The following is a 56,188-nucleotide window of genomic DNA, read 5'->3' on the forward strand; positions in this document are numbered from 1 at the left end:
CGTCTCCGACAAACCGCTGCACGGCGAGCTGAAACTGCCCGGCATGGCCAGCGCCTTCTATCGGCGCCAGGTCAATCAGCATCTGGAAATCGGCATCCGGGCGCTGGAGCGGCTGCGCGACATGCCGCCGGAACGGCTGCATTCGCGCAAGCTGCGTACGTTCATGGAAACGGCGTTTCAATAAAACGGCCGCCGTAGCGGGGCCTCGGGGGCGGATCCGTCCCCGGTCCCCGGCCATTTTTCATGTCGGGGCCGATTGCGCTATTCTCGCGCGTTGCTCGGTAATCCCAGGGCGTTCGCAGCCCATTCTCGCGAGCGCCATCCAGACGTGAAGGAACGCATTTTGGCACCATCGGAACACGATGACCGTCGCTCAGGCGGCACGCGCAACGCGCAGGCGGACAGGCCGTCCGAATTGCGGCGCACGCTGTCGGCGCGCCACCTGACCATGATCGCAGTGGGCGGGTCCATCGGCACCGGACTCTTCGTGGCGTCGGGCGCGACCATCGCCAAGGCCGGCCCCGGCGGCGCGTTGCTGGGCTATGTGCTGATCGGCATCATGGTCTATTTCCTGATGACCAGCCTGGGCGAACTGGCGGCCGCCATGCCGGTGTCCGGCTCGTTCTCGACCTATGGCGCGCGCTACGTCGAAGACGGTTTCGGCTTCGCGCTCGGGTGGAACTATTGGTACAACTGGGCGGTCACGGTGGCGGTCGACCTGGTCGCGGCGCAGCTCGTCATGGCGTACTGGTTTCCCGATGTGCCCGGCTTCTATTGGAGCGCGTTGTTTCTGGCCATCACTTTCGGACTGAACGCCATGTCCGCCCGCGGATTTGGCGAGGCGGAATTCTGGTTTGCGCTGATCAAGGTGATTGCCGTGCTGGCCTTCGTCGTCATGGGCGTGATGATGCTGCTGGGCATCATCCGGGGCGGCGAGACGGGCGGGCTGGCCAACTGGACGGTGGGTGACGCGCCCTTCGCGGGCGGCTTCGCCGCGCTTATCGGCGTGGCGATGGTGGTGGGCTTTTCCTTCCAGGGCACCGAACTGATCGGCATTGCCGCCGGTGAATCCAAGGACCCGGCGCGCAATCTGCCGCGCGCGGTGCGCCAGGTGTTCTGGCGCATTCTGCTGTTCTACGTGGCAGCCATCCTGGTCATCGGCCTGCTGATTCCCTATACCGACCCGCACCTGCTGCGTAATGATGTCAAGGACATCAGCGTCAGCCCGTTTGCGCTGATCTTTGAACGGGCAGGCCTGTTGGCCGCTGCCTCGATCATGAACGCGGTGGTGCTGACCTCGGTGCTGTCCGCCGGCAACTCCGGCATGTACGCGGCCACGCGCATGCTCTACAGCCTGGCCCGGGAAGGCAAGGCGCCGCTGATCTTTGGCCGCATTTCGCGCGGCGGCGTGCCCCTGTGGGCGTTGCTGGCCACCACCGCAGTGGCAGCGCTGTGCTTCTCCACCTTCCTGTTCAGCCCCGAAGAGGTCTATATCTGGCTGCTCAACACGTCGGGGATGACGGGGTTCATTGCGTGGCTGGGCATCGCCATCAGCCACTACCGTTTCCGCCGGGGTTACGTGAAACAGGGCAACAGCCTGGCGGATCTGCCGTATGTGTCCCCGTTCTTTCCCTTCGGTCCGATCTTTGCGTTCGTGCTGTGCCTGATCATCACGCTGGGTCAGAACTACCAGGCGTTCCTGCAGGACAAGATCGACTGGGGCGGCGTGGTCGCCACCTACATCGGCATTCCGCTTTTTCTGCTGATCTGGGCCGGCTACCGCCTGACGCGCGGATCGCGCTTTGTCAGCTACCGCGACATGCGCTTTCCGGACGCCCGCGCACGCAGCGAATATCTGGATTCGGCGCTGCGCGGCGAGCCGGCGACGGGCGAGAGCCGGTAAGGGTTGACGGCCATGCGGGGGAAGCAGCCCCCGCGAGCCGCCACTCCCCTTACTCGATGTTCTGCGCCTGCTCGCGCATCTGCTCGATCAGCAGCTTCAGGTCCATGGCGGCGCGGGTGACTTCCATGCTGCCCGCCTTGGAGCCCAGCGTGTTGGCTTCGCGGTTCATTTCCTGGAACAGGAAATCCAGGCGCTTGCCCGCGCTGCCGGCGTTCTTCTTGCCGGCTGCGGCCTTGCCGCCGCCGTCGGACAGCAGGTGACGCAGTTCTTCCAGGTGCGAACGCAAACGCGACAATTCCTCGGCCACGTCGATGCGCAGGGCGAAGAGGTTGGCTTCCTGCGACAGGCGTTCGGACAGTTCCGCGCCGGAAATGTGGGTGAATCCGCCGGGGAAGGCGGATTCCACGCTTTCGCGCAGCTTGGCGGCCTGGCGTTCGCGGTGGTCGGCCAGCAGTTGCGGCAGATGCGCCTGCACGATGTCCACGACGCGCGCGACGCCATCGGCGCATTCGCGCATCATGCCGGCCAGGCGTTCGCCTTCGCGCTCGCGGCCTTCCTGAAGTTGGGTCAGGGCCTGCTGCGCGGCCTGCAGGCACGCGGCGCCCCAGATCTGCGGATCCAGGGCGTCATTGCCGCGCTGGCCGGGCCAGTTGAAGAGTTCCGCCAGACGCGGGGAGGCGATGTCCGGGATGATGCGCCGCGCGGCCTGCAGCTGTTCGGCCAGGCTGTCGAGCCAGGTGGGATCCAGCTTGGACAGGTCGGCACTGGCTGCACGGGTGAAGGACACGCGGATTTCGACCTTGCCGCGGGCCAGGTTGGCGGTCAGCAGTTCGCGTAGGGGCGTTTCCACGTGGCGCAGTTCGTCGGGCAGGCGGAAATACAGGTCGAGAAAGCGGCTGTTGACGCTGCGCAGTTCTATGGCGAGGGCGCCTTGTTCTAAGTCTGCGCGGGCGTTGCCGAAGGCGGTCATGCTGCGGATCATGGTGTGCGTGTCCTGGTGATTCTTGGAATAGGAGCCGGTTGCGCCGGGGCCCGCGGCGCCCAGGTCCTGGGCAGCGGGTCTGTGTTTTCAACCGGATACATCGCGGCAGGATACTCCAAGCGTGATTGTCCCGTGGCGCCTGCCCGTACAATGCCGCGAATCGAAGCCAAGTCTGGAGCCTGTTGTGACCACCATCCCCACGAATGCCCGGCCGTCGGGCCGCGCCGCCGACCAACTGCGTCCGTTCAGCCTGGAGCGCGGTTTCACGCGTTACGCCGAAGGCTCCGTGCTGGTGAAGGCGGGCGATACCCATGTGCTTTGCACGGCAAGCGTCCTGGACAAGGTACCGCCTTTTCTGAAGGGCAAGGGCGAAGGCTGGGTAACGGCTGAATACGGCATGTTGCCGCGGGCCACGCATACGCGCGGCGACCGCGAGGCCGCGCGCGGCAAGCAGAGCGGCCGCACGCAGGAGATCCAACGCCTGATCGGACGCAGCCTGCGGGCGGTGTTCGACATGAAGGCGCTGGGCGAACGCACGCTGCATCTCGATTGCGACGTGCTGCAGGCCGACGGCGGCACGCGCTGCGCCAGCATCACGGGCGCCTGGGTCGCGGCGGCCGACGCGGTCGGGCTGCTGATGAAGCGTGGCGATCTGGCCACCAATCCGATCCGCGACGCCGTGGCTGCGGTGTCGGTGGGTCTGGTCAACGGCCAGGCGGTGCTGGACCTGGACTACCCGGAAGATTCCGCGTGCGACGCCGACGTGAACGTCATCATGACGGGCAGCGGCGCCTTCGTGGAAGTGCAGGGCACGGGCGAAGGCGCGACGTTCACGCGGACTGAGCTGGACACGATGCTGGTGCTGGCGGAGAACGGTATCGCCAATCTGGTGAAGGCCCAGCGCGCAGCGCTGGCGTGAGCAGGCGGCGCGTGGCGCGGCATTGAACACGGTGTCTGACACCCTTGTGAGATGACCGGCAGCTGACGGATGTGCCTGTAGGGTGTCAGACACCTGCAGCGTGATCTGGTCGGTGCGTGGCGGGGCATTGAACACGGTGTCTGACACCCTTGTGAGATAACCGGCAGCTGACGGATGTGCCTGTAGGGTGTCAGACACCTGCAGCGTCACCTGCAGCACCTGCAGCGTAGCCACAACGCAAAAAAGCCGCATGTGCGGCTTTTTTTGCGTCTGAGTCGCCGGCTATCGCGAATTACTTCGGCAGCAGCGCCTCCACTTTGCCCACCTTCTCCAGCCCCCAGATCGTCGCGATCAAGCCGCGCAGTTCCTGTTCCGTCGCGGCATCGGCGTACCTGCCCAGGCTGAGCGTCTTGTCCTCGATCTCAGGGCGGCTGAGCGTATTGCCCGGGTCGCCCTTGGGTTCGTCGACGCGGCCATGCAGCACGCGGCCGTCGCGGGTGTACACCGTGACCTTGCCGATCCAGCGTTGCGGATAGGCGCCGTCAACTTCAGGATCGAGCGCCATTTCCACCTTGCCGCGGAAGGCGGCGACGCCCGGGTCGTCCAGGCCCGCGTCGAATTCCGCCAGGCCCGCGCGGCCCTGGCGCGCGATCAGTGCCAGCACCGTCCCCATCGAGAACTTGGACTGATGCACCGTCTGCGGATTGACGACCGGGCCGAGGACGTCGATGGCGCCCTGGTGGACGTGCGCGACGACGCGCTCGACGTCGGCCTCGGTCAGTTTGTTTTCCCGCAGCGCCTGCTGCAGCGCGTCGGCTGCGGGGTGCGTGTGGCGGCACGAGGCATGGAACTTGAACGACGTTTCGGCCAGCGCCCAGCGCTCGCCCAGGCGGTCGCACAGGCGGCTGGGATCGGCGTCGGTGGACATGCCGGCCGCCATGCCCTGCGGGCCTTCCAGGATGTGGCGCGCGCCGGTGAAGCCCTCGCGCGCCAGATAGGCCGCGGTGATGCCGTCGGCGGCTGCCTTGGCGGTGTGAAGCTGCTTGGAGTCGGCGGCGTCGCGCAGGAATTCCCACAGGCCCGCCGCTTGCGTGCCGGCCGAGCCCAGCGCGTGCAGCATCTGTTCAGGGGACAGGCCGAGCAGCCGGCCGGTGGTGACGGCGGCGGCCAGCGTGCCTGCCGTGCCGGTCGTATGGAAGATCTTGTAGTGCGAGCGCCCCAGGAACTCGCCGACGCGAATGCCGACCTCGTAGCCGGCGACGGCGGCGGTGAGCAGATCGCGGCCCGAGGAGCCCAGCGCCTGCGCCACGGCCAGGGCAGGGGGGAACACCACGGCGGCCGGGTGAAAGACCGAGCCGTTATGCACGTCGTCCTGTTCCACGACATGTGCGGCGGCCGCGTTCACCATGGCGGCGAAGAGCGGCGTGGTGCGGCGGCGGGTGATCAGGACTTCGCTGGGGCCGTCGGTTGGCCCCATCGCGGCGGCGTAGCGGTCGATGGCCTGGACCGCACGGGCCGACGCGCCGGCCAGGATGGAGGCCAGGCAATCGAGCAGCAGGTCTTCGGCGCGGCGCAGCACCGGGGCAGGAATGTCTTCGTAGCGCAGGTTGGCGGCAAAGGCCGCGAGTTCGGCGCTCAGGTGCGGGGTGTCTTTGTCTGCGGTCATGTCGGAAGATGGCGTGTCAGAAGGAGCGGGGCAGGCCCAGGATGTGTTCGGCAACGTACGACAGGATCAGGTTGGTGGAAATGGGCGCCACCTGATAAAGGCGCGTCTCGCGGAACTTGCGTTCGACGTCGTATTCGTTGGCAAAGCCGAAGCCGCCGTGGAACTGCAGGCAGGCGTTGGCGGCTTCCCACGAGGCGTCGGCCGCCAGCAGCTTGGCCATGTTGGCCTGGGCGCCGCAGGGCTCGTGGGCATCGAACAGCCGGCAGGCCTCGTAGCGCATCAGGCTGGCCGCCTCGACGTTGATGTGCGCGCGCGCAATGGGGAACTGCACGCCCTGGTTCTGGCCGATGGGGCGGCCGAACACCACGCGTTCCTTGGCGTAGGCGGTGACCTTGTCGACGAACCAGTAGCCGTCGCCGATGCATTCGGCGGCGATCAGTGTGCGCTCGGCGTTCAGGCCGTCCAGGATGTACTTGAAACCCTTGCCTTCTTCGCCGATCAGGTTTTCCTCGGGGATTTCCAGGTTGTCGAAGAAGAGCTCGTTGGTCTCGTGGTTGACCATGTTGGGTATCGGGCGGATCGACATGCCGTGCTTGACCGCGTGGTGCAGGTCGACCAGGAAGATCGACATGCCTTCGGACTTGCGCGTGACCTGATCGAGCGGCGTGGTGCGCGCCAGAAGAATCATCAGATCCGAGTGCTGCACGCGCGAGATCCAGACCTTCTGACCGTTGATGACATAGCGGTCGCCGCGCTTGACGGCGGTGGTCTTGATCTTGGTGGTGTCGGTGCCGGTGGTGGGTTCGGTGACGCCCATCGATTGCAGGCGCAGTTCGCCGGCGGCGATGCGGGGCAGGTATTCGCGCTTCTGGGCTTCGGAGCCGTGGCGCAGCAGCGTGCCCATGTTGTACATCTGGCCGTGGCAGGCGCCGGAGTTGCCGCCGCTGCGGTTGATCTCTTCCATGATGACCGAGGCTTCGGTCAGGCCAAGGCCCGAGCCGCCGTATTCCTGCGGGATCAGCGCGGCCAGCCAGCCGGCTTCGGTAAGGGCGCGGACGAAGTCTTCGGGGTAGCCGCGCTCTTCGTCGACCTTGCGGAAATATTCGGAGGGGAATTGCGCGCAGAGGTCGCGCACGGCTTCGCGGATGTCCTGGTAGGCGTGGGAGGCTTGGTGCATTTGGCTGACTGTTCTATGTGAAGGAATGGTTCGGTACAGGGTCGAATGTGCCGCAAGGGCGCGCACGTGCCAATTCACAAATCATTAATACGGGGTTCCTGAACGCAAAAGCGCGCTTTCATGACGGCAGTGCGTCATGTCCCCGCCGAGTTGTGTCAAGAAATTGCCAAACTGCATCTCCATAATCCATGGCACTGCCGCGCATTGCGGCCCAGGCTATACACGGATGGATATGCGGAAAAATCTGAGAGTCACGACGGCGCTATCGGCCATTCTTGCGTTGTTCGTCGTGCTGTTCGCCGTCGCTGCGGCGGCGGGCATCACGGTATTGCGCGACAACCGCGCGGATATCGAGGCCCTGGGCCGAGGCAGCATCGAACGGGCGAGCGACCTTGCCGACATGACCAGCCGGCTGTTCCAGGCGCGGGCGGCGCTGACGGACGCCAAGACGGCGATGGAAGGCGGTCTGGAAGAAGCGCGCAACACGTCGCTGGCGCAGGCCGATGCGCTGCTCAAGCAGGCGGCCGCCAGTCTGGCGCGCCTGCGCGCCAATCCCGACGACAGCGCCCAGGGCGCGCCGCTGTTCGGCCAGGTGTTGACGGCCTATGCCGCCTTTGCCGACCAGACGCTTGCGCCCATGAGCAAGGCGATCCAGGGCTGGAACGGCATCGAGGTCAACCGGCTGACGGACAAGGCGCTGCCCGCCAGCGGCGCGGGCTATGTCAAACAGGTGGAGGCCTATCAGGCCTACGCCCGCGAACACGGGCAGGAAGCGGTGGCCGGCGCAAGCCGCACCCTGGAACGCGTGATCGTGGTGGCGGCGGCCGTGCTGGGCTTCGTGCTGGTGCTGGCCATCCTGATCCGGCTGGGGTTTCGCCGCAGCATCGTGCGGCCGCTGAACGAGGCGGGGGCGCACTTTGACCGCATCGCGGACGGCGACCTGACCGGCGCGATCACGCAGCGCGGCGACAACGAGATCGGCGTGCTGTATTCGGCCATGCGCCGCATGCAGTCGGGGCTGTCGACCGCGGTCGCGTCGGTACGCCTGGGCGTCGAAGAGATCCATACGGGCGCCGGCGAAATCGCGGCAGGCGGCGCGGACATGTCGGACCGCGCGGCCCGGCAGGCGGGCTCGCTGCAGGAAGCCGCGGCCAACATGACGCAGCTGTCGCACACCGTGCAAATGACCGCCGGCAACGCGAACCTCGCCAGCCGTCAGGCGGTCAGCGCCACGCAGTTGGCGCAGCGCGGCGGCCAGGCCGTCGATGAAGTCGTTCACAGCATGCAGGGCATCGCCGACAGCGCGCGGCGCATCGGCGAGATCGTCGGCGTGGTGGACAGCATCGCGTTCCAGACCAACATCCTTGCGCTCAACGCGGCCGTGGAAGCGGCGCGCGCGGGCGAGCAGGGCAAGGGCTTTGCCGTGGTGGCGGGTGAAGTGCGGTCGCTCGCGCAGCGCAGCGCCCAGGCGGCGCGCGAGATCAAGGGCCTGATCGAAGACTCGGCCGCGCGCGTGGATGCCGGCGTGCGCCATGTGAACCTGGCGGGCGACACCATGCGCGACATGGTGGCTTCCGTGGACCGCGTGACACAGATCGTGAACGAGATTTCCAGCGCCGCCGCTGAACAGGCGGCCGGCATTGCGTCGGTGAACGATGCGGTGGCCGACATCGAGCGATCCACGCAGGAAACGGCCGCCATGGTCGAAGAGACAGCGGCTGCCGCGGCGGCGCTGGAAGCCCAGGCGCAGGGACTGCGCCGGGCCGTGGCCAAATTCCAGATCGCGCAGGGCGCGCAGACGGCGGCGCGCGAGGCCTCAGCCGGTGAGCTGCGGCAGGTCGGCGCCTGTGTAGCGCTCGGCCACGAGCGACAGGTTCCCGTGCTTGACCTTGTGCTTGACGTGGGCGGCCGCCGAGGCGATGTCCTCAGGGCGGATGCGCTCGCATAACGAGGGCGTGACGGTCAGGGCGCCCACGCCCAGCGTCACGAACGGAAAGAAGCGCGGCACGCCGTAACGGTCCTCGGCCTCGATGCCGCCGTTGCGGCGGCCCTGTTCGTCGTACAGCGCCATGGCGCCCTCGTTGAACTCGGCAATGATGCGCTCGATGCGGGCCATCCAGTCCGGGCTGCGCAGCAGCACCACGAAGTCGTCGCCGCCCACATGCCCCACGAAATCCCGCTGTGGATCGCAATGGCGCTTGATGACGTCGGCGGTCAGCATGATCATGTCGTCGCCGCGCCAGTAGCCGTACACGTCGTTGAAGGGCTTGAAGTTGTTCAGGTCGCCGTAGCAGATGGTGAAGTCGGCGGCGTCTTCGAGCAGCGTGGCGATGTGCCGGCTGATGGGGATGTTGCCGGGTAGGGACGTCAGCGGATTGGCGTAGCGCGCCGCCTCGATGCGCATCTCGGTGACCGAGCGCACCAGGGTTTCGCCCGTGGCCAGGCCGTCGTAACGGCCGTCGCGCGTGATGATGAGCCCGTCCATCAGGTAGCGCTGGTCTTCGGAAATCAGTACGTGGCTCAGCTGGTCGATCGACACGTTCACGTCCACCAGCACCGGCTCGGCGTTCATGAAGGTGGAACAGGCGTCGCGGCCGAAGAGCTCGCGCGTGTAGCGCTGCGCGTAGTGTTCGGAGAAGTCCCGCCGGTTGATGATGCCGACAGGCCGGTTGTCGGCGTCGACCACCGCCACGGCGTGCAGGTTCTTGTGCTCGATGAAGAGGCGATGCACGTCATCGTTGGTGTGCTTGGTCAGCAGGGCGGCCGGCGCCTCGACCCGCAGGCTGACGGCGGTGCCGCCGGCGGCGCGCTGAGATACCGGCGCCGACGTGCGCGAACGCAGCGACTCGCGCAGCGGCGGCGTCAGTTCGGTCAGCAGGGTTTCGTCGGGCATGCCCAGGAACCAGCCCTGCGCGTAGCGGATGTCCAGCTCGCGCACGACGGCCAGGTCCTCGGCGGTTTCGATGCCTTCGGCAATCACCGACGTGCCCAGGTGCTGCGCCACCTTCAGAATGGCGCGAACCATGTTCTGCTTGCGCTCGTCGTGGCCGATGCCGTCAAAGAAATACCGGTCGATCTTGACCAGCTCGGGCTGGGTTTCGGCCCAGAGCTGCAGGTTGGAATTGCCGACGCCGTAGTCGTCGAGCGCGATGCGCATGCCGGCTTCGCGCAGGCAGGCAAACGCGTTGTGCAGTTCGCCCATGCGGTCCGACAGCGGATCCTGCTCGGTCAGTTCGACGACGATGCTGGCCGGTTCCAGTGCGCAGTCCTTGAGCAGCCTGCCGGGCATGTCGTGACCCCAGAGGGTCCAGTAATGGAGCAGGGCGGAGCCGGACAGGTTCAGGAACAACTTGCCGGCGGCGTCGTTCTGTTCGAACCCGCGCGCGCCCGCGCGAAAACTGGCCAGTTCAAGCTGCGGGTGCAGCCCCTGGCGGCGCGCTTCGGCAAACAGGGCGTCGGGAAAGTGCAGGGGGGTGTCGGCGGGGCCGCGGATCAGGCTTTCGTGGCCGTAGATGCGGCTGTGTGACAGGTCGACGACCGGTTGGAAGCGGGGCCGCAACAATCGTTCGCGCAGGATGCCAGCCAGGCTGGCGTGCGCGGGCGCACCGCCCGGGGGATTGAGCGGAGCACGGGCCGCGGCGGGCCGTGGCAAAGCGTGAATGGAGTTCATCGCCGGGGCATTGAGATACGATCAGTGACAAGATCGGTCATATTGACAACAAAATATGTCTGCGTTGTTGCGCCATGTCGTGACGTGCAATCTTCAGTCGCTGTTACATCCGTGTCAACAACGAATTCTTACGTTCGTGGTACCCACGCCAATATCGTGGGATGCCCGCCCGCCGCCGGCCGCGCCCTATACAATCCGGCCTATGACTTCCCCCAAGATTCCCGACTCCCTGCGCCGCGTTGTCCTGGCGTCCAACAACGCCGGCAAGCTGCGCGAGTTCTCCGCCTTGTTCGCGCCACTGGGCATCGAACTGGTGCCGCAGGGCGACCTCGGCGTGCCGGAAGCCGAAGAGCCGCATGTCACGTTCGTGGAAAACGCGCTGGCCAAGGCGCGCCATGCCAGCCGCCTGACCGGATTGCCCGCGCTGGCGGACGACTCGGGCCTGTGCGTGGCCTCGCTGGACGGCGCACCCGGCGTGTACTCGGCGCGTTATGCCAAGATGCACGGCGGCGAAAAGTCCGATGCGGCCAACAACGCGTTGCTGGTGCGCAACCTGGCATCCGTCGCCGACCGCAGTGCCTGGTATGTCGCTGTGCTGGCGCTGGTGCGTTCCGAGAACGACCCCCGTCCGCTGATCGGCGAAGGCCTCTGGCACGGCGAGATCATCGACGTGCCGGAAGGCGCCAACGGCTTTGGCTACGATCCGCACTTCTACCTGCCCGACATGGCGCTGACCGCCGCGTCGCTGGATCCCGACGAAAAGAACCGGGTCAGCCATCGCGCCCGGGCGCTGCGCGAGCTGCTCAGCAAGCTGAGCCACGCTTGACCACGGCGCCGCCAAGGCGCCAGGAATTTTTTCGCATGTCCATCACCATTCCCATCCGCAACGATATGGGCGCGACCAAGTCGCGCCTCGTTGTTCCCGCGGGCGCCACGCTGACCAGCCTGCCGCCGCTGTCGGTCTACGTCCACGTGCCGTGGTGCGTGCGCAAGTGCCCGTATTGCGACTTCAACTCCCATGCCGCGCCGGGCGAGATTCCCGAACGCGCCTATCTGGATGCCTTGCGCAGCGATCTGGAACAGTCGCTGCCATCCATCTGGGGCAGGCAGGTGATTTCCGTCTTCATCGGCGGCGGAACGCCCAGCCTGCTGTCGGCCGCCGGCCTGGACGAGCTGCTGGCAATGCTGCGGGCGTACCTGAACTTGTGGCCGGACGCCGAGATCACGATGGAAGCCAATCCCGGCACGGCCGAGGCGGGCCGTTTCCGGGATTACGCGGCCAGCGGCGTCACGCGGTTTTCGCTGGGCATCCAGAGCTTTGACGATGCGCAGTTGAAGAAGCTGGGCCGCATCCATGATGCCGCCCAAGCGCGTGCGGCCATCGAGATGGCGCAACGGGCGGCGCCCCGGGTCAACCTGGACATGATGTTCGCCTTGCCCGGCCAGACGCTGCAGGCCTGTACGGCCGACCTGCGCGAGGCGATCTCGTTCGGCACCGAGCACCTGTCGCTGTATCACCTGACGATGGAGCCGAACACCGTCTTCGCCAAGTTTCCGCCCGAAGACCTGCCGGACGACGACACCAGCGCCGCCATGCAGGACGCGGTGGAAGCCGAACTGGCCGCGGCGGGACTGGCGCGCTACGAGGTGTCGGCCTACGCCAAGCCGGGCGCCCGCTGCCGCCACAACATGAATTACTGGGAGTTCGGCGACTACCTGGGCATCGGCCCGGGCGCGCACGGCAAGCTGTCGTTTCACGACCGCATCGTGCGCGAGTCGCGTCTGCGCGGTCCGGATTCCTGGATGCAGGCCGCCATGGCGCGCGACGGCAGCCATCTGGCCGAAAGCCGGCAGGTCGGTCCGGACGAACTGCCGTTCGAGTTCATGCTCAACGCGTTGCGCCTGAAAGAGGGCGTGGCCGCCACGACGTTCGACGAACGCACCGGTTTGTCGCTTGCCGTCATTGCGCACCAATTGGAGGCAGCCTCGAAACGGGGCCTGCTCGACGCCGATCCCACCCGCCTGCGCGCAACGCCGCTGGGCTGGCGCTTCCTCAACGACCTCCAGGAAATGTTCCTGTAAGGTGCAAGCACCAGGATGGGGCAGACATGCCCCACCTTTTGCACCATAGTGGTGCTACATTTCCCCAAGACTGACCTGCCTCCCCCCGGGAATACCGGGGCTAAACCTGGCACGCTTATTGCTTCCCTCTTTTATGCCAGTCGACGGGCAAAGCCCTCGACCCTTTTATCTAATGGAGATGACATGGCAAGCCCGAAAGACGTCCTGAAACAGATCGCCGATAACGAAGTGAAATTCGTGGATTTCCGCTTTACCGATACGGTTGGCCGTGAGCACCACGTTTCCGTGCCCACCACCGCTATCGATGAAGACAAGCTGGAAAGCGGGCAGGCTTTCGACGGTTCGTCGATCCCGGGCTGGAAGGGCATCGAAGCCTCCGACATGCTCCTCATCCCCGACTGCGCCACCGCCAACCTGGATCCGTTCCGCGAAGAGCCGACCCTGATCCTGTCGTGCGACGTGGTCGAACCGTCGGACCTGAAGGGCTATGACCGTGACCCGCGCTCGCTGGCCAAGCGCGCCGAAGCCTACCTGAAGTCCTCCGGCCTGGGCGACACCGCCTACTTCGGTCCGGAACCCGAATTCTTCGTGTTCGATGGCGTGACCTGGAACACCGACATGTCGGGCACGTTCGTCAAGATCAAGTCCGAAGAAGCGCCGTGGTCCACCGGCCTGGAATTCGAAGGCGGCAACACCGGCCACCGTCCGGGCGTGAAGGGCGGCTACTTCCCCGTTCCCCCGGTCGACTCGTTCCAGGACATGCGTTCGGAAATGTGCCTGCTGATGGAACAGATGGGCGTGCCGGTTGAAGTGCACCACCACGAAGTGGCTGCCCCCGGCCAGCTCGAAATCGGCACCAAGTTCAGCACCCTGGTGCAGCGCGCCGACTGGACCCAGATCGTCAAGTACGTCGTGCACAACGTGGCCCACGCCTACGGCAAGACCGCCACGTTTATGCCCAAGCCCATCGTTGGCGACAACGGCTCCGGCATGCACGTCCACCAGTCCATCTGGAAGGACGGCCAGAACCTGTTCGCGGGCAACGGCTACGCCGGCCTGTCCGAGTTCGCCCTGTACTACATCGGCGGCATCATCAAGCACGCCAAGGCCCTGAACGCCATCACCAACCCGGGCACGAACTCGTACAAGCGCCTGGTCCCGCACTTCGAAGCGCCCGTGAAGCTGGCCTACTCGGCCCGCAACCGTTCGGCTTCGATCCGCATTCCGTACGTCGGCAACCCGAAGGGCCGCCGCGTCGAAGCGCGTTTCCCGGACCCCCTGGCTAACCCGTACCTGGCTTTCTCGGCCCTGATGATGGCCGGCCTGGACGGCGTCCAGAACAAGATCCACCCGGGCGATCCGGCCGACAAGAACCTGTACGACCTGCCGCCGGAAGAAGACGCGAAGATCCCGACCGTCTGCGCCTCGCTGGAAGAAGCGCTGGAATCGCTGGACAAGGATCGCGAGTTCCTGACCCGCGGCGGCGTGTTCAGCAACGACATGCTCAACGCCTACATCGACCTGAAGATGGCCGATGTGACGCGTCTGCGCATGACGACGCACCCGGTCGAATTCGACATGTACTACAGCCTCTGATGGTTTGAGGCCGTGGCTGGGGGGAGCGCGATGAGGTAGGCAGCAACAAGGCCCACACCACGCGCACCACCAGGTAGCCGCCCGACGAATTGCCCGCCCGGCCCCGCGCCGGCGGGCAGGGCGCCGGGTTGGCGCGCCCGTCGCGGACGCGTTCCGCTTTCCCCTGTCCATTCGGGTACGTTGAAAATGAATGTTGAAGCTCTCGATCTGCTAGCCACGTCAGTTTTCCTGGTCAACGAGCGCGGCCACATCGAATACGCCAACGCAGCCGCCGAGGACCTGTTCGGCCGCTCGCGCAAGCAACTGGGCGGGCATTCCGCCGCCACCCTGTTCGACAACCCCGAAAATATCCAGTCATCCATCGACCGCGCCGCGGGCGGCAGGTACGCCGACGTGAGGCAACTGGCCTCGTTGCGTCGCGCCGCCGAATCCGTGGAAGTCGCCGTGACGACCGTGGGACTGACCGGCCAGCGTTGGCCGGTGCTGATCGAGACGCGCGAAATCGAGCAGCGCGTGCTGGCCGACCGCAACCACCGTCTGGTGGACGAGATCGAAGCCCACCGCGAACTGCTGCGCAACCTGGCGCATGAAGTCAAGAATCCCCTGGGCGGACTGCGCGGCGCCGCGCAGCTGCTGGAAGCCGAGCTGCCCAGCGCAGCCCTGGCCGAATACACCCAGGTCATCATTTCCGAAGCCGACCGCCTGCAGGCGCTGGTGGACCGCCTGAGCGGCCCGCAACGTGTGCCGCTCAATGCGCGGCCGGTGAACATCCATGAAATCTGCGAGCGCGTCTGCGCGCTGATCCAGGCCGAGTTCCGCAACGACGTCACGATCCAGCGCGACTACGACGCCTCGGTGCCGGACCTGAAGGGCGATGCCGCCCGCCTGATGCAGGCCGTGCTCAACGTGGCGCGCAACGCCGCGCAGGAGCTGGTGGCGCGGCCGCAAGGACCGCAGACCGAGCCCGGCGTCGTGACGCTGCGCACCCGCGTCGCGCGGCAGGTCATGCTGGCGCACCGGCAGCACCGCCTGGCGCTCGTGCTGTCCATCATCGACAACGGTCCGGGCGTGCCGGACCACATCCGTGACCGCATCTTCCACCCGCTGGTCACGGCCAGGGCTGGCGGTACCGGCCTGGGCTTGAGCCTGGCGCAGGACTTCGTGCAACAGCACGGCGGCATCATCGAATTTGAATCCCGACCGGGGCGCACCGAGTTTCGCCTGGTCCTTCCGATGGAGCCCGCAAACTGATGAAACCCGTATGGATCGTCGACGACGACCAGGCCATCCGCTGGGTCCTCGAAAAGGCCCTGGCCCGCGCTGGCGTCACCACCCGCAGTTTTTCCCAATCGGCCGACGTGCTCGAGGCGCTTTCGCGTGAAACGCCCGTGGCGCTGGTGTCGGATATCCGCATGCCCGGCGGCAATGGCCTCGAGCTGTTGCGCCAACTGAAGGAGCGGCATCCTGGTCTGCCGGTCATCGTGATGACCGCGTTTGCCGACCTGGACAGCACGGTTTCCGCCTTCCAGGGGGGCGCGTTCGATTACCTGGCCAAGCCGTTCGACGTGAACGAGGCTGTCGCGCTGATCCAGCGCGCCATGCAGGAATCGGCCCAACCCGAAAGCCCGGACGGGCAGGGCGAAGCCGCGCAGAACAACGAGCGCTGGATGATGACGCAATCGTCGTCCACCGCGATGCAGGAAGTCTTTCGCGCGATCGGCCGGCTGGCGCAGTCCAAGGTCACCGTCCTGATCACCGGCGAGTCCGGCACCGGCAAGGAACTCGTGGCCCGCGCGCTGCACGGCCACGGCGTGCGCGCCAGCGGACCGTTCGTGGCGCTGAACGCCGCGGCCATTCCGCGCGACCTGCTGGAGGCCGAACTGTTTGGCCACGAGCGCGGCGCATTCACGGGCGCCAACAATCTGCGCCGCGGCCGCTTCGAAGAGGCGCACGGCGGCACGCTGTTCCTGGACGAGATCGGCGACATGCCGATCGAATTGCAGACGCGTCTGCTACGCGTGCTGGCTGAGGGCAGCTTTTACCGCGTCGGTGGCGCGCAGCCCGTGCGCGTGGACGTGCGCATCGTGGCCGCCACGCACCAGCCGCTGGAGCAGCGGGTCGAGCAGGGCCTCTTCCGCGAAGACCTGTTTCACCGCCTGAACGTGATCCGCCTGCGGCTGCCGCCGCTGCGCGAACGGGTCGAGGACATTCCCGCGCTGGCCCAGCACTTCCTGACCGCCAGCGCACGCACGCTGGGCGTGCCCGTCAAGCGGCTGACGCCCGAGGCGCTGGCCGTACTGACCAAGTTCGACTTCCCGGGCAACGTGCGTCAGCTTGAGAACTTCTGCCATTGGCTGACGGTGATGGCGCCGGGCCAGACGGTGGACCGCATCGACCTGCCGCCCGAGATTCGGGCCATGGAGCATCAGCCGCAACCGAGCGCGGCGCCCATGCGGCCCGCGATGCCGATGGCTGGCTTGGGCACGGTGGTGCCGTCGGGCGCCTACCCGGCGGAACCGGCCGAGGACGGCGCGCCGCGCAACTGGCAGGATTCGCTGCTGCGCGATGCGCAGTACCGGCTGGAGCGCGGTGAACCCGCAGTCATGGCGACGCTGACGCGCCAGTTCGAGAAGATCCTGCTGCAAAGCGCGCTGGACGCCAGCCGCGGCCGCCGCGTGGAAGCCGCATCCCGCCTGGGGATCGGCCGCAACACCATCACGCGCAAGCTGCGCGAGTTGGGCATCGAAGACGAATAGCCGATCGGACGCCTGCTCGGCCTACAAGCCGAGCAGGCTCTCGCATAGGCGCGGCGACTTCAGTTTCTGCAGCCACCACTTCATCGCCTCGCCCGGCGGCTCCGCCCGCCACGCGTACGCCACGTGTTCCGTCAGGGACATGCCTTCATCCGTTTCGCACACCACCAGCAACCCCTGCGCAAGGTACGGCGCGGCCAGCGTCAGCGGAAGATAGCCGCAGCCCAGGCCGCGCACCTGCGCGTCGATCTTGGCCTGCATTGACGGCATCACCAGCGTCGGTTGCTCCGACAGGATGCCGCGCGACTGCACCGGCAGGTTGCGCGAGGTGTCGGCAATCACCACGGCGCAGTAGCGCGTGATGTCCGCGCGGCTTAGCGGCTGCGGCAGCGAGGCCAGCGGGTGATTCGCCGCCACGCAGAACCCAAACTGCATCACGCCGATGGCCTGCGAGCGGTACGGGCCCGTGGGCTCGCCCGCCGCACCCGCGCCGATGACCAGGTCGGCGCGGCCCGACGTCAGGGCGTCCCAGTTGCCGCTCAGCACCTCGGTGGAAAAGCGCAGCGTCGTGGCGCTGCCCACCGCATGGAATTCGTCGATCAGGTCGTAGATGGGCCGCCATGGAATCACCGCGCTGACGGCGATGCGCAGCTGCACTTCCCAGCCCGTGGCGATGCGCTTGACCCGGCTGGCCAGCTCGTCCAGCGACTGCAACAGATGCCGGCCGTCCTTGAGCAGCGCCTCGCCCGCCGGGGTCAGCAGCGCGCGGTGCCCCGAGCGGTCGAACAGCAGCACGTCCAGCCCGTCTTCGAGCTTGCGGATCGAATAGGTGACGGCGGAGGGCACCTTGCCCAGTTCGCGCGCCGCCTTGGCAAAGCTGCCGTGGCGCGCGATCGCGTCGACGAGGACAAGGAGTTCAGGGGTGATGGGCTGCATGTCAGGGCGCGAAAAGTGGGTATTCAAATAATTTGAACGAAGTCATCAAAATATAGCGCCAAAACCGAGCGTCAGGGCGCGCAGAATACCACTCATGCCGGGGATGCAGACAAACGGCAAGGCGGAAAGCCCAGCCAGGATGCACCCCCTAATCATTCATATTATTGAAACAGGAGTTCAAGATGCTTACGATCCGCCGCGCTGCTGAACGGGGTCACGCCAACCACGGATGGCTCGATTCGTTCCACACCTTCTCCTTCGCCAACTACTACGATCCGGCTCACATGGGCTTCGGCGCGCTGCGCGTCATCAACGACGACCGCATCGCGGCCGGCCGCGGCTTCGGCACGCACGGCCACCGGGACATGGAGATCATCACCTACGTGCTGGACGGCGCCATCGCCCACAAGGACAGCATGGGCAGCGGCTCTGAAATCCAGCCGGGCAACGTCCAGCGCATGAGCGCCGGCCGCGGCGTGATGCACTCCGAGTTCAACCCCCGGGCCGACGCCGAAACGCACATGCTGCAGATCTGGATCGAGCCGAACGTGACCGGCATCGCGCCGGAATACGAAGAGCGCGCCTTCAGCGATGAGCAAAAGCGCGGCCGTCTGCAAGCCCTGGTGACGGGCGACGGCGCTGACGGGTCGATGACGATCCATCAGGACGCCCGTCTGTACGCCGGTCTGTTCGACGGCGACGAGTCGGCCTCGCTGCCCCTGGCTGCCGGCCGCCGCGCCTGGGTCCACGTGGCCCGCGGCAGCGTGACGGTCAACGGCGCCGCGCTGAATGCCGGCGACGCCGTGGCGATCACCGACGCCGGCAGCGTCGAAGTGTCGGGCGGCAAGGACGCCGAAGTGCTGGTGTTCGACCTGGCCTGAGGCCAACCCCCGGGCGGATCCTGGAATCCGCCCGGTTTCACACAATACCGGCCGCGAGGCCATTAAGATGGCCCCAGGCCTACCCATTGCGGAGCATTGCACCATGTCGACCCTGTCCCAAGCCGGCGAAAGCCAGATCGAAACCGTTGTGGTGCCGCGCACCAGCGACTTGGGCGGGTTTTCCGTCCGCCGCGCCATTCCTTCCATGCAGCGCCGCAGCGTGGGTCCGTTCGTCTTCCTGGACCAGATGGGACCGGCGGACTTTGACGTCGGCGCCGGCATCGACGTGCGGCCGCACCCGCATATCGGGCTGTCCACCGTGACATACCTGTACGAAGGTTCCATGGTCCACCGCGACGGCGCGGGCCACACGCAGACCATTCTGCCTGGCGAAGTGAACTGGATGACGGCCGGCCGCGGGATCGTCCATTCCGAACGCTCCTCGCCGGAAAGCCGGCTTGCGCCGCAACGCCTCTGTGGCCTGCAGATCTGGGTCGGGCTGCCCAAGGCCCACGAAGAGACCGATCCGGGGTTCACGCACTACGGGCTGGATGCGCAGCCGGTGATCGAAGGCGAGGGCGTGCGCGCCCAGGTCGTGGCCGGTTCGCTATTCGGCAAGACCTCGTCGGTCAAGACGCTGTCGCCCCTGTTCTATGGCGACCTGCAACTGCAAGCCGGCGCCACCACGGTGCTGCCGGCGGAACACGAAGAGCGCGCCGCCTACCTGGCGCAGGGCGAGGTCGAAATCGACGGCCAGACCTACGAAAGCGGGCGCCTGGTCGTGTTCGCCCCGGGCAAGCCGGTGCAGATCCGCGCCAGGACGGCCGCGCGGTTCGCAGTGCTGGGCGGCGAGCCGCTCGACGGCCCGCGCTTCGTGTGGTGGAACTTCGTGTCCAGCAGCAAGGACCGCATCGAGCAGGCCAAGCAGGATTGGCAGCGCACGCGCTTCGATCAGATCGTGCCCGGTGATGAGACCGAGTACATCCCGCTGCCGGAAGCCCGCAACTGAGCGGGGCGGGATGAGGGTGCGTGAGGGGGGCGTAATATCGCCCCATGACCGTGTAACTTTTATTGTTTATTTTTGAGGGTTACACTGGCGCCGGAGATCACCATGAACACCAGCCACGCACCCGAATTCCGACAACTGGGCGACCACGTCGCCCTGGACATGATCAACACCGTCGAGCAGAGCGCCACCGGTCCGATCGACCGATGGCAATCGGATGCGGACGTGGCGGGCTGGCTGACGCTGGCGGGTGTCGCGGCCGCGCAGGGCGCCGCGCCATCCGGTCTGCTGGAAAGCGCGCGCGGCCTGCGCGAAACCGTCCGGGATCTGGTCGCCCAGCGCAAGGCGCAGGCGCCGCTGGCGCTTTCCGCGCTGAATCGCGCACTGGCGGCGGGCGGCAGTCACCTCGAGCTTGCGCCGGCAGACGATGGCAGCCTGGTGATGTCGCGCCGTTATCCTTCACAAACGGCGGCGCAGTGGTTGCTGCCGGTGGCAGAGGCGGCCGCCGATCTGCTCGCCCATGGCGATTTTGGGCTGGTGCGCAAATGCGAAAGCGATGCGTGCTCGCTGTGGTTCTACGACCGGACGCGGTCGCACAAGCGGCGCTGGTGCAGCATGGCGCTGTGCGGCAACCGGCACAAGGTGGCGGCATTCCGGCAGCGCGAGGCGGCGGACGCCAGCGCCAAGACGAAATGACGACGATCGATGGTTCCCAGCCCGGCTCATGCCGGGCTTTTTCATGGACGGCTGCCGGGAAGGCTGCGGGCGGCAATTCGGAAAACCGTTCGTAACTGGTAAAGATGTTCTTGACAGGTTACGCGAAATGCGTAGACTGTGCCGTGAAGCATCCCAACCCGTCGCAGGATGCCGGTGTCTGACACCCTGGGGAGAGGATCTCCAGCCTGCCGCAACGCCTCAAAGGGTGTCAGACACCTACATTGCGACAGCACGCAACAACGGCAGACACCCGCTTCTTTTCGAATTCCGAATCCCGCCTTCCGGAGACCGTCATGACCGCCCAGCCCGACAACACCGTCCATTACCGCCACGCGCAAGCCGACGGCCTGCGCTTTTTCTATCGCGAAGCCGGCGACCCGCAGGCGCCCGTGCTTCTGCTGCTGCACGGCTTTCCCACGTCTTCGCATCAGTTCCGCACCGTCATCCCGCAGTTGGCGAAGCACTTTCGCGTCATCGCGCCCGATCTGCCCGGCTTCGGCTTCACCGAGGTCCCGGCCGAGCGCGGCTACCGCTACACCTTCGACAACCTGGCCAAATCGCTGGAAGCGTTTGTCGACGAGCTGGGGCTGACCCGCTACGCGATGTATTTCTTCGACTACGGCGCGCCGACCGGATTGCGGCTGGCGGTGGCGCACCCCGAGCGCGTCACCGGCCTGGTTTCGCAGAACGGCAACGCCTACCTCGACGGCCTGGGCGACGCGTGGGCGCCCATCCGCGCCTACTGGAACGATCCGTCGCCCGCAAACCGCCAGACCATCCACGACGCTATCCTGAACTTCGAAGGCACGAAGTGGCAGTACGTGCACGGCGTGGCCGATCCGGACAGCGTCGCGCCCGAAGGCTATACGCTTGACGCGGCATTGATGGAAAGGCCGGGCAACAAGGACATCCAGCTAGACCTGTTCCTGGACTATGCGAACAACCTGACGCAATACCCGGCGTTCCAGGCGTTCTTCCGTCAGGCCCAGGTGCCTACCCTGGCGATCTGGGGCCGCAACGATCCGTTCTTCATTCCGCCGGGCGCCGAGGCCTATCGCCGCGACAATCCGGATGCCGTGGTCGAACTGCTGGACACCGGTCACTTCGCGCTGGAAACTCACGGCCAGTACATCGCCCAGCGCATCATCGATGTGTTGGGGCGCTGACGCGCATGGGCGGCCGGACGGTCCCGCCGCCCGGTCTTCACGGCAGGAACCCGCATGACGCGCCACTTTGACGATCTGCAGCTGGGCAGCATCGAGATGTTCTGCCTGGCGGCGGAACTCAGCAGCTTCACCGCCGCCGCCAATGCCGCGGGCGTCACGCCGGCAGCCGTCAGCCGCAGCGTCTCGCGGCTGGAGGCGCGGCTGGGCATCCGTCTTTTCGTGCGCAGCACCCGGCATATCCGGCTGAGCGACGAAGGGCGCGCCTATTTCGAGCAGGTGCGCCCGGCCATTGCGCAGCTGGTCGACGCCGAACGCCAGGTGGGCGGGCAGGGCGCCGCGGGGCGCCTGCGCATCAGCCTGCCCACGCCCTATGCGCATTACCGCGTCCTGCCGCTGCTGCCCGCGTTTCGCGACAAGTACCCCAACGTCGACGTGCACGTTCATATCAGCAACCGCAATGTCGACTTTGCCGATGACGGCTATGACCTGTCGGTGCGCGGGCGCGCGCCCGACGACTCGGCGCTGATCGCGCGCAAGCTGGAGGACGCCGAGCTGGTGGTGGTCGGTGCGCCGGATTACTTGCGCCGGCGCGGTACGCCGCAAGCGCTGGAGGATCTGGCCGCGCACGACTGCATCCAGTTCGACCGGCCCAGCAGCGGGCGGCGCATTCCGTGGACGTTTCAGGTGGACGGCGAAGAGGTCGACATCGTGACCGACGGCGCCTATGGCACGGGCGAAGACGTGCTGGGCGGTGTGACGCTGGCACGGGCGGGCGCGGGCCTGTTTCAGACGTATCGCTTCGTGGTCGAAGACGACCTGCGTGAAGGCAGGCTGACCGAGGTGCTGCAGCTGTATGGCGGCAGCACCCGGCCGTTCGTGTTGCTGTACCCGCATGCCCGGCACGTATCGCGCCGGGTGCGGGCATTCGTTGATTTCCTGGTCGATAAGCTGGCGGACTGAGCGGGGTCAGTCGCCTTTCAACTGCGCGATCACCACCAGGATCACCGCCGCGTTGCCCGGCTGCTGCGCGACCGAATTGGCGGTGCGCGCGTGGCCGGCCTTCTCGCCGAGCACCCGCGCAAAGAGGCCAGATGCGCCATCCAGCACGGTGGGCTGATCCAGAAAGCCCGGCGCGCTGGCCACATAGCCTTCGACGCGGACCAGATGGTCCAACCGGTCGAAGCTGCCGGTGTGCTGGCGGATCTGCGCCAGCACGTTCAGCGCGGCAAGTTCCGCGGCCTGCCGGCCCTGATCGAGCGTAAGCTCCGCGCCGACTCGGCCTTGCCACACCACGCGCCCGTCGCGCAGCGGCAATTGGCCCGAGATGAACAGCAGGTCGCCGGCCTGGCTGACGGCGGTGTACTGGCCCAGCGGCTGGGGGGCAGGGGGAAGAATTAGGCCGAGGTCGGCCAGTCTGGCTTCAATGGTCATGGTGATCTCTCGGTAATCGGACGCCTGCCGGGTGGCGGGCGTCCGCGTGGTGGCCATCCGAGGGGCGGCCATCCACTGCAGTTGCTACCAATGGCCGGCCGCGGCGCCGCCATCGACCGGAAGGATCGCGCCGGTGGTGTAGGCCGAATCGGTCAGGTAGGTGACCGCCCCGACGATGTCCTCCACCTTGCCCATGCGGCCGGCGGGCTGCAGCGAATTCAGGAAGCCAAACGTGGCCGGATCGTGCATGGGCGTTTCGATGATGCCGGGCGCCACCGCATTGACGCGGATGTTCCGGTCCGACAGTTCGATCGCCAAAGCCCGCGTGGCGTGATTCAGGCCGCCCTTGATCAGCACGGGCAGCAGCGCCGGGACGCGGCTGCTCGGCTGCATGGCGATGCTGGCCGTGATGTTGACGATGTGGCCGTCGCGGTATTCCGACATGTGCGCGGCGGCCTGCTGGGTGATGTGGAAGAAGCCCTTCAGGTTGGTGTCGATGATGCGGTCCAGGTCTTCATCGGTGTAGTCGCCCAGGGGCTTGGGAATGAAGATCCCCGCGTTGTTGACCAGCACATCGATGCGGCCGAACCGCTCGGTGGCCTGCCGCACGATATCGCGGGCGGTGCCGGCCAGGGCGATGTCGCCGGCCACGGCCAGGAAGCGGTCCGGCAAGCCCAGGCCTTCCTGCGCCAGACGCTCGGCGGCCGCATCCAATCCCTGCTGGCTGCGGGCGTTGCCCACCACGTTATCGCCGCGGCGCAGGTATTCCTGCGCCAGGGCAAATCCGATTCCGCTGGACGCGCCCGTGATCACTACGGTCTTGTTCGACATTTCAATACTCCGGTTTGGCATTTGAGGGTGCCTGCGCGCTCAGACAGTGAGACGAACTATAGGAGCGGCCGCGCGGGCGATAAACGCCCGCGGCGGAACATGAATTGATACCTGGCGGAACAAGCGGCGATCTAGCCGGTCGAGACCGGCTGGAATGCCTGCCCCTTGAACACCCGCCGCGCGGCGCCGCGCTCGACCTGGTGATGGAACTGTCTGCGCTGCGCCCGCTGGGCAGCCTGCGCCTCCTGTTCCAGGCCGGCCAACCTGTGTGCGATCAGCAGCACCGCAATGCGTTTGTTGGCGTGCTGGCTGCGTTCGGTCTGTACCTTGACCGTGATGCCGGTGGCAACATGGGTGGCGCGGACCGCGGACTCGGTCTTGTTGACGTGCTGCCCGCCGGGGCCCGACGAGCGGGTGGTTTCGAAGCGTATTTCCCCAGCCAGACTGGGGGCGGGGGCGTCACAGCGCAGGGCGCCGATGAACCAGTTCTTGCGCTGGTGCGCCGGTCGATAGGGACTTGCGCAGATCCATTGGATGGTTCCTTCCCAGGACGACGCCAGGGCTTGCGCGGCGTCGCCGTCAAGGCTGACCAGGACGGAGCGCAGCGTGCCCGCGCGGGCGCCGCTTTCCTGTTCCAGGATGTCGACGCTGACTTTCGCGGCCTGCGCCTCACGCAAGAGGAAGGCTTGCGCCTTGGCGACGGCAAGGCAGCATTCGTCGGGTCCGTGCGCCGCGGATAGTTGTAGCAGCACCATCAGCAACACTCCCCGCGCGTCTTGTAGGTCAACACGGGACGCAGCCTGGCCAGCACCCTCAGCAAGCCTGCCTGTTCCAGACTGGCGATGATGCTGTCCACCGGTTTGTAGGCCTCGGGCGCTTCTTCGTAAATGAGATGTTTGTCTTCACATACGACATGGCTGCCCAATCGGGTCCGGCTAAGTTGAGCGGGGCTATAGCGTTTGAAGAGACGATCCTTGCACTCACTGCGCATCCACTTGCGCCCAGCGCCATGCGCCAGCGAATAGAGGCTGGCTTCGCTGGGAAGCGGGGCGACCAGCCAACTGAAGTCGCCCCGGGAACCCGGGATGACCACCAGACCGCCGTCGGACGGCGTGGCGCCTTTCCGATGCAGCCATCCCTGTTCGCCCTGGATCGTGCTCGGCGTGACGAGATTGTGATCGACGTCGAGCACCCGCTCGCCGCTTGCGCCCAGTCGCGCCAGCATGCGCCGCGCGATCAGCTCGCGGTTGGCGCGGGCAAACTGCAGAGCCGCGTCGTGCCGCGCCAGATAGTCGGCGCAATCGGCGCTGCCTTCCAGCAGTCCGGCGTGTCCGTGGCGATCGATATGGTCGGCCAGGATGGCGCCGCCCAGCCCGCGCGAGCCGCTATGCACCAGCAGCACGAGTTGTTCGGTGTCCAGCCTAAGGTCAGCGATCGACTGCGCGTCGTGAATCTCGTCGATGCGCTGTAATTCGGCAAAGTGATTGCCGCCGCCTATGGTGCCCAACGCGCGCTGGAAACCGACGCCGGCGGGCGCCAGTTCGGATATCAGATCCTGCCAGCTTTCGTCCAGCGGTCCATCAATATCGCCAAGCCGCTTTTCCAGTTTGGCGGCGGCGGTCTTCCTGGCGTCGATGCCAGTGGTCCACAGCGCCATGCCGCAGCCGATATCGCCGCCGATCAGCGCCGGATACAGGCGTTCGCGCGAGAAGAACGCCGCGCCTACCGGGTAGCCGCGGCCAGGGTGGAGGTCAGGCATGCCCGCCACGCGGCGCATGCCGGCAAGGCGGGAAGTTGTGTGTAGTTGTTGGATCGCGTTGCCTTCGATCCAGGTGTCGTCCGAGGCGATCAGTGTCACGCTCTCGGACAATTGTTGAATGCAATTGCCCATGGAAATTCCAGATCAGGTGTTGGAAGGGCATGCTCCCGATGAGACCGCGCGCGTGTCCGCGCCATGTCCGCGCCGTGGCGCGACGCGAAAAGACGAAGTGCGGATGCAGCAACCAGCCTGTCCGTGAACAGATCGTGGCCGTGCGGGGCGGCGTTAAGGAGAGGCCCTGTGCGACAGGTCCGGGCCAAAGGCAATGCGAATGCGTTGCTGCAGGGTCTGCAGCAAAAGGGATTCGGTCGAGCTAGGCGCGGCCTGCAAAGCGAGAAGTTTGTTTTTGCATGATTGTTTTCTCCTGTGCAGTAAGTAGGTTGCGATGGGGTCGGCGCGTCAGCCGACGGAGCGAAAATGTACCATCGCAACTTGTGCCGCGTCTCGCCAAGCCGCCAGAAATTGCGCGATCACGCACGCCGGCGTCTGAATTGCGCCACAAAACCGCCGTGCTACCGCCCGCGCGCCAGCGCCTGTTCGCGCTGCTCTTCAAGCGCTTCGCGGCGGATGAAGTCGCGCACGAAGGTGTCGGCCGGGTTGTGGTGCAGGTTGTAGGGCGTGTCCCATTGCGCGATGCGGCCCTTGGCCATCACCCCGATGCGGTCGGCGATCGCAAAGGCTTCGGCCTGATTGTGCGTGACCAGGATCGCGGTGTGGCCCGTGGTCTTCAGGATCTCGCGCACCTCGAAGGCCAGCCGCTCGCGCGTGTCCACGTCCAGGTTCGAAAACGGTTCGTCCAGCAGCAGCAGATCGGGCGAGGGCGCGAGCGCGCGCGCCAGCGCCACGCGCTGCTGCTGCCCGCCGGAGATCTCGTGGGGATAGCTGTTGGCGGCGTGCGCCAGACCGACGAGTTCCAGCATCTCTTCGACGCGGCGGGCGCGGTCCGGACGCGGCAGCTTGCGCAGGCCGAACGCCACGTTCAGCGCCACGGTCAGGTGCGGAAACAGCGCGTAGTCCTGGAACATCATGCCCACGCGGCGCAGCTCGGGCGCGACCTGTTCGGTGGGCGACGAGATGACCGTGCCGTCCAGCAGGATGCGTCCGGCGCGCACCGGCTCGAATCCGGCAATGGCGCGCAGCACGGTGGTCTTGCCGCAGCCGGACTCGCCCAGCAGGCAGCCGATGTGGCCGGCGGGCAGGCCCAGCGACAGATCCTGCACGATGGGCTTGAGGCCTGCGGGCGTGTCGTAGGCGAGGGAAATGTGGTCGATTTCTAGCAGATCGGGCACGGTGATCAATGTCCCATTTTCAGATTGGTGCGCGCCAGCAAGATGACCGGCAGCAGGCCGGCCAGCACGATGGCCAGCGCGGCCACGGCGCCTTCTTCATACGTGCCGCGTGCGGCTTCCGCGTAAAGCCACGTGGCCAGGGTGTCGAAATTCATGGGGCGCAGCAGCAGGGTGGCGGGCAGTTCCTTCATGGCGTCCACGAACACCAGCAGCGCGCTCGCGGCCAGCGCGGGACGCAGCAACGGCAGGTGGACGCGGCGCAGCGTGCCGCCCGACGTCTCGCCAAGCAGGCGCGACGCCTGTTCCAGCGAGGGCGGGATGCGCGCCAGGCCGGCTTCCAGCGCCCCGGTTGAAATCGCCAGGAAGCGGATCGCATAGGCGCACACCAGCGCGCCCATCGAGCCCATCATGAACAGGCCCGTGCCGCCAAACACGCGTGCGACCGCGGTGTCGATCCACACGAAGGGCGTCAGCAGGCCGATGGCCAGCACCGTGCCGGGCACCGCGTAACCCAGGCTGGCGATGCGCGCGCAGGCGCGGCCCGGGTTGAAGCCTGCGCTTTCGCGCAGAGTGCGGCCCGACCATGCAACGATCAGCCCGCAAAGCAACGTGACCACGGTGGCGCTGGACGCGACGATCAGGGTATTGCTCAGCCCTCCGATCAACTGATCCGACACGCCGCCCACCAGGTGAAGCCGCTTGTAGGTTTCCACCACCAGATACAGCGCCGGCGCGACAAACCCGATCAGGACGGGAATCCAGCCCAGCACAGCCGCAACCGCAGCCGCCGCACCATGCAGCCGGCGCGGCTGCATCGGCCGCATGCGCTGCGTGTTGGCGTAGCGCTGCCGCTTGCGGCCATGGCGCTCCAGCAGGATCAGACCGATGACGATCGCCAGCATGGTCAGCGCGATCTGCGCCGCGCCTGCCAGGTCCGAACGGGTCACCCAGGTGGTGTATACGGAGACGGTCAGCGTTTGCACGCCGAGGAATTCGGAGGCGCCGATGTCGTTCAGGGTCTCCAGCAGCGCCAGGCTCACGCCCACCACGATCGCGGGACGGGCGAGCGGCAGGGCAACGCGGCAGAACACCGCCACGCGGCCCGCGCCCAACGTGCGGGCGGCTTCGAGCAGGCTGGCCGCCTGCGTCATGAACATGACGCGGGTGCTCAGGTAGACATAGGGATACAGCACGAAGCCCAGCACGAAGATCGCGCCATAGATGGAGCGCAGGTCGGGCAGGCGGAACTGGCGCGGGCTGTCATAGCCCAGCATGAAGCGAATCGCCGACTGGACGGGCCCGATCGGATGCAGCAGGTCCAGGTAGGCGAAGGCGATGATGTAGGTGGGCACCGCCAGCGGCAGCAGCAGCGCCCAGGTCAGGATCCGGCGCGTCGGAAACTCGTACGCGGTCACCAGCCACGCGGCGCCGGTGCCAAGCAGGGTCACGACGATGCCCACGCCGGCCAGCAGCATGACGGTGTTTGCGAAGGCCTGCGGCAACACGTAGCTGGCCAGATGCTGCCAGTGTTCCAGGCTGCCGCCCAGCGCCCACCAGCCCAGCGTCAATACCGGCGCCAGCACGGCCAGCGCGATCAGGGCCGCGCCAAGCAGCCAGCCGGTTCCGCGTTCAGACCAGCGCAGCCGCAGCGGCCTGGGCAAGGATTCTGTATGCATGCTTCAAAGTCGGTTGCATCAATGGCAAGGCCTGTTCCCCCAAAAAAGCGGGAACAGGCCCTACGCGTTGCGCCCGGTGAAGGGCGCTTGCGTGTCACTGCATCAGGGTCACGCCATGCCCGTGGGCACGGTGGACCGGCAGCTTATCAGTTGTCGAAGCCGACCTTGTCGACCAGCTCGCTGGCTTGCTTGCGATGCTTGGCGATCTCGGTCAGGGGCAGGGGATCGACCTTCAGTTCGCCGAAGCTGGCAATCACCGGGTCCAGCTTCACGCCCTTGCGGACGGGGTATTCGTAGTTGGCCTGCGCGTACAGGGCTTGGGCCGGTTCCGACACCAGGAAGTCCAGCAGCTTGACCGCGTTGGCCTTGTTGGGCGCGTGCGCCGCGACGGCCGCGCCGCTGACGTTCACGTGCGTGCCACCGCTCTTGGCATTGGCGAAGGTCGGGCGGATGACCTTGATGGCATCGCCCCATTTGCGCGCGTCGGTGCCGGGTTCGGCGTTCTTCATGTGGCCGACATAGTAGGCGTTGGCCAGGCCGATGTCGCAGATACCGCCCAGGATGTCGCGCGCCACGTCGCGGTCGCCGCCAGCGGCCTTGCGGGCCAGGTTGGCCTTGACGCCGCGCAGCCATTTTTCGGTGGCTTCGGCGCCGTCGTGCGCGATCATGGAGGCGACCAGCGCCGTGTTGTAGGGGTGTTGGCCGGAACGGATGCAAACCTTGCCCTTCCACTTGGGATCGGCCAGATCTTCGTAGCGGAAGGATTCCAGCTTCAGGTCCTTTTCCACGTACAGCACGCGATCGCGCAGCGACAGGGCGTACCATTTGCCATCGGCGCCGCGCAGGTTGGCGGGGATGACCGAATTGAGCGTGTCGGACTTGACGGACTGCGTCACGCCGCCATCGACCAGGTCCAGCAGGTTGCCGATGTCCACCGTCATCAGCACGTCGGCGGGCGACTTGGCGCCTTCGGCCTTGACGCGCTCCAGCAGGCCGTCCTTGACGAAGACGGTGTTGACCTTGATGCCGCTTTCCTTGGTGAAGGCATCCAGCAGCGGCTGGATCAGCTTGGGTTCCCGGGTGGTGTACAGGCTGACTTCCTCGGCGGCGTTGGCCGACACGGTGAAGGCAGCAGCGCCGGCGAGCGCCAGCGCGCGCAGCAGCGAATTCAATTGGGGACGCTTGATCATGAAGGAACTCCAGCTAGGGCCGAAACGAAGGTTGCTGCAGGGCGCCGCCTTGGCTAAGGCGCACCCGCCGCGAAAAGCGGTCTGCTAACGAAAATGATTATCAAATGAGAAGGCGACGATAACAGGAAGCATTGAGCCGTTCAACTGGCAGTAAGCATAGGGTTCAAGACGTTGATCCCCGTCAAGTTGGAATAAGGGTATTACGGAATAATGAGAGCAGTTATCATCAAGACCCTGTAGAATAGGGACAACCCTAATGCCGACCGCGGCCTTTTTTTGCGGCTCGGAATGACCTCGCGGCATCGCCGGGCTCCGCCCGGCCACAGCCCGCCCTTACTGAATACGACATGGCTGCTTTCAACACCGAGCGCGTCCTTAGCGTGCACCACTGGAACGACACCCTGTTTTCCTTCACCACGACGCGTGACGCGGCCTTGCGGTTCCACAACGGCCACTTCGTGATGATCGGCCTCGAAGTTGAAGGCAAGCCGCTGCTGCGGGCCTACAGCATCGCCAGCGCCAACTACGAAGAAAACCTCGAATTCCTCAGCATCAAGGTGCAGAACGGCCCGCTCACGTCGCGGCTGCAGCACTTGAAAGAGGGCGACACCATCCTCGTCAGCCGCAAGCCCGTCGGCACCCTGGTGGTCGACGACCTCAAGTCCGGCAAGCATCTGTTCCTGTTCGGCACCGGCACCGGCCTCGCTCCTTTCATGAGCATCATCAAGGACCCGGACATCTACGAACGTTTCGACAAGGTCATCCTGGTGCACGGCGTGCGCTGGGTCAGCGAGCTGGCCTACGCCAACTACATCGAAAACGAACTGCCGAACAACGAATTCTTCGGCGACATCGTGCGCGACAAGCTGGTCTATTACCCCACCGTCACGCGCGAGCCTTTCCGCAATCAAGGCCGCATCACCGAACTGCTCGAAAACGGCAAGCTGTGCGCCGACATCGGCATTCCGCAAATCAACCCCGAAACCGATCGCGCCATGATCTGCGGCAGCCCGCACATGCTGGCCGACATCAGCGCCATGCTCGACAGCCGCGGCTTCACCGTGTCGCCGGGTGTGGGTCAGCCGGGCGACTACGTCGTCGAACGCGCCTTCGTGGACAAATAAGCCAAGCGGCTTCGGCTTCGTGGTTCCAACAAAAAACCCATCGCATGCGCGATGGGTTTTTTGCTTTGGTCTCAGCGTGAATCACTCCGGCTGAATGCCCGCCTTCTTGATGATTTCGCCCCACTTCTTGGACTCGGCCTGCTGGAATTTCGCCAGCTCGTCGGGGGTGGACGAAGCGGCGTCCGTGCCGGTCTGGGCGTAGAACTGCTGCGCGGGCTTGGCCTTGGTGGCGTTGACCAGCAATTCGTTCAGGCGCTTGACCACATCGGGCGGCGTGCCGGCCGGCGCGTACGCGGCGAACCAGTAGCCCATTTCGTAGCCGGGGACGCCGGCTTCCGAGATCGTGGGCACGTCGGGCGCCAAGGGCGAGCGAGCCTGTCCGGTGACGCCCAGCGCGCGCAGCTTGCCGGACTTGACCTGCGGCAGGCCCGTGGCGGTGTCGGTGATCATCATGTCGATCTGGCCACCCAGGAGGTCCGTGACGGCGAGCGGGTTGCTCTTGTACGGCACGTGCAGCAGCTGCACGTTGGCCATCTGCTGCAGCAGTTCACCCGCGATGCGGCTGCTGGAGCTGCCGCTGCCAAAGCTCAGCTTGCCCGGCGACTGCTTGGCTTGCGCGAGGAAGTCGCCCACGGTCTTGGCCGACGAGCTGGGATTGACGACCATGATCTGCCCGCCCTTGCCCAGCAACGTGAGGGGCGCGAAGTCCTTGACGGGATCGTAGGTCAGCGACTTGTACAGGTGCTCGTTGGCCGCGTGCGTGGTGTTGGTGGTGATCAGCACCGTGTAGCCGTCGGGCGTTGCGCGGGCGCCGGCTGCCGCGCCGATCATCGCGCTGGCGCCGGGCTTGTTCTCGATGACGACGGCCTGGCCGGTCTGTTCGGTGACGCCCTGGCCGATGGCGCGGCCGATCTGGTCGGTGGCGCTGCCGGCGGCGAACGGCACGATGAAGGTGATGGGTTTGGCCGGGAATTGCGCCATGGCCGATAGGGGCAGGGCGGCAGCCAATAGCAGGGCCAGCCGGCCCTTGGTAGCGATGCGCATGTGTGTGTCTCCTGTGGTGTTTTTTTATCGGAACTGAAATCAGGCGGCCGCGGGACGGTCGCCGGGTATGTCTGGCAGACGGCTGGCCAGCTCGGGGCTGACCTCCACCGTCATGTCCAGCAATCTGAAGGACAAGCTCTTGCCGTGCGTGTCGAGATTCAGCGCGTCGTTGACGCCGCCGTCCAGCACGCCTTCCAGCACGAAGTTCATGGCATTGAGCAGCGGCAGCGCATGGCGCGTGACGCGTTTGGGATGGCGGTAGGCGAACCACTGCGCGACGCGCGCTTCGGTCACTTGTGCGGTCAGCACGTCATAGCATTCGGGATCCCAGGCGATCAGGCTCAGGTTCGAGATATCTCCCTTGTCCCCGGAGCGGCTGTGGGCCAGCCGGTACAACGGCACGGCGAGCAGGGTCTGGTTCATGGCGCGATCTCCTCCAGGAAGTTCCAGCCGCTCTTTACGGCCTCGCGGGGAATGGTGCAGGACATCATGTTCAGGCGCGGGCGCAGGGCGGTGCGAACGCCGCCGCCGCCGGCCGGGCCGCAGGTGTAGAGCGCAGTCACCTCGCGCAGCACGCGTTCGGCCTGCGCGCGGTCGGCATTTTCCGTGGCCAGCCGCAGCCGCACGTCCCGGGCGTGGCTGTCGGGCAGCGCGCGGCGCATCTCGCCGGCGTCGTCGCCCAGGATGCTGATGGCGCCGATCAAATCGGCGCGCAGCTTGTAATCGGCGCCCAGGCGCTTCTGGACGATATCGGCAGCGAGCCTTGCACGGGCTTCGGCCTGCACGCCGGCATACGAGATCTCTGCTTCGGCCAGCCAGCCACCGCGATAGCAGACGTTTACCTTGAGCTCGTCCGGCCGGGCATGGCCCGTGATTCCGTGGACCGCCACCCGGTTGCCGCCGAGCTCGACGACGCGCGCCTGGCTCAGGTCCGCCACCACGTCCGGCGTCAGGTAGCGCGCCGGATCATGGACTTCGTACAGCAATTGTTCTTTCACGGTGCGCGCGTCGACGGCGCCGCCCGTGCCGTCGGCCTTGCCGATCACGAACTCGCCGTCGGCCTGGATTTCAGCGATCGGGAAGCCGGCCGCATGCACGTCCGGCACGTCCTTGAGCCCCGGCACGCAGAAATAGCCGCCGGTCACCTGCAGCCCGCATTCGAGCATGTGGCCGGCCATGGTCGCGCGTCCCAGACGCGGCCAGTCGGCGGGGTCCCAGCCGAAATGCGCCAGCGCCGGACCCAGCGTCAGCGAGGGGTCGGCCACGCGGCCTGCAACGACGATCTGCGCGCCAGCGGATAGCGCCTCGGCGATTTCGGTGGCGCCCAGATAGGCAGTGGCGCTCACGATGTCCAGGCCGTCGAGCGCCGCGCCCAGGCGCTGCGCCAGCAGGTCGCGGTGCTCGGCGCCATTCAGTGCGTCGCCGTACACGACCGCAATGCGCGGCACGGGCAGGCCCTGTTCGCGCGCCAGTTCGGCAATGCGGCGCGCGGCGGCGGGCGGATTGGCCGCGCCGAAATTGCTGACGATGTTGATGCCGTGGCGCAGGCAGTCGCCCAGGATGGGGCCCACCAGCTCGTCCAGCAACGGTTCATAGCCGCGGCTGGGATCGTCGTTGCGCGCCAGTTGCGCCAGCGCCAGCGTCCGTTCCGCCAGCGTCTCGAAGATCAGCGTGCCGCCGCCTTTCGCGGCCAGGGTGCGGACCACGGCCGCGGCGCCGTCGCTGCGGTCGCCGGAGAATCCGGAGGCGCAGCCGATGAGCAAGGGAGATTGAGACATGAGCAGTCCAGGCGCGTTCAAGGGGTTGGGACGACTATAGGCAAGGCACGATCATCCGTAAAATAGAAAAATCGGATTGATTAATAGAAGAAAGCCATGAATCTATCGTCCCGGCAACTGCGCGCCTTCGTGGCGCTTGCCGACGAAAAGCACTTCACGCGCGCCGCGCAGCGCTGCCATCTGACGCAGCCGGCCTTCAGCGCGCTGATCCGTTCGCTGGAAGACAGCGCAGGCGTGCGGCTCTTTGACCGCAGCACGCGGCACGTGGAACTGACTGCCGAAGGCCGCGTGCTCGATGCGACCGCGCGCCGGCTGCTGGCGGACATGGATCTTGCGATGGGCGATTTGCGGGACCTGGCGGACCGGCGCCGGGGCAGGGTGACGCTGGCCGCGCTGCCATCCCTTGCGGCGGGCTGGCTGCCGGATCTGCTGGCGCGCTTCCGGCAAGACCATCCGGGGATCGTGCTGGACCTGCGGGACGCGTTGCTCGATCCGTGCCTGGACATGGTGCAGAGCGGCGTGGCCGATTTTGCCGTGGCCTCGCGACGGCCCGACATGACCGATCTGGACAGCGATTTTCTGCACGCGGATCGCTACTTTCTGGTGTGCCGGGTGGACCATCCGCTGGCCAACCAGCCGCGCGTGCGATTGCGCGACGTGCTGCGCCATCCGATCATCCAGCTTGCGCGCGGCAGCAGTGTGCGCAAACATCTGGACGAAGCGCTGGGCGCCGAGGCGCCGCTGCCGGTTTTCGAGGTCGAACATCTGGCGACCGTCACGGGGCTGGTGCGCGCGGGTCTTGGCGTGTCCGTCGTGCCCGCGATGACGCTTTTTCATTTCCGCAGCGACGACCTGCGCGTGGTGCCGCTGGCGGGCCGCGCGCTGACGCGGCCCCTGTATCTGGTGCGCCGTAAAGGACGCAGCCTGTCGGTGGCCGCGCAGGCGCTGGCAGAATTGCTGATCGCGCATCGCGGCGATATCGGCGGCGCAGGGCGAACGCTGGGTGCGCAAGATCAGCCCTAGGCCATCTTTACGGCAAACCGCCACTTTCGCAAAAGTCTATTGCTAGATAAACTCCGATAGTTGTAGCTTCTATCCGTCACCAGAAGGATTCCGCCCATGAGCAAGCAAATCATTCATACCGACACCGCGCCCGCCGCCGTCGGCCCTTACTCGCAAGCGGTTGCCGTCAGCGGCACCAAGACTGTCTATCTCTCGGGCCAGATCGGCCTGGAGCCCGGCACCGGCGACCTGGTCTCTGAAAACTTCGACGCGCAGGTGCGTCAGGCGTTTGCCAACATGCAGGAAGTCATCAAGGCTGCAGGCGGCACGCTGGAAAACGTGGTCAAGCTCACGCTGTTCCTGACCGACCTGGGCAAGTTCACGGCGGCAAATGCCATCATGGCCGAAATCATTCCCCAGCCGTTCCCGGCGCGCTCCACGATCGGCGTGGCCAGCCTGCCCAAGGGCGCGCAGTTCGAAGTCGAAGCCATCATGGTCCTGTAAGGCGCACCCGGACGCTTCATTCCAGGGGTTCGTTCCTACATGCCGGCCGCAGCTGTGGCCTCCAAGCGTACCGGCGCCGACAAGAACGGCGCCGGCAAACCGATGACGGATACGGAGCGCAAGCTACGTAACCTGGGTTTGGTGCTGCCCGAGGACTTCGTGCTGCACCTGCCGCTGCGCTACGAAGACGAAACGCGCGTCATCCCGATCAGCTCGCTGCGCCCCGGCTTTGCAGGCCAGGTCGAGGGCGAGATCACCAAGTCCGAGGTCCTTTACCGGCCGCGGCGCCAGCTCACCGCCACGTTGGCGGACGACAGCGGCGAATTGCAATTGCGCTGGCTGAACTTCTATCCCAGCCAGCAGAAACAAGTGACCGTGGGCAAGCGCCTGCGCGCCCGCGGGGAAGTGCGCGGCGGCCTGTTCGGCCGCGAGATGGTGCATCCCCGGCTGACCAACGCGGACTCACCGCTGCCCACCGCGCTCACCCCCGTCTATCCCACCACGGAAGGGCTGCCTCAGCCGGCGCTGCGTCGCGCCATCGCGCAGGCGTTGAACACCGCCGACCTGTCCGACACGCTGCCCGACGAGGCACGCGCGCGCTACGACCTGCCGCCCTTCGAGCCCGCCATCCGCGCGCTGCACACGCCCGCGCAGGACGAATCCGAACAGGCCTTGCTGGATCGCGTGCATCCGGCCTGGCGGCGGATCAAATTTGATGAACTGCTGGCGCAGCAGCTCTCGCTTGCCGCCGCGCGCGCGGCGCGCCGCGTCAAGGAAGCCGAATCGCTGCCGGTGCAAAACGGCGCGGGCGGGCTCGTGGCCCGGCTGTATGAAACGCTGCCGTTCAAGCTGACCGGCGCGCAGCAGCGCGTCGTACAGGAAATCTCGGCGGATCTGGCCAAGCCATATCCCATGCACCGCCTGTTGCAGGGCGACGTGGGCAGCGGCAAGACCGTCGTGGCGGCCATCGCCGCAGCGCAGGCCATCGCGGGCGGTGCGCAGGTCGCGCTGATGGCGCCCACGGAAATCCTGGCCGAGCAGCACTTTCGCAAGCTGGTGTCCTGGCTGCAGCCGCTGGGCGTGAATGTCACGTGGCTGAGCGGCAGCCTGACTGCCAAGGCCCGGCGCGAAGCGGCGGCAGCCGCGGCCGACGGCAGCGTGCAGCTCGTCGTCGGAACACAGGCGCTGATCCAGGACCATGTTGAATTTCACCGGCTGGGCCTTTCCATCGTCGACGAGCAGCATCGCTTCGGCGTCGGCCAGCGGCTTGCCCTGACGCGCAAGGGCGAGACCGTGCGCGGCCGCATCGTGCCGCATCAGCTCAACATGAGCGCCACGCCGATTCCGCGTACGCTCGCCATGACCTTCTTCGCCGACCTGGACGTGTCCGTGATCGACGAGCTCCCGCCCGGACGCAGTCCCGTGGTGACCAAGCTGGTCTCCGACGCGCGGCGCGAAGAGGTCATCGCCCACATCGCGCAGGCCGCGCGCGGCGGGCAGCAGGCTTATTGGGTCTGTCCGCTGGTCGAGGAAAGCGAGGCCCTCGAACTGCAAACCGCCGTGGACACCTACGAAGGCATGCGGACCGATCTGCCGGACCTGCGGATAGGGTTGGTGCATGGCCGCCTGCCGCAGGCCGAGAAGGCCGCCGTGATGCAGGCGTTCCGCGACGGCGAGATCGATCTGCTCGTCGCCACGACCGTCATCGAAGTCGGCGTGGACGTTCCCAATGCGTCGCTGATGGTGATCGAACACGCCGAGCGCTTCGGCCTTGCGCAGCTTCACCAGTTGCGCGGGCGCGTGGGGCGGGGCACGGCCGAGTCCATCTGCGTGCTGCTCTATCAGACGCCGCTTTCGCAGGTTGCGCGCGAACGGCTGCGCGCCATGTTCGAAACGTCCGACGGTTTCGAGATCGCCCGGCGCGACCTGGAACAGCGCGGTCCTGGCGAATTCCTGGGAACGCGCCAGTCCGGCATGGCGCTTTTGCGCTTTGCGGACCTGGAGACCGACGCCGCGATCGCCGAAGACGCGCGCGATGCCGCCGTGTGGCTGCGCGCCGAACATCCCGCCGCCGTCGAGGCGCATCTGGCCCGCTGGATGCGCGGGCGCGAAGACTTCCTGCGGACCTGACATGCGGCCCGTCAACCATCCTGAATCCTCAAGCGCCGGCCACGGGGCCGGCGCGTAACCCCGGGGGCGTAGTCCACCATGACTCTCACCGAACTCAAGTACATCGTCGCCGTGGCCCGCGAGCGGCACTTTGGCCGCGCGGCCGAGGCCTGTTTCGTCAGCCAGCCGACGCTGTCCGTGGCCATCCGCAAGCTGGAGGACGAGCTGGGCGTGACCCTGTTCGAACGCGGCGGCTCCGAAGTCGGCGTGACGCCCATCGGCCAGCGCATCGTCGCGCAGGCGCAGAAGGTGCTCGAGGAAAGCGCCAGCATCAAGGAGATCGCCCGGCAGGGCCACGATCCGCTGGCCGGCCCGCTGCGCGTCGGCGTCATCCACACCATCGGACCGTACCTGCTGCCCAAGCTGGTGCCCGTGCAGATCGGCCGCACGCCGCAGATGCCGCTGCTCCTGCAAGAGAATTTCACGGTTCGCCTGGTTGAACTGCTGCGCCAGGGCGAGATCGATTGCGCCATCATGGCCTTGCCGTTGCCCGAAGCTGGACTGGTCATGCAGCCGCTCTATGACGAGCCCTTCGTGGTGGCGGTACCCAACGACCACGAACTGGCCGAGCGCAAGTCCATCGACGCGCAGGACCTGAAGCAGCAGACCATGCTGCTGCTGGGCAGCGGCCATTGCTTCCGTGACCAGGTGCTCGAAGTCTGTCCCGAACTGTCCCGCTTCTCTGCCGCCAGCGACGGCATCCAGCGCACCTTCGAAGGCTCGTCGCTGGAAACCATCCGCCACATGGTTGCGGCCGGCATCGGCGTGACCGTGCTGCCCGTCACCGCAGTACCCGAGCATCCGCCCTCGAATAGTCTTCTGCGTTACCTGCCTTTCGAAGGCCATGTGCCGGAGCGCCGCGTTGTGCTCGCATGGCGGCGCAGCTTTCCGCGGCTGGCGGCAATCGAAGCGTTGGCGCAGGCCGTCTATGAGTGCGAGTTGCCGGGCGTGAAGATGCTGGTGGGCGAAGCGGCGGCCGTGCAGGATTGATGGGCCAGCCCCAGCCGATCAGCGGCCATTGCGCCGCGTCAATCGGTCGCAGCCCATTGTGAGAACGGCGCCGCCACAACCCCCGTTCTGTCGTGTTTGCAGTGGTATTCTTATTTCCGCCTTTTTCCATAGGAGCTAGCAATGGCCAAGTCCACCAAGAAGACCTCGAGCGTTCCGCGCATCAACATCGGTATTTCGGACAAGGACCGCGCCGCGGTTGCCGGCGAACTGTCCAAGTTGCTGGCCGATTCGTACACGCTGTACCTGATGACGCACAACTTCCACTGGAACGTCACGGGGCCCATGTTCAACACGCTGCATCAGATGTTCATGACGCAGTACACCGAAGAATGGAACGCGCTGGACAGTATCGCCGAGCGCATCCGCGCGCTGGGCCACTATGCCCCCGGCACGTATCGCGAATACGCCAAGCTGTCGTCGATCGCCGAACCGGAAACCGTGCCGGACGCGCTGGAAATGGTGCGCCTCTTGGTCGACGGCAACGAATCGGTCGCCAAGACCGCGCGCGCTGCCTTCGAAAAGGCCGATGCCGCCAACGACCAGCCCACGGCCGATCTGCTGACCCAGCGCCTGGACGTGCATGAAAAGAACGCCTGGATGCTGCGCAGCCTGTTGCAGTAATCGGAGCGGCCGGCTTCCCGCAAGGAAAGCGGCCGGTTCCTCAGGTTTGAACTGAATGGCCGCCCAAAATGGGCGGCCATTTTTTACCTGCGGTGAGCGGCTTACAGGTCGTACACCGGAACCGGCGGAATGCGTTTGGCAGGCGGCGGAATCCGCCACGAGGCTCTGCGGCGCAGCGCGCCCAGCAGTTTCAGTCCTTGCGGCCAGTCGTCCAGGCCGCTTTCCGCGTTGATATGGCCGGCGCCGGGCAGGACGACGACCCGGCTGCCCCAATCCGCCGCGAAGACGCGCGCGCGTTCCAGCGCGCAATAAGGATCGTTGTCGCTGGCGACCACGACGCTTTGAAAGGGCAGGGGCTGGCGCGGGATGGGCGCGAAGCCGCGCAGGCATTCGGGCGTATCGGCGCGTTCGACGTCGGCGGGCGCGACCAGCAGCGCGCCGGCGACCTTGGCGCGCAAGGGCACGGGCAGGGCCGCGCTGATCAGGCAGCCAAGGCTGTGCGCCACGAGCAGGACCGGGCTGCGGGCTTCATCGACCTCGGCGGTCAGACGGGATATCCAATCGGCCGCGCAGGGGCTTTCCCAGTCGTGCTGCTCGATGCGCCGGGCGTTGGGCAACAGGGCCTGCCACCGGGACTGCCAGTGGTCGGGGCCGGAGTTTTTCCAGCCCGGGACGATTATCGGTTGGAGTCTCATGCGGCACATGATGCCGCCGCCGTTTAGTAACTCAAACGAATTAATGGTCTTTTGCATATACGGCGTTTGGAATAAGGCGGAGGGGCCGGAACGATGCCGCAGTGCAATACAAAACCCCCGGAAAACCCTGCGCCGACCCGCCAAAAAGCCGCGATATTTCAGTGTATGCTTGCCGGGCAAATGCACCGCCAACGGGCATGACATCTACGTTATCCGGCCGTCAGCCCGTTGATGGATCAATGATTAAAAGTCTCTCGAGGAGTCCACTCATGAAGCCAGTATTCCGTCTGACCCCGGTCATCACAGCGCTGGGCGTCGCCGCTGGTCTGTCGTTTGGTGCGGCCGCGCACGCGCAGACAATCAAGATCGGCGTCGTCGGCCCCACCACCGGCGCGGTCACGCAGTATGGCGATATGGTCCGTGAAGGGGTCGATACCGCAGTCGAGCGCATCAACGCCGCTGGCGGCATCAATGGCAAGAAGCTGGAAACCGTGGTCATCGACGACGGCTGCGAACCCAAGCAGGGTCCCAACGCCGCCAACCGCGTCGTGAACAGCAAGATCGGTTTCGTCGTGGGTCACGTGTGCTCGGGCGCCACCATCGCCGCCGCCGACATCTACAACAACGAAGGCGTGGTCATGGTCACCCCGTCGGCCACGTCGCCGGCCCTGACCGACGGCAAGAACTACGAGTTCATCTTCCGCACCATCGGCCGTGACGACCAACAAGGTCCCGCCGCCGCCAAGTTCATCCTCGACAAGATCAAGCCGAAGAAGGTCGCCGTGCTGCACGACAAGCAGTCGTACGGCCAGGGCATCGCCACCGCGGTCAAGAACGACCTGGAAAAGGGCGGCGTGGCCGTCGCGGTGTTTGAAGGCATCAATGCCGGCGACAGCGACTACTCGGCCGTCATCACCAAGCTCAAGAGCCAGGGCGTGGACTTCGTCTACTACGGCGGCTACCACCCCGAAATGGGCCTGCTGCTGCGCCAGGCGGCCGAGCAAGGCGTGAAGGCCAAGTGGATGGGTCCGGAAGGCACGGGCAACCCGGACATCAATGCCATCGCTGGCGACGCCGTCGAAGGCATGCTGCTGACGCTGCCGGCCGACTTCACCCAAAATGCGGCCAACGCCGAGATCGTCAAGGCGTTCGAAGCCAAGAAGCGCAATCCCAGCGGCGCGTTCCAGATGACCGCCTACGCGGCCACGCAGGTGATCGCGGACGGCATCAAGGGCGCGGGCTCGGACGATCCCACCAAGGTTGCCAAGTACCTGCACGCCAATTCCTTCGACACGCCGATCGGCAAGGTGTCGTGGAACAAGCAGGGCGACCTGACGAACTTCCAGTTCGACGTGTTCACCTGGCACAAGGACGGCTCCAAGACCGTCTACAAGTAAATCGCCGCGCGGCGGGCCGCTATCGGCTCGCTGCACGCGAACGGCGCGTGTCGGATGCAGCGCATCCGGCCACACGCATCGGACGCTGCAAAAAAGAACCGGGCCGCAAGCTGATCGCTTGCGGCCCGGTTTGTCTTTGCGCCTTGGGGGCAGGGGGCTGACGCCCCGCCTGCTTACAGACCCTGAACGCGGCGGCCGGTGTCGGCCTCGAACCAGTGCAGCGGATGGCGGCCGTCCGGGCCCACGTTGACCTGCATGCCGACCTTGGCCGACGACTCGGAAAGCTGGCGCGTCGTGCAGCGCACGACCAGCGTGCTCTTGCCGCAGCGGCAGTGCACGAGCTGTTCCGAGCCCAGCGTCTCGACCATCTCGACTTCGGCCGGGATGCCCTGGGTGTTCAGCAGCATGTGCTCGGGCCGCATGCCCATGATGACCTTGCGGCCGCGCACCTGCGAAGGCACCTGCAGCGGCGAGATCTCGAGGTGGTTGCCGTCGGCGGTCTGCACCGTGCCGTCGCCAGCCACCTGGACTTCCATCAGGTTCATCGGGGGCGAGCCGATGAAGCCGGCGACGAACGTCGAGGCGGGCTTTTCAAACACTTCCATCGGAGTGCCGATCTGTTCGGGAACGCCCTGGTACATGACGATCATGCGGTGCGCGAGCGTCATCGCCTCGACCTGATCGTGCGTCACGTACAGGCTGGTGGTGCCAAGGCGGCGATGCAGCTTCATGATTTCCAGACGCATCGCCACGCGCAGCTTGGCGTCCAGGTTGGACAGCGGCTCGTCGAACAGGAACACCTTGGGTTCACGCACGATGGCGCGGCCCATCGCGACGCGCTGGCGCTGGCCGCCCGAAAGCGCGCGCGGACGGCGGTCAAGGAGGTGGCCCAGTTCCAGGATCTGCGCGGCAATGTCGACGCGTTTCTTGATCTCGTCCTTGGAGAACTTGCGGATCTTCAAGCCATAGGCCATGTTTTCGAACACGGTCATGTGCGGGTAGAGCGCGTAGTTCTGGAACACCATGGCGATGTCGCGCTCGGCGGGTTCCAGGGTGTTGACGACCTTGTCGTCGATGACGATGTCGCCGCTGGTCACGGTTTCCAGGCCTGCGACCATGCGCATCAGCGTGGACTTGCCGCAGCCCGAGGGACCGACGATGACGATGAATTCACCGTCCTTGACGTCCATGTCGATGCCATGGATGACCGGCACGTTGCCGGCATAGGTTTTCTTGACGTTGCGAAAGCTGAGAGTAGCCATGAGTTATTCGTGTTCGGAGTCGTGTTCGGGTGGACTGGGGCGGGTTGAATCACTTCTCAGTGTCGACCAGACCCTTGACGAACCATTTCTGCATCAGGATGACGACCAGCGCCGGCGGGATCATCGCGAGCATGGCGGTAGCCATGGTGATGTTCCATTCGGTCACGCTGTCGCCGCCGCTGATCATCCGCTTGATGCCGATGACGACGGGGTACATGTCTTCTTGCGTGGTGACGAGCAGCGGCCACAGATATTGGTTCCAGCCGTAGATGAACTGGATCACGAACAGCGCGGCGATGCTGGTCTTGGACAAGGGCAGCAGGACGTCAAAGAAGAAGCGCACGGGGCCCGCGCCGTCGATGCGCGCGGCCTCGATCAGCTCGTCCGGCACCGTCAGGAAGAACTGGCGGAACAGGAACGTGGCCGTGGCGGACGCGATCAGCGGCAGGGTCAGGCCCGCGTAGCTGTTGAGCAGGCCCAGATCGGCCACGACCTTGTAGGTGGGCGCGATGCGGACTTCGACCGGCAGCATGAGCGTGACGAAGATCATCCAGAAAAAGAACATGCGGCCCGGAAAGCGGAAGTACACGACCGCGAAAGCCGACAGCAGCGAGATCGCGATCTTGCCGATCGAGATCGCCAGCGCCATGATCAGGCTCACGTACATCATGCGGCCGACGGGCGCGCCCGACGAACCGCCCGACGAGCCGCCGAAAAGCGCCTGCATGTAGTTGTCCACGAAATGCGGACCGGGAATCAGGGACATCGGCGCCTGAGCGACTTCCTGCGCGGTCTGGGTGGACGCGACGAAAGTGACGTAGAGCGGAAATGCCACCATCGCCACGCCGCAGAGCAGAATGACGTGGGCCAGAATATCCAGCCAGGGACGGCGTTCAACCATTGTTATCAGCCTCGGACAAAATCAATACTGCACTTTGCGGTCGACGTACCGGAACTGTACGACCGTCAAGGCAACCACAATGAACATCAGGACGACGGACTGGGCGGCGGACGAGCCGAGGTCCAGGCCGCGGAAGCCGTCGCTGTACACCTTGTAGACCAGGATCGAGGTCGACGTGCCCGGACCGCCTTGCGTCGTCGTGTCGATCACGGCGAACGTGTCGAAGAAGGCGTAGATGATGTTGACCACCAGCAGAAAGAACGTGGTGGGCGACAGCAGCGGGAAGACGATGGTCCAGAAGCGGCGTGCGGGACTGGCGCCGTCGATCGCGGCGGCTTCGATGAGCGAGCGCGGAATCGATTGCAGGCCGGCCAGGAAGAACAGGAAGTTGTACGAGACCTGCTTCCAGACGGCGGCGATGATCACCAGGGTCATCGCCTGGTTGCCGTCCAGGCGCGGATTCCAGTCCACGCCCGACTTGCGCAGGGCCACGGCCAGGATGCCGACAGAAGGCGAAAACAGAAACAGCCACAGCACGCCGACGACGGCGGGCGCCACGGCGTACGGCCAGATGAGCAGGGTCTTGTAGAGCCCGGAGCCGCGGATCACGCGGTCGGCCATCACGGCCAGCACCAGCGACACGCCAAGGCCAACACCGGCCACCAGCACCGAGAACACGGCGGTGACGCGGAAGGAATCGAGGTAGCTCTGTTGCGAGAACAGATCCATGAAGTTGTCCAGGCCGACGAACTGCGAGGACAGACCGAAGGGATCTTCAAGGCGCATGGACTGCCACATGGCTTGTCCGGCTGGCAGGAAGAAGAACACCACGGTAATGATCAGCTGCGGCAGGAGCAGCAGATAGGGCAAGGTCTTGTGCCCGAATACAACGCGTTTTTCCATAGGGGGAACCCAAGGTACAGAAAAGCGGCGGTTGAAATAACCGCCGCCTGAAACCGCCAGCGCGCATGCCGCGCGAGGCGCCCGGAGCCCGAAAGCACCGGCACTCATAAAAGCACGATAGGCTTAAAGCCCTTGAAAAACCAGGGCTTTAAGCCTCGAATGTCCTTGTCGCAACATGGAAAATGCCGATTGACAAGGCGGCGTTCAAGTTGCGCGAAAGGGCGTTACTTTACACTCTTCTCGAACTTTTCCAGCAGCTCGTTGCCGCGCTTGACGATGTTCTCGGCGCCGTCCTTGGGAGCAACCTTGCCCGAGACGATGCGTTCGATTTCAGCGTCCTCGATTTCGCGGATCTGGGGCAGGAAGCCCAGGCGCAGGCCGCGCGATTGGGCGGTGGTTTCGACGTTGAGCTGTTTGACGCCGACTTCGGTGCCCGGGTTCTTGTCGTAGAAGCCTTCCTTCTTGGTCAGCTCGTAGGCGGCCTTGGTGACGGGCACGTAGCCGGTCTGCTGGTGCCAGCGGGCGGCGATTTCGGGGCTGGCCAGGAACTTGAAGAACGCGGTCACGCCCTTGTAGGTTTCGGGCTTCTTGTTGGCAAAGACCCACAGCGAGGCGCCGCCGATGATGGTGTTCTGCGGTGCGCCTTGCACGTCGGCGTAGTAGGGCAGCGTGGAGGTGCCGAATTCGAACTTGGCGTTCTTGGCGATGTTGGCGCGCAGGCCGGACGAACCGGTGATCATGGCGCACTTGCCGCTGATGAACAGCGAGTTCGGCTCGTCGCCGCGGCCGCCGTACATGAAGATGCCTTCCTTGCCGAGCTTGGCCAGGTTTTCCAGGTGACGCACGTGCAGCGGGGTGTTGATGGCGATGCGCGCATCCAGACCGCCGAAACCGTTGTCCTTGGTGGCGTACGGCACGTTGTGCCAGGCCGAGAAGGTTTCGAGCTGGGTCCAGGACGGCCACGACGTGGTGTAGCCGCATTCCTGGCCCGCGGCCTTCAGCTTCTGGCCAGCGGCGGCCAGTTCTTCCCAGGTCTTGGGGGGATTGTCGGCGTCAAGGCCGGCCTTCTTGAAGGCGTCCTTGTTGTAGTAGAAGACGACGGTCGAGCTGTTGAAGGGCATCGACACCAGCTTGCCATCGGCCGACGAGTAGTAGCCGGCCACGGCGCCGATGAATTCCTTCGGGTCGATCGGGTTGCCGGCTTCTTCGGACATCTGCTGCACCGGCTTGATGGCGCCCTTGGCGTACATCATGGTGGCGGTGCCGACTTCGAAGACCTGCAGGATGTCCGGCGCGTTGCCGGCGCGGAACGCGGCGATGCCGGCGTTCATCGATTCACCGTAGTTGCCCTTGTAGATGGCCTTGACCTGGTAGTCGGGGTTTTGCTTGTTGAATTCCTCGACCAGGCCGTTGACGCGGTCGCCCAGGGCGCCTTCCATCGAATGCCAGAACTGGATCTCGGTGGCTGCTTGCGCGGAAGCGCCGGCGAAAGCCGTCATGATGGCGGCAAAGGTCAGTGCAATACGATGGGATCGCATAAAGGGTTCTCCAGTTGGGCGTGTTGCGAACGGGTTGTCCGGCCGCATGAAACACGACACCTTATGAATTGTTTGTGACAAAACCGTGACTTTCACATCACTCCCTTCGCCTGTCAAATTGCGCGTTTCAGGCGCGAACGAACATTTCGCCGCGCCATCCGTGGGGAGCCGACCGTTTACAATCGCCGCCTATGGAAAACGAACTTTCGATTGCGTTCACCGGCGTGGGCAGACGGCCGCCTGCGACGGCCTCGCGCGCGGCTGCCAAAGTATGCGCCGTGCAGGACGTTCATGTCATTGACATAAACGAGCAAGCGCGCGGTGCCGGGCAGGGCCCTGAGACGGCCAGTGTGCGGGTTTGTGGCGCCCCGCGCGCGTACGCTGGCTGGCTGTTCGCCGGCGCGACACGGAACATGCAAGGTGTTGCGGCTTGGAGACGTCATTCGCCGCGCATTGACGGGCCGATGACGCGCATGGCGAGCCCCGGACGGGCGCGCGGCGGGGCCGAGGCGGGTCGCAAATGAAACCGTCCTCTGTGCGCTTTCCCGCCATGACGCGCCTGCAGTTCGGCATTTCGGTGCTGTGCATGCTGGCCGTCGTGGTGGGTTCCAATATCCTGGTCCAGGTGCCGCTCAATGACTGGCTGACATGGGGCGGGCTGTCGTATCCGGTGGCTTTCCTGGTCACCGATGTGCTCAACCGGCGTTTCGGCCCGGTCGCCGCCCGGCGCGTGGTGTGGTTCGGCTTTGCCGCCGCGCTGGCGGTGTCGGTCTGGGTGGCGTCGCCGCGTATCGCGTTGGCGTCGGGGCTGGCTTATATATGTGCGCAGCTCGTCGACATCCAGGTGTTCGACCGCCTGCGCGACCAGCGCTGGTGGCGCGCGCCGCTGGCGTCCGGCGTGCTGGGCGCCATATTGGATACGGCGGTGTTCTTCAGCGTGGCATTCGCCGCCACGGGCGCGCCGTGGGTCACATGGATGCTGGGCGATCTGGCGATCAAGCTGGTCGTCAATATCAGCATGCTGGCGCCGTTCCGCGCCCTGATGTGGAATCTGGCAAAGCCCGCCAACGCCTAGCCGAATCCGAACTCGAACCCGCGTTCGCGGCGCAATGAATGCGCGCGTCCGATGCTGATTTCAGCCGGGCGCGCGTTTTTCATTAATGCGCCGGACATTAATTGAGGGGAATTTCTGGGGCATGTCTTCGGCATATCTGCGGCATGCAGTAAGTCCTGCGTAAGCACTGTATTTAAATGCGAGCTTAAACACCGTATTAATCCGACTTGTTATTAATCGCCCAACCATAAATCCCAGAAAAGCGCCAGCAGACAACGCAGCCGCAATTGCGATTTCTCCAACGAATTCACGGCACTAGGCGGCCCATCCGTCACGAATAAAAGCCCCAATTGAAATATTGGGGATTACACGCAGTGACAGTATGACGGCTTGCTTTCAGAATACCGGCCACACCGTGTTTTTGCCCAAGAAGCCGGCGACGGGCAATGCGGACGAAGGGGTACTCTCCCGATAAACCGTGTTGGACAGAGCCGCTCAAAACCTCGCTGGAGAACTCCGCATGAAGTTTCTGAATCGCCTTACCCCGGTAGCCATGGCGCTTGGGGCACTTGCCTTGGCTGGCGCCGCGCACGCCGCCGACACGATCAAGATCGGCATTCCCCAGCCCATGACCGGTCCCAACACGCAATACGGCGACCAAATTCAAGCCGGCGCGCTGACCGCCATCGAGACCATCAACGCCAAGGGCGGCGTCAAGGGCAAGAAGCTCGAACCGATCCTGATCGACGACGGCTGCGAACCCAAGCAGGCCGTGCCCGCCGCCAACCGCGTGGTCAACTCCGGCGCCAAGTTCGCCGTGGCCCATGCGTGCTCGGGCGTCACGGTCGCCGCCGTGAAGGTCTACGAGGAAGAGGGCATCGTCGGCATCACCCCGGGCGCCACGTCGCCGCTGGTCACCGACACGATCAAGCCGCACTTCTTCTTCCGCACGATCGGCCGCGACGACCAGCAGGGTCCGTACGCCGCCGGCTACATCGCCAAGACCTTGAAGCCCCAGAAGGTTGCCGTGCTGCACGACAAGCAGACCTACGGCTCGGGCGTGGCCACGCAGGTCAAGGACGCGCTGGCCAAGGAAAAGGTCAACGTCGCGCTGTTCGAAGGCATCAACGTCGGCGACAGCGACTACTCGGCCATCATCACCAAGCTGAAGTCCTCGGGCGTGGACCTGGTCTACTTCGGCGGCTACCACCCCGAGCTGGGCCTGCTGCTGCGCCAGGCGCGTGAACAGGGCCTGAAGGTCCAGTTCATGGGTCCGGAGGGCACGGCCAACCAGGATCTGGTGGCGATCGCCGGTCCGGCCATCGACGGTCTGCTGGTCACGCTGCCGGCCGACTTCACCAAGCTGCCGGGCAACGAAAGCATCGTCAAGGCCTTCAAGGACGCCAAGCGCGATCCGGACGGCGCCTTCCAGATGCCGGCCTACGCCGCGGTCCAGATCCTGGCGGACAGCATCAACGCTGTCGGCGAAGATCCGGCCAAGGTCGCCGACTACATGCACAAGACCACGTTCAACACCGGCATCGGCAAGGTCGAATACGATGCCAAGGGCGATCTGAAGGACTTTGAGTTCGCCGTCTATAAGTGGGACAAGGACGGAAAGAAGACCCAGCTGTAAACTCGCGATCCCGCCGGCGTGTTGCCGGCGTGTAGGGCCTGCTGTCTCCGTCTTGCTGAAATCCGCGTAGCGATGCGCCAAAAGCGCTGTGCGGCCGGCAAGGCGGCGCCGGCAGGCCCTTATAAAATACGCCCAGGTTTCCGGCTCCGGGTCTCACTACCGGAGCCGGAACTATTTGGAGCAATGGAATCATGTCCGACCTCATACCCCAACTTACCCAGCAATTCTTCAACGGATTGTCCCTGGGAGCGATCTACGCGCTGATTGCCATCGGCTACACAATGGTCTACGGCATCATCGGTATGATCAATTTCGCCCACGGCGAGATCTACATGATCGGCGCCTACGTGGGCCTGGTCACCTTGACGGCGATCGGCACCAACAGCGGATTGCCGACTCCCTTCATCATCGCGGCCATGCTGCTCGTGGCCATCACGGTGACCGGCATCTACGGCTTTTCGGTCGAACGCGTGGCGTACCGGCCGGTGCGCGGCAGCCCCCGTTTGGTGGCGCTGATCTCCGCCATCGGGATGTCGATCTTCCTGCAGAACTGGGTGGCCCTCGGCCAGGGCGCGCGCGACATGGCCGTGCCCTCGCTGGTGTCCGGCGCCGTGCAGTTCCACATGGGCTCGGACTTCGACGTGACGGTGCCGTATTCGCGCCTGATGATCATCGTGGTGACGGTGGTGCTGATGATCGCGCTGACGCTGTTCATCAAGTATTCCCGCATGGGCCGCGCATCGCGCGCCTGCTCGCAGGACATGCACATGGCCAACCTGCTGGGCATCGACACCAACCGCGTGATCTCGTTCACGTTCGTGATGGGTGCGATCCTGGCGGCAGTCGGCGGCGTGCTGATCGCCATCACCATCGGCAAGCTCAATCCCTTCATCGGCTTCCTGGCCGGCATCAAGGCCTTCACGGCGGCGGTGCTGGGCGGCATCGGCAGCATCCCCGGCGCGATGCTGGGCGGCGTGCTGCTGGGCCTGGCGGAAACCTTTGCGGCTGCCTACATATCGTCGCAGTACAAGGACATCGTGGCGTTCTCGCTGCTGGTCCTGATTCTGCTGTTCCGTCCCACCGGGCTGCTGGGCAAACCTGAGGTGGAAAAAGTCTGATGTCGACCAACAATCTCAAAAACGCCACGATGGCGGCCGTGCTGACGGCGGTCATCGTCACCCCGGTCTTCGGCCTGCAGCTCATCCGCCAGGGTGCGCGCACGTCGATGGAGTCGAACTGGTCGCTGGTGGCGCTGGCCGCGGCGGTGGTGTTCGTGTTCCAGATGCTGCGGCCGTGGCTCGCCATTCCGTTCAAAAAGCTCAAGACCAGCCTGCCGACGCTGTCGTCGGCGCCGGGCCGCAACCACAAGCCGCTGATGCTGCTGCTGCTTGCCGTTGCGGTGATCTGGCCGTTCTTCGCGGGCCGCAGTTCGGTGGACATCGCCACGCTGGTGCTGATCTACGTGATGCTGGGCCTGGGCCTGAACATCGTGGTGGGTTTTGCCGGGCTGCTGGATCTGGGCTTCGTGGGCTTCTACGCCGTCGGCGCCTACACCTATGCGTTGCTCTATCACTGGGGCGGCTGGAGCTTCTGGGAAGCGCTGCCGTTTGCCGGGGCGATGTCGGCGCTGTTCGGCTTCGTGCTGGGCTTTCCGGTGCTGCGGTTGCGCGGCGACTACCTGGCCATCGTGACGCTGGGCTTCGGTGAAATCATCCGCCTGCTGCTCATCAACCTGAACAAGATGACTGGCGGTCCGGACGGCATTTCCGGGATTCCGAAGCCCACGTTCTTTGGTCTGGAAATGACGCGCCGTCCCAGCACCGAGGGCGGAACGACGTTCCATGATTTCTTTGGCCTGACGTTCCAGAATCAGGACATGGTGATCTATTTGTACATGATGGCGCTGCTGCTGGCGCTGCTGACGCTGTTCGTGTCCACGCGCCTGATCCGCATGCCGGTCGGCCGCGCCTGGGAGGCGTTGCGCGAGGACGAGATCGCCTGCCGTTCGCTGGGCCTGAATCCCACGCGCATCAAGCTGTCCGCGTTCACGCTGGGCGCCATGTTCGCCGGCTTTGGCGGCGCGTTCTTCGCGGCGCGCCAGGGCATGGTGAATCCGGAGTCCTTCACGTTCATCGAGTCCGCGCTGATCCTGGCCATCGTGGTGCTGGGCGGCATGGGTTCGCAGGTGGGTGTGATCCTCGCTGCCATCCTGCTGACCGTGCTGCCCGAACTGGCGCGCGAGTTCGCCGAGTACCGGATGCTGATGTTCGGTCTGGTGATGGTGTTGATGATGATGTGGCGTCCGCAGGGGTTGTTGCCCATGAAGCGTCCCCACGTGGAGCTGGCTAAATGAGCGAGGCATTGCTGAAAGTATCCGGCCTGACCATGCGGTTCGGCGGCCTGCTGGCCGTCGACAGCGTGGGTTTCGAGGTCATGTCCGACGAGGTCTTTGCCATCATCGGCCCGAACGGGGCCGGCAAGACCACCGTGTTCAACTGCGTGGGCGGCTTCTACGCGCCGACCGCAGGCGAGATCGTCATGGACGGCAAGCCCATCACGGGTCTTGCCAGCCACAAGGTGGCGCGCCACGGGCTGGTGCGCACGTTCCAGAATGTGCGCCTGTTCAAGCAGCTGACGGTGCTGGAAAACCTGCTGGTCGCGCAGCATACGCAAGTGGAATCGCGCCTGCTGCCCGGCCTGCTCAAGACAAAGGGCTACCGCCAGTCCGAATCCGAGGCGCTGTCGCGCGCGGCGCAGTGGCTGGATTTCATGGGCCTGCGCGAGTTCGCCAACCGCGAAGCCGGCAATCTGGCCTATGGCCACCAGCGGCGCCTGGAGATCGCGCGCTGCATGATCACCAAGCCGCGCCTGCTGATGCTGGACGAGCCCGCGGCCGGCCTGAATCCTCAGGAAAAGCGCGATCTGCAATCGCTCATCGACCAGCTTCGCCGCGAATTCGGCGTGGCCGTGCTGCTGATCGAGCACGACATGAGCCTGATCATGGGCATTTCGGACCGCATTCTGGTCATGGAACACGGCAAGCCCATCACGACCGGCACCCCCGAGCAGGTGCGCAACGACGAGCGCGTCATCAAGGCGTACCTGGGGGAGGAATGATGCTGAAGCTGGAAAACATACACACGTACTATGGCGCGATCCAGGCGCTGAACGGCGTGTCCGTGGACGTCAACCAGGGCGAGATCGTCACGCTGATTGGCGCGAACGGCGCGGGCAAGACGACGCTGCTGATGACGGTCTGCGGCAATCCGCGTGCGCGCGAAGGCAAGATCACGTTCGAAGGCGAAGACATCACGAACAAGGACACGCACCACATCATGCGCAGTGGCATCGCCATTTCGCCTGAAGGCCGGCGCGTGTTCAAGGACCTGACGGTCGCCGAGAACCTGATGATGGGCGGCTTCTTTTCCAAGCGCGACGAGATCGAGGCGGGGATTGACCACGTCTACGGGCTGTTCCCGCGCTTGAAGGAGCGCGCCAGCCAGCGCGCCGGGCTGATGTCGGGCGGCGAGCAGCAGATGCTGGCCATCGGCCGCGCGCTGATGACCCGGCCGCGCCTGTTGCTGCTGGACGAGCCGACGCTGGGCCTGGCCCCGCTGGTGATCGCCCAGATTTTCGACATCATCCGCGAGATCCGCGAGCAGGGCGTGACCGTGTTCCTGGTCGAGCAGAATGCCAACAAGGCGCTGGGCGTGGCAGACCGCGGCTACGTGCTGGAAAACGGCCGCGTGGTCCTGCAGGACACCGGCGCCAACCTGCTGGTCAACGACAAGGTCCGCAAGGCGTACCTGGGCGGTTGACCTCTTCCCCGCGAAGGAAGTGGGCGCATCGGAAGATGCGCCCTTTTTTTGTTTTGGCGGGGGAGATTGCTGCTGGCCGGTGTCTGACACCCTTGAAGCACTGCGGCTAGCCCGAGGTCGTCTCGCCTGGGTGTCAGACACCTCGTGCAGCGGCGCCTCTGTCAGCGGCCGGTGTCTGACACCCTTGAAGCACTGCGGCTAACCCGAGGTCGTCTTGCCTGGGTGTCAGACACCTCGTGCAATGCATGCGCCTTACGCGGCGATGCGTTCCGCGGGCTGGTCGGCCTGGTAGTGCGCGATGGCGGCGCGGGCGAGGGCGTCGATGGAGTCGGTGAGGGTCACGCCCAGGCTGGGGCGCAGGGCGTGGGGGACGGCCAGGGGCAGTTCCGTGCAGCCCAGCACGACGGCGTCGGCGCCGCGGGCTTTCAGGCGGGCGATGCATTCGGCGGCGGGCGAGAAGGCGTCTTCGAGCTGGTTGCCTTTGACCGCGCGGATCGAGCCCATGCAGAAGCGTTCGACTTCGTCGTCATCAGGCACGATGCACTCGTAGCCCTGGGCTTCGAGGTGGCGCTGGTAAAGGCCGAGCTTGAGCGTGGCGGCGGTGCCCATCAAGCCGATGCGGCCGCTGGGCAGGCCAAGGCGACGCAGGTCTTCGATGACCGCTTCAATGATGTGCAGCACCGGCAATTGCGTGGAGGCGGCGATCTCGTCGAACCACAAGTGAGCGGTGTTGCACGGAATGGCGATGAGCTGGGCGCCGGCCTGTTCCAGGAAGCGCACGCCGCCGACCATGTGGGGCAGGGGACTTTCGCCGCCCGCCATGTAGGCGCTGGACCGGTCGGGAATGCGGGGATCGTTGCGCAGCAGGGTGGGGATGTGTTGCTGGTCAACCGTGGCGGGCGTCAGCGCCGCCAGGCGGAGGGCGAAGGCCGCGCCGGCCATGGGTCCCATTCCGCCCAATACACCCAGGTAGCAGCCCTGGGAAAACGTCTTCACTTTATGTACTCCGTGCTCATGCATCACCGGGCGTCAGGACATGGCCCGGGCGTTCGGCGCCCGTTCGTTCCCCGTCCCAGACCTGCCTGCCGTTGACCCACACGGCGTGGATGCCCCGGCTTGCCTGAATGGGCGCTGAAAAAGTGGCCACGTCGGTGACGGTGGCGGGATCGAACAGCACCAGGTCAGCATGATACCCCTCCCGGAGCAGGCCGCGCCGGGCGACGCCGTACTGGCCAGCTGCCAATCCAGTCATCTTGTGGATGGCGGACTCGAGCGACAGCAGGTTCTGCTCGCGCACCATGGTGCGCAGCACATTGGTGAACGTACCCCATTGACGGGGGTGCGGATGCGGGTCGAAGGGCAGGCCGTCCGAGCCGACCATGGTCAGCGGATGGGCGAATATGCGTTTGACGTCGGCCGGGTCCATCAGGAAATAGATGGCGCCTGCCGGGGCCAGCCGGGCAACCGCGGCTTCGTCGTCCAGGCCCAGTTCGGCCATCACGTCGCTGAAATCGCGGCCCGTGGCCTCGGGGTAGCCCGTGGACCAGGTGATCATCGTGCGGCTGGCGAGCCGAGCGCGGTCCAGCCGCAGCATGGTCGAGGTGGCCGGATAGGGATGGCAGTCCAGGCAGACCGGCTGCGCGGCCGCGGCGCGGCTGATGAGGTCCAGCGTCTCGCGGGTGCGGCCGTGATTGCGTTCGCCCGCTAGCTTGTGATGCGAGAACACCACACGGGATTCGGTTTCGCGGCCGATGCGCAGCGCCTCTTCCATGGCGGGCACGATGTCGTCGGCCTCGTCGCGCAGGTGAGTGGCGTAGATGCCGGCGCGGCCGCGCAGCGGCTGGCACACGTCGATGATCTCGTCCGTGGGCGCGGCGCTGGCCGGCGGATAGAAGGTGCCGGTGGAGACGCCGAACGCGCCGGCGTCCAGCGCTTCCTGCATCAGGTCGCGCATGGCGGCCCGTTCCGCGTCGTTGGCCGCGCGCGAGGTGTCGTCCATGACGGCGACGCGCAAAGTGGTGTGGCCCACCAGCGGAATCACGTTGACGGCGGCCGGCGTGTCGCGCAGAGCGTCCATCCAGGCGCGGAAGGTGCCAAAGCGGAACAGCGCCGGCGGACCCAGCAGGTCGAGCGGCTGCGGGATCTGCGTGCGCGCCATGGGCGCCAGGCTGATGCCGCAGTTGCCGGTGACGACCGTGGTGATGCCTTGCGACACCTTGGGCAGCATGTCGGGATGCGCCAGCAGGTAGCCGTCGTCGTGGGTGTGCGAATCGATGAAGCCGGGGGCCAGGACTTGGCCCCGGCCGTCGATGACCGGCACGCCCGCGGGATGGGCAAAGCTGCCCACCGCCGCGATGCGTCCGCCGCGCACGGCCAGGTCGCCCTGGGTGGCGGCCCCGCCCGAGCCGTCGATGAGCGTGGCGCCCGCGACGATGAAGTCAGCCTGCAAGGTGTCTGCCGTCATGAAGAATGCTCAGTCGAGTTTTTCGATGCCGGCGGTGTCGATGATCTGCTGCCACTTGGCGGTTTCGCGATCGATCAGCTGCTTGAAGTCCGCCGGGGAGCCGGTGGCCGGTTCGGCGCCCAGCGTCGCCAGGCCCTGGCGCACTTCCGGCGCTTGCAACGCCTTCTGGATGGCGGCGTTCAACGTGGCCACGACGTCGTCAGGCGTACCCTTGGGGGCGACCACGCCGCCCCAGGCGACGGTTTCGTAGCCTTTCAGGCCGGACTCGTCCAGCGTGGGCACGTCGGGCATCAGCGACAGGCGCTTCAGGCTGCTGACGCCAATGGCGCGGACCTTGCCGCTCTTGACGAGCGGCGCGGCCTCGGAGGTGTTGACGAACAGGTAGTCCAGGCGGCCGCCCAGCAGATCCTGGATGGCGGCGGGGCCACCGTTGTAGGGGATGAACATCACGTCCAGCTTGGCCATGCTCTTGAAGAGCTCGCCGCCCATGTGACCGGTGGTGCCGACGCCCGAGGCGCCATAGGACAGGCGGCCGGGCTCCTTGCGGGCGCGGTCGATCAGTTCCTGCACGCTGTTGACGGGCGATTCGGCCGGGACGATCAGGACGTTGTACAGGTCGAACATGTGGGCGACCGGCGTCAGGTCCTTGTCGACGTCGTACGGCAGGCGCTTGAACAGCGAGCGGTTGACCGCCAGCGTGTTGATGTTGCCGTAACCGACCGTGTAGCCGTCCGGCGCGGCGCGCTTGATCAGCGCGATGCCGATGTTGCCGGCGGCGCCGGGGCGGTTTTCGACGACCATCGTGGCGCCGGTGTCGCGGGCGATCTGCGTGGTGATCAGGCGCGACAGCACGTCGGGCGAGCCGCCGGCGGCGGACGGCACTACGAAGGTGATCGGCTTGTCGGGATAGCCGGCGGCCGAGGCGGCGCCGGCGAAGGCGACGCTGAGCGCCGCCATGGAAAGACTGCGAAGGAGCGTGCTGCTCATGGTGGATTTCCCCTGGTTTTGTTTTGTGGAGCGGGCAGATTACACCCGGCCATGCGGCACTGCGTCATCGAAAAATGTCTCAAACCTATAATCCCCCGTTATTGGAAAAGGGGAAGAAATGGAAGCCGATGCGTATGCCGACGAGGTCGGGCCGAGCGCCGGGCGGCCGCTGAACCTGCGCCAGATCGAGGTGTTCCGCGCCATCATGATGGCCGGCTCGATCAGCGGGGCGGGGCGCATGCTGCACGTGTCGCAGCCGGCGGTGAGCCGGGTCCTGGCCCTGACGGAGAACCGCCTGGGCTACCGGCTGTTCGAGCGCGTCAAGAGCCGGCTGTCGCCCACGGCCGAGGCGCGGCGCCTGTATGCCGAGGTCGAGCAGGTGTACGGCGGCATCCAGCGCGTGAACGACCTGGCCGCCAGTCTGGGACAGTCCGGCGCGGGCATGCTCAAGATCGTGGCAAGCGCCAGTTTCGGGCAGCGACTGATTCCCATGGCGCTCGAGCGGTTCCGCGGACGCAATGCGGGCGCGCGCGTCGATTACCGCAGCGTGACATTTGACGAGCTGGCGGCGTACTTTCTGTCGGGACAGG

The 56,188-nt window shown here is 65.7% G+C and carries 49 protein-coding genes and 2 pseudogenes (1 of these 51 cut by a window edge); 28 read left to right on the forward strand and 23 right to left on the reverse strand.

Features of this window, described 5'->3' with window-relative positions; translation table 11 throughout:
* Positions 1 to 184, forward strand: a pseudogene (locus RT697_RS09595) (AMP nucleosidase); the annotation flags it as partial.
* Positions 185 to 343: 159 nt separating this feature from the next.
* Complete coding sequence (locus RT697_RS09600; protein WP_313698423.1) at positions 344 to 1,903, forward strand: amino acid permease; 1,560 nt, start codon at positions 344 to 346, stop codon at positions 1,901 to 1,903.
* Positions 1,904 to 1,952: 49 nt separating this feature from the next.
* Here RT697_RS09600 and RT697_RS09605 read toward each other — a convergent pair whose 3' ends face one another.
* Entirely contained in the window at positions 1,953 to 2,885 is a 933-nt protein-coding gene (locus RT697_RS09605; RefSeq protein WP_313698424.1) for a YicC/YloC family endoribonuclease, read from the reverse strand.
* Positions 2,886 to 3,069: 184 nt separating this feature from the next.
* Between RT697_RS09605 and rph the strand changes: the two genes are divergently transcribed.
* Positions 3,070 to 3,804: a ribonuclease PH gene (rph, locus tag RT697_RS09610; protein WP_313698426.1), complete on the forward strand. Its 735-nt coding sequence runs from the start codon at positions 3,070 to 3,072 to the stop codon at positions 3,802 to 3,804.
* Positions 3,805 to 4,096: 292 nt separating this feature from the next.
* On the opposite strand, the gene RT697_RS09615 is transcribed toward rph, so the two are convergent.
* Positions 4,097 to 5,470, reverse strand: a complete 1,374-nt coding sequence (locus RT697_RS09615; RefSeq protein ID WP_313698427.1) for an MmgE/PrpD family protein — start codon at positions 5,468 to 5,470, stop codon at positions 4,097 to 4,099.
* 16 nt (positions 5,471 to 5,486) lie between these two features.
* The gene (locus tag RT697_RS09620; RefSeq protein ID WP_105238791.1) at positions 5,487 to 6,647 is read right to left on the reverse strand and encodes an acyl-CoA dehydrogenase family protein; all 1,161 of its coding nucleotides are present in this window, start codon (positions 6,645 to 6,647) and stop codon (positions 5,487 to 5,489) included.
* A 232-nt stretch (positions 6,648 to 6,879) separates the two neighbouring features.
* Here RT697_RS09620 and RT697_RS09625 point away from each other — a divergent pair.
* Positions 6,880 to 8,265, forward strand: a pseudogene (locus RT697_RS09625) (methyl-accepting chemotaxis protein); the annotation flags it as partial.
* Positions 8,266 to 8,463: 198 nt separating this feature from the next.
* On the opposite strand, the gene RT697_RS09630 reads toward RT697_RS09625, so the two are convergent.
* Entirely contained in the window at positions 8,464 to 10,317 is a 1,854-nt protein-coding gene (locus RT697_RS09630) for an EAL domain-containing protein (RefSeq protein ID WP_313698429.1), read from the reverse strand.
* Positions 10,318 to 10,519: 202 nt separating this feature from the next.
* On the opposite strand from RT697_RS09630, the gene rdgB reads away from it, so the two are divergent.
* From rdgB to ntrC, 5 genes are all read left to right on the forward strand, one after another.
* Positions 10,520 to 11,143: an RdgB/HAM1 family non-canonical purine NTP pyrophosphatase gene (rdgB, locus tag RT697_RS09635; RefSeq protein WP_191578677.1), complete on the forward strand. Its 624-nt coding sequence runs from the start codon at positions 10,520 to 10,522 to the stop codon at positions 11,141 to 11,143.
* Between the two features lie 35 nt (positions 11,144 to 11,178).
* A complete protein-coding gene (gene hemW / locus RT697_RS09640; RefSeq protein ID WP_313698431.1) occupies positions 11,179 to 12,399 on the forward strand; it encodes a radical SAM family heme chaperone HemW in 1,221 nt (406 codons plus the stop codon).
* A 183-nt stretch (positions 12,400 to 12,582) separates the two neighbouring features.
* Positions 12,583 to 13,995 (forward strand): type I glutamate--ammonia ligase, encoded by a 1,413-nt coding sequence (gene glnA, locus RT697_RS09645; protein ID WP_056560974.1) that lies wholly within the window; start codon positions 12,583 to 12,585, stop codon positions 13,993 to 13,995.
* A 186-nt stretch (positions 13,996 to 14,181) separates the two neighbouring features.
* On the forward strand, positions 14,182 to 15,246 hold the full coding sequence (gene glnL / locus RT697_RS09650; protein ID WP_056560977.1) for a nitrogen regulation protein NR(II): 1,065 nt from the start codon (positions 14,182 to 14,184) through the stop codon (positions 15,244 to 15,246).
* Positions 15,246 to 16,751, forward strand: a complete 1,506-nt coding sequence (gene ntrC, locus RT697_RS09655; protein WP_313698434.1) for a nitrogen regulation protein NR(I) — start codon at positions 15,246 to 15,248, stop codon at positions 16,749 to 16,751. Before glnL ends, ntrC begins: the two co-directional genes overlap by 1 nt.
* Before the next feature lie 21 nt (positions 16,752 to 16,772).
* Here the strand turns inward: ntrC and RT697_RS09660 are convergent, their stop codons facing one another.
* Entirely contained in the window at positions 16,773 to 17,684 is a 912-nt protein-coding gene (locus RT697_RS09660) for a LysR family transcriptional regulator (RefSeq protein WP_175121665.1), read from the reverse strand.
* Between the two features lie 182 nt (positions 17,685 to 17,866).
* Between RT697_RS09660 and RT697_RS09665 the strand changes: the two genes are divergently transcribed.
* The 5 genes from RT697_RS09665 (at position 17,867) to RT697_RS09685 (ending at position 22,414) form a co-directional block, all read left to right on the forward strand.
* A complete protein-coding gene (locus RT697_RS09665) occupies positions 17,867 to 18,565 on the forward strand; it encodes a pirin family protein (protein WP_313698436.1) in 699 nt (232 codons plus the stop codon).
* A gap of 103 nt (positions 18,566 to 18,668) precedes the next feature.
* Positions 18,669 to 19,574 (forward strand): pirin family protein, encoded by a 906-nt coding sequence (locus RT697_RS09670; RefSeq protein ID WP_312436180.1) that lies wholly within the window; start codon positions 18,669 to 18,671, stop codon positions 19,572 to 19,574.
* Between the two features lie 102 nt (positions 19,575 to 19,676).
* Entirely contained in the window at positions 19,677 to 20,267 is a 591-nt protein-coding gene (locus RT697_RS09675; RefSeq protein WP_313698438.1) for an ABATE domain-containing protein, read from the forward strand.
* A gap of 314 nt (positions 20,268 to 20,581) precedes the next feature.
* Positions 20,582 to 21,454 (forward strand): alpha/beta hydrolase, encoded by an 873-nt coding sequence (locus tag RT697_RS09680; RefSeq protein WP_313698440.1) that lies wholly within the window; start codon positions 20,582 to 20,584, stop codon positions 21,452 to 21,454.
* A 54-nt stretch (positions 21,455 to 21,508) separates the two neighbouring features.
* Positions 21,509 to 22,414, forward strand: coding sequence for a LysR family transcriptional regulator (locus RT697_RS09685; protein ID WP_313698442.1), 906 nt, complete (start codon positions 21,509 to 21,511; stop codon positions 22,412 to 22,414).
* A 6-nt stretch (positions 22,415 to 22,420) separates the two neighbouring features.
* Here the strand turns inward: RT697_RS09685 and RT697_RS09690 are convergent, their stop codons facing one another.
* The 7 genes from RT697_RS09690 to RT697_RS09720 all read right to left on the reverse strand — a co-directional run bounded on the left by RT697_RS09690 (position 22,421) and on the right by RT697_RS09720 (position 29,690).
* Positions 22,421 to 22,885 (reverse strand): RidA family protein, encoded by a 465-nt coding sequence (locus RT697_RS09690; protein WP_313698504.1) that lies wholly within the window; start codon positions 22,883 to 22,885, stop codon positions 22,421 to 22,423.
* An 84-nt stretch (positions 22,886 to 22,969) separates the two neighbouring features.
* Positions 22,970 to 23,716 carry an SDR family oxidoreductase gene (locus tag RT697_RS09695; RefSeq protein ID WP_313698444.1) on the reverse strand — a complete coding sequence of 249 codons (747 nt, stop codon included), beginning with the start codon at positions 23,714 to 23,716 and terminating at the stop codon, positions 22,970 to 22,972.
* 131 nt (positions 23,717 to 23,847) lie between these two features.
* Positions 23,848 to 24,471: a peptide chain release factor H gene (prfH, locus tag RT697_RS09700; RefSeq protein WP_313698446.1), complete on the reverse strand. Its 624-nt coding sequence runs from the start codon at positions 24,469 to 24,471 to the stop codon at positions 23,848 to 23,850.
* Complete coding sequence (locus RT697_RS09705) at positions 24,471 to 25,607, reverse strand: RNA ligase RtcB family protein (RefSeq protein ID WP_313698448.1); 1,137 nt, start codon at positions 25,605 to 25,607, stop codon at positions 24,471 to 24,473. Before RT697_RS09705 ends, prfH begins: the two co-directional genes overlap by 1 nt.
* Positions 25,608 to 26,047: 440 nt before the next feature.
* Entirely contained in the window at positions 26,048 to 26,824 is a 777-nt protein-coding gene (locus RT697_RS09710) for an ABC transporter ATP-binding protein (protein ID WP_218343727.1), read from the reverse strand.
* Positions 26,825 to 26,829: 5 nt separating this feature from the next.
* Entirely contained in the window at positions 26,830 to 28,500 is a 1,671-nt protein-coding gene (locus tag RT697_RS09715; RefSeq protein WP_313698449.1) for an iron ABC transporter permease, read from the reverse strand.
* A 146-nt stretch (positions 28,501 to 28,646) separates the two neighbouring features.
* Complete coding sequence (locus RT697_RS09720) at positions 28,647 to 29,690, reverse strand: Fe(3+) ABC transporter substrate-binding protein (protein WP_105238804.1); 1,044 nt, start codon at positions 29,688 to 29,690, stop codon at positions 28,647 to 28,649.
* A gap of 347 nt (positions 29,691 to 30,037) precedes the next feature.
* Between RT697_RS09720 and RT697_RS09725 the strand changes: the two genes are divergently transcribed.
* A complete protein-coding gene (locus tag RT697_RS09725) occupies positions 30,038 to 30,814 on the forward strand; it encodes a ferredoxin--NADP reductase (RefSeq protein WP_313698450.1) in 777 nt (258 codons plus the stop codon).
* 81 nt (positions 30,815 to 30,895) lie between these two features.
* Here the strand turns inward: RT697_RS09725 and RT697_RS09730 are convergent, their stop codons facing one another.
* The 3 genes from RT697_RS09730 to RT697_RS09740 are packed head-to-tail and all read right to left on the reverse strand — an operon-like array spanning position 30,896 to position 33,636.
* Positions 30,896 to 31,858: a tripartite tricarboxylate transporter substrate binding protein gene (locus tag RT697_RS09730; protein WP_313698452.1), complete on the reverse strand. Its 963-nt coding sequence runs from the start codon at positions 31,856 to 31,858 to the stop codon at positions 30,896 to 30,898.
* A 39-nt stretch (positions 31,859 to 31,897) separates the two neighbouring features.
* Positions 31,898 to 32,281 (reverse strand): hypothetical protein, encoded by a 384-nt coding sequence (locus RT697_RS09735; RefSeq protein ID WP_312436216.1) that lies wholly within the window; start codon positions 32,279 to 32,281, stop codon positions 31,898 to 31,900.
* A complete protein-coding gene (locus RT697_RS09740) occupies positions 32,278 to 33,636 on the reverse strand; it encodes an acyclic terpene utilization AtuA family protein (protein ID WP_313698454.1) in 1,359 nt (452 codons plus the stop codon). Before RT697_RS09740 ends, RT697_RS09735 begins: the two co-directional genes overlap by 4 nt.
* 96 nt (positions 33,637 to 33,732) lie before the next feature.
* On the opposite strand from RT697_RS09740, the gene RT697_RS09745 reads away from it, so the two are divergent.
* The 5 genes from RT697_RS09745 to RT697_RS09765 all read left to right on the forward strand — a co-directional run bounded on the left by RT697_RS09745 (position 33,733) and on the right by RT697_RS09765 (position 38,943).
* Positions 33,733 to 34,659 (forward strand): LysR family transcriptional regulator, encoded by a 927-nt coding sequence (locus RT697_RS09745; protein ID WP_313698456.1) that lies wholly within the window; start codon positions 33,733 to 33,735, stop codon positions 34,657 to 34,659.
* 96 nt (positions 34,660 to 34,755) lie between these two features.
* Positions 34,756 to 35,142, forward strand: coding sequence for a Rid family detoxifying hydrolase (locus RT697_RS09750; protein ID WP_056561027.1), 387 nt, complete (start codon positions 34,756 to 34,758; stop codon positions 35,140 to 35,142).
* A 39-nt stretch (positions 35,143 to 35,181) separates the two neighbouring features.
* Positions 35,182 to 37,272 (forward strand): ATP-dependent DNA helicase RecG, encoded by a 2,091-nt coding sequence (recG, locus tag RT697_RS09755; protein WP_313698458.1) that lies wholly within the window; start codon positions 35,182 to 35,184, stop codon positions 37,270 to 37,272.
* Positions 37,273 to 37,350: 78 nt separating this feature from the next.
* On the forward strand, positions 37,351 to 38,301 hold the full coding sequence (locus RT697_RS09760; RefSeq protein ID WP_312436232.1) for a LysR substrate-binding domain-containing protein: 951 nt from the start codon (positions 37,351 to 37,353) through the stop codon (positions 38,299 to 38,301).
* A gap of 141 nt (positions 38,302 to 38,442) precedes the next feature.
* A complete protein-coding gene (locus RT697_RS09765) occupies positions 38,443 to 38,943 on the forward strand; it encodes a Dps family protein (protein ID WP_105238812.1) in 501 nt (166 codons plus the stop codon).
* A gap of 101 nt (positions 38,944 to 39,044) precedes the next feature.
* On the opposite strand, the gene RT697_RS09770 is transcribed toward RT697_RS09765, so the two are convergent.
* A complete protein-coding gene (locus RT697_RS09770; RefSeq protein ID WP_313698460.1) occupies positions 39,045 to 39,638 on the reverse strand; it encodes an alpha/beta hydrolase in 594 nt (197 codons plus the stop codon).
* A 269-nt stretch (positions 39,639 to 39,907) separates the two neighbouring features.
* On the opposite strand from RT697_RS09770, the gene RT697_RS09775 reads away from it, so the two are divergent.
* On the forward strand, positions 39,908 to 41,035 hold the full coding sequence (locus RT697_RS09775) for a branched-chain amino acid ABC transporter substrate-binding protein (RefSeq protein WP_313698462.1): 1,128 nt from the start codon (positions 39,908 to 39,910) through the stop codon (positions 41,033 to 41,035).
* Positions 41,036 to 41,208: 173 nt separating this feature from the next.
* Here the strand turns inward: RT697_RS09775 and RT697_RS09780 are convergent, their stop codons facing one another.
* The 4 genes from RT697_RS09780 to ugpB all read right to left on the reverse strand — a co-directional run bounded on the left by RT697_RS09780 (position 41,209) and on the right by ugpB (position 45,639).
* Positions 41,209 to 42,297: a sn-glycerol-3-phosphate import ATP-binding protein UgpC gene (locus tag RT697_RS09780; protein ID WP_312436242.1), complete on the reverse strand. Its 1,089-nt coding sequence runs from the start codon at positions 42,295 to 42,297 to the stop codon at positions 41,209 to 41,211.
* 49 nt (positions 42,298 to 42,346) lie between these two features.
* The gene (ugpE, locus tag RT697_RS09785) at positions 42,347 to 43,198 is read right to left on the reverse strand and encodes a sn-glycerol-3-phosphate ABC transporter permease UgpE (RefSeq protein ID WP_175121631.1); all 852 of its coding nucleotides are present in this window, start codon (positions 43,196 to 43,198) and stop codon (positions 42,347 to 42,349) included.
* A 21-nt stretch (positions 43,199 to 43,219) separates the two neighbouring features.
* Positions 43,220 to 44,101 (reverse strand): sn-glycerol-3-phosphate ABC transporter permease UgpA, encoded by an 882-nt coding sequence (gene ugpA, locus RT697_RS09790; RefSeq protein WP_313698464.1) that lies wholly within the window; start codon positions 44,099 to 44,101, stop codon positions 43,220 to 43,222.
* Positions 44,102 to 44,325: 224 nt separating this feature from the next.
* Complete coding sequence (gene ugpB / locus RT697_RS09795) at positions 44,326 to 45,639, reverse strand: sn-glycerol-3-phosphate ABC transporter substrate-binding protein UgpB (RefSeq protein WP_175121629.1); 1,314 nt, start codon at positions 45,637 to 45,639, stop codon at positions 44,326 to 44,328.
* A 520-nt stretch (positions 45,640 to 46,159) separates the two neighbouring features.
* Between ugpB and RT697_RS09800 the strand changes: the two genes are divergently transcribed.
* The 6 genes from RT697_RS09800 (at position 46,160) to RT697_RS09825 (ending at position 52,147) form a co-directional block, all read left to right on the forward strand.
* Positions 46,160 to 46,714 carry a queuosine precursor transporter gene (locus tag RT697_RS09800; RefSeq protein WP_313698466.1) on the forward strand — a complete coding sequence of 185 codons (555 nt, stop codon included), beginning with the start codon at positions 46,160 to 46,162 and terminating at the stop codon, positions 46,712 to 46,714.
* A gap of 499 nt (positions 46,715 to 47,213) precedes the next feature.
* Positions 47,214 to 48,329, forward strand: coding sequence for a high-affinity branched-chain amino acid ABC transporter substrate-binding protein (locus RT697_RS09805; protein ID WP_105238831.1), 1,116 nt, complete (start codon positions 47,214 to 47,216; stop codon positions 48,327 to 48,329).
* A gap of 191 nt (positions 48,330 to 48,520) precedes the next feature.
* Positions 48,521 to 49,447 (forward strand): high-affinity branched-chain amino acid ABC transporter permease LivH, encoded by a 927-nt coding sequence (livH, locus tag RT697_RS09810; protein ID WP_056561063.1) that lies wholly within the window; start codon positions 48,521 to 48,523, stop codon positions 49,445 to 49,447.
* On the forward strand, positions 49,447 to 50,682 hold the full coding sequence (locus RT697_RS09815; protein WP_313698468.1) for a high-affinity branched-chain amino acid ABC transporter permease LivM: 1,236 nt from the start codon (positions 49,447 to 49,449) through the stop codon (positions 50,680 to 50,682). The genes livH and RT697_RS09815 overlap by 1 nt, the downstream gene beginning before the upstream one ends.
* Entirely contained in the window at positions 50,679 to 51,446 is a 768-nt protein-coding gene (gene livG, locus RT697_RS09820; RefSeq protein ID WP_056561068.1) for a high-affinity branched-chain amino acid ABC transporter ATP-binding protein LivG, read from the forward strand. Before RT697_RS09815 ends, livG begins: the two co-directional genes overlap by 4 nt.
* The gene (locus tag RT697_RS09825) at positions 51,446 to 52,147 is read left to right on the forward strand and encodes an ABC transporter ATP-binding protein (protein ID WP_175122001.1); all 702 of its coding nucleotides are present in this window, start codon (positions 51,446 to 51,448) and stop codon (positions 52,145 to 52,147) included. The genes livG and RT697_RS09825 overlap by 1 nt, the downstream gene beginning before the upstream one ends.
* A gap of 252 nt (positions 52,148 to 52,399) precedes the next feature.
* Here the strand turns inward: RT697_RS09825 and RT697_RS09830 are convergent, their stop codons facing one another.
* From RT697_RS09830 to RT697_RS09840, 3 genes are read right to left on the reverse strand one after another with little or no spacing between them, the layout of a single operon-like run.
* Positions 52,400 to 53,143 (reverse strand): amino acid racemase, encoded by a 744-nt coding sequence (locus RT697_RS09830; RefSeq protein ID WP_313698470.1) that lies wholly within the window; start codon positions 53,141 to 53,143, stop codon positions 52,400 to 52,402.
* A 16-nt stretch (positions 53,144 to 53,159) separates the two neighbouring features.
* Positions 53,160 to 54,611, reverse strand: a complete 1,452-nt coding sequence (locus RT697_RS09835) for a D-aminoacylase (protein WP_313698472.1) — start codon at positions 54,609 to 54,611, stop codon at positions 53,160 to 53,162.
* A 9-nt stretch (positions 54,612 to 54,620) separates the two neighbouring features.
* The gene (locus RT697_RS09840) at positions 54,621 to 55,598 is read right to left on the reverse strand and encodes a tripartite tricarboxylate transporter substrate binding protein (protein WP_313698474.1); all 978 of its coding nucleotides are present in this window, start codon (positions 55,596 to 55,598) and stop codon (positions 54,621 to 54,623) included.
* A gap of 118 nt (positions 55,599 to 55,716) precedes the next feature.
* On the opposite strand from RT697_RS09840, the gene RT697_RS09845 reads away from it, so the two are divergent.
* Positions 55,717 to 56,188: the beginning of a LysR substrate-binding domain-containing protein gene (locus RT697_RS09845; RefSeq protein WP_313698476.1), read on the forward strand. Its footprint extends 485 nt past the window's final position; only the first 472 of its 957 coding nucleotides appear in the window; it begins with the start codon at positions 55,717 to 55,719; its stop codon lies beyond the right edge, outside the window.

It is taken from the genome of Achromobacter sp. (assembly GCF_032113835.1).
Classification (GTDB): Bacteria; Pseudomonadota; Gammaproteobacteria; order Burkholderiales; family Burkholderiaceae_B; genus Achromobacter.

What these genes read in the sequence shown, in the direction of transcription:
- RT697_RS09605 (WP_313698424.1), bottom strand. Translation starts at nt 2,885, where the DNA reads ATGATCCGCAGCATGACCGCCTTCGGCAACGCCCGCGCAGACTTAGAA.
- RT697_RS09835 (WP_313698472.1), bottom strand. Translation starts at nt 54,611, where the DNA reads ATGACGGCAGACACCTTGCAGGCTGACTTCATCGTCGCGGGCGCCACG.
- RT697_RS09765 (WP_105238812.1), top strand. Translation starts at nt 38,443, where the DNA reads ATGGCCAAGTCCACCAAGAAGACCTCGAGCGTTCCGCGCATCAACATC.
- RT697_RS09735 (WP_312436216.1), bottom strand. Translation starts at nt 32,281, where the DNA reads ATGAACCAGACCCTGCTCGCCGTGCCGTTGTACCGGCTGGCCCACAGC.
- RT697_RS09725 (WP_313698450.1), top strand. Translation starts at nt 30,038, where the DNA reads ATGGCTGCTTTCAACACCGAGCGCGTCCTTAGCGTGCACCACTGGAAC.
- ntrC (WP_313698434.1), top strand. Translation starts at nt 15,246, where the DNA reads ATGAAACCCGTATGGATCGTCGACGACGACCAGGCCATCCGCTGGGTC.
- RT697_RS09630 (WP_313698429.1), bottom strand. Translation starts at nt 10,317, where the DNA reads ATGAACTCCATTCACGCTTTGCCACGGCCCGCCGCGGCCCGTGCTCCG.
- ugpB (WP_175121629.1), bottom strand. Translation starts at nt 45,639, where the DNA reads ATGCGATCCCATCGTATTGCACTGACCTTTGCCGCCATCATGACGGCT.
- RT697_RS09685 (WP_313698442.1), top strand. Translation starts at nt 21,509, where the DNA reads ATGACGCGCCACTTTGACGATCTGCAGCTGGGCAGCATCGAGATGTTC.
- RT697_RS09720 (WP_105238804.1), bottom strand. Translation starts at nt 29,690, where the DNA reads ATGATCAAGCGTCCCCAATTGAATTCGCTGCTGCGCGCGCTGGCGCTC.
- RT697_RS09680 (WP_313698440.1), top strand. Translation starts at nt 20,582, where the DNA reads ATGACCGCCCAGCCCGACAACACCGTCCATTACCGCCACGCGCAAGCC.
- rdgB (WP_191578677.1), top strand. Translation starts at nt 10,520, where the DNA reads ATGACTTCCCCCAAGATTCCCGACTCCCTGCGCCGCGTTGTCCTGGCG.
- RT697_RS09805 (WP_105238831.1), top strand. Translation starts at nt 47,214, where the DNA reads ATGAAGTTTCTGAATCGCCTTACCCCGGTAGCCATGGCGCTTGGGGCA.
- RT697_RS09825 (WP_175122001.1), top strand. Translation starts at nt 51,446, where the DNA reads ATGCTGAAGCTGGAAAACATACACACGTACTATGGCGCGATCCAGGCG.
- RT697_RS09620 (WP_105238791.1), bottom strand. Translation starts at nt 6,647, where the DNA reads ATGCACCAAGCCTCCCACGCCTACCAGGACATCCGCGAAGCCGTGCGC.
- recG (WP_313698458.1), top strand. Translation starts at nt 35,182, where the DNA reads ATGCCGGCCGCAGCTGTGGCCTCCAAGCGTACCGGCGCCGACAAGAAC.
- prfH (WP_313698446.1), bottom strand. Translation starts at nt 24,471, where the DNA reads ATGGTGCTGCTACAACTATCCGCGGCGCACGGACCCGACGAATGCTGC.
- RT697_RS09800 (WP_313698466.1), top strand. Translation starts at nt 46,160, where the DNA reads ATGAAACCGTCCTCTGTGCGCTTTCCCGCCATGACGCGCCTGCAGTTC.
- RT697_RS09760 (WP_312436232.1), top strand. Translation starts at nt 37,351, where the DNA reads ATGACTCTCACCGAACTCAAGTACATCGTCGCCGTGGCCCGCGAGCGG.
- glnA (WP_056560974.1), top strand. Translation starts at nt 12,583, where the DNA reads ATGGCAAGCCCGAAAGACGTCCTGAAACAGATCGCCGATAACGAAGTG.
- RT697_RS09665 (WP_313698436.1), top strand. Translation starts at nt 17,867, where the DNA reads ATGCTTACGATCCGCCGCGCTGCTGAACGGGGTCACGCCAACCACGGA.
- ugpE (WP_175121631.1), bottom strand. Translation starts at nt 43,198, where the DNA reads ATGGTTGAACGCCGTCCCTGGCTGGATATTCTGGCCCACGTCATTCTG.
- RT697_RS09660 (WP_175121665.1), bottom strand. Translation starts at nt 17,684, where the DNA reads ATGCAGCCCATCACCCCTGAACTCCTTGTCCTCGTCGACGCGATCGCG.
- RT697_RS09675 (WP_313698438.1), top strand. Translation starts at nt 19,677, where the DNA reads ATGAACACCAGCCACGCACCCGAATTCCGACAACTGGGCGACCACGTC.
- RT697_RS09690 (WP_313698504.1), bottom strand. Translation starts at nt 22,885, where the DNA reads ATGACCATTGAAGCCAGACTGGCCGACCTCGGCCTAATTCTTCCCCCT.
- RT697_RS09730 (WP_313698452.1), bottom strand. Translation starts at nt 31,858, where the DNA reads ATGCGCATCGCTACCAAGGGCCGGCTGGCCCTGCTATTGGCTGCCGCC.
- RT697_RS09715 (WP_313698449.1), bottom strand. Translation starts at nt 28,500, where the DNA reads ATGCATACAGAATCCTTGCCCAGGCCGCTGCGGCTGCGCTGGTCTGAA.
- ugpA (WP_313698464.1), bottom strand. Translation starts at nt 44,101, where the DNA reads ATGGAAAAACGCGTTGTATTCGGGCACAAGACCTTGCCCTATCTGCTG.
- RT697_RS09705 (WP_313698448.1), bottom strand. Translation starts at nt 25,607, where the DNA reads ATGGGCAATTGCATTCAACAATTGTCCGAGAGCGTGACACTGATCGCC.
- RT697_RS09670 (WP_312436180.1), top strand. Translation starts at nt 18,669, where the DNA reads ATGTCGACCCTGTCCCAAGCCGGCGAAAGCCAGATCGAAACCGTTGTG.
- RT697_RS09740 (WP_313698454.1), bottom strand. Translation starts at nt 33,636, where the DNA reads ATGTCTCAATCTCCCTTGCTCATCGGCTGCGCCTCCGGATTCTCCGGC.
- RT697_RS09615 (WP_313698427.1), bottom strand. Translation starts at nt 5,470, where the DNA reads ATGACCGCAGACAAAGACACCCCGCACCTGAGCGCCGAACTCGCGGCC.
- livG (WP_056561068.1), top strand. Translation starts at nt 50,679, where the DNA reads ATGAGCGAGGCATTGCTGAAAGTATCCGGCCTGACCATGCGGTTCGGC.
- RT697_RS09780 (WP_312436242.1), bottom strand. Translation starts at nt 42,297, where the DNA reads ATGGCTACTCTCAGCTTTCGCAACGTCAAGAAAACCTATGCCGGCAAC.
- RT697_RS09750 (WP_056561027.1), top strand. Translation starts at nt 34,756, where the DNA reads ATGAGCAAGCAAATCATTCATACCGACACCGCGCCCGCCGCCGTCGGC.
- RT697_RS09775 (WP_313698462.1), top strand. Translation starts at nt 39,908, where the DNA reads ATGAAGCCAGTATTCCGTCTGACCCCGGTCATCACAGCGCTGGGCGTC.
- glnL (WP_056560977.1), top strand. Translation starts at nt 14,182, where the DNA reads ATGAATGTTGAAGCTCTCGATCTGCTAGCCACGTCAGTTTTCCTGGTC.
- RT697_RS09815 (WP_313698468.1), top strand. Translation starts at nt 49,447, where the DNA reads ATGTCGACCAACAATCTCAAAAACGCCACGATGGCGGCCGTGCTGACG.
- RT697_RS09840 (WP_313698474.1), bottom strand. Translation starts at nt 55,598, where the DNA reads ATGAGCAGCACGCTCCTTCGCAGTCTTTCCATGGCGGCGCTCAGCGTC.
- RT697_RS09770 (WP_313698460.1), bottom strand. Translation starts at nt 39,638, where the DNA reads ATGAGACTCCAACCGATAATCGTCCCGGGCTGGAAAAACTCCGGCCCC.
- RT697_RS09745 (WP_313698456.1), top strand. Translation starts at nt 33,733, where the DNA reads ATGAATCTATCGTCCCGGCAACTGCGCGCCTTCGTGGCGCTTGCCGAC.
- hemW (WP_313698431.1), top strand. Translation starts at nt 11,179, where the DNA reads ATGTCCATCACCATTCCCATCCGCAACGATATGGGCGCGACCAAGTCG.
- RT697_RS09695 (WP_313698444.1), bottom strand. Translation starts at nt 23,716, where the DNA reads ATGTCGAACAAGACCGTAGTGATCACGGGCGCGTCCAGCGGAATCGGA.
- livH (WP_056561063.1), top strand. Translation starts at nt 48,521, where the DNA reads ATGTCCGACCTCATACCCCAACTTACCCAGCAATTCTTCAACGGATTG.